Origin of the sequence: uncultured Dietzia sp., from assembly GCF_937873725.1 — a bacterium.
In the GTDB taxonomy this organism is placed as follows: Bacteria; Actinomycetota; Actinomycetes; order Mycobacteriales; family Mycobacteriaceae; genus Dietzia.
This window is the reverse complement of the sequence record NZ_CALMYY010000067.1, coordinates 1-56195: the sequence shown is the minus strand read 5'-3', so window position 1 is coordinate 56195 and position 56195 is coordinate 1. Positions and strand designations below refer to the sequence as shown.

54 protein-coding genes and 1 riboswitch (1 of these 55 running past the window's edge) are annotated in these 56195 nt (G+C 73.0%); of the genes, 32 read left to right on the top strand and 22 right to left on the bottom strand.

The genetic code is table 11. The features are described from left to right. Positions 1 to 314, top strand: partial view of an SRPBCC family protein gene (locus Q0444_RS06625; protein WP_299022334.1) — the 3' portion only. It extends 163 nt beyond the left edge of the window; only the last 314 of its 477 coding nucleotides appear in the window; its start codon lies beyond the left edge, outside the window; it ends in the stop codon at positions 312 to 314. A gap of 28 nt (positions 315 to 342) precedes the next feature. Here the strand turns inward: Q0444_RS06625 and Q0444_RS06620 are convergent, their stop codons facing one another. Both Q0444_RS06620 and Q0444_RS06615 read right to left on the bottom strand, forming a co-directional pair. Continuing rightward, complete coding sequence (locus Q0444_RS06620) at positions 343 to 825, bottom strand: hypothetical protein (RefSeq protein WP_299022330.1); 483 nt, start codon at positions 823 to 825, stop codon at positions 343 to 345. Then, complete coding sequence (locus Q0444_RS06615; protein ID WP_299022326.1) at positions 822 to 2447, bottom strand: GMC oxidoreductase; 1626 nt, start codon at positions 2445 to 2447, stop codon at positions 822 to 824. Before Q0444_RS06615 ends, Q0444_RS06620 begins: the two co-directional genes overlap by 4 nt. Before the next feature lie 396 nt (positions 2448 to 2843). Next, positions 2844 to 2941: riboswitch (TPP riboswitch) on the top strand. 90 nt (positions 2942 to 3031) lie between these two features. On the opposite strand from Q0444_RS06615, the gene Q0444_RS06610 reads away from it, so the two are divergent. Then, positions 3032 to 3796, top strand: coding sequence for a 3-oxoacyl-ACP reductase (locus tag Q0444_RS06610; RefSeq protein WP_291081387.1), 765 nt, complete (start codon positions 3032 to 3034; stop codon positions 3794 to 3796). A 39-nt stretch (positions 3797 to 3835) separates the two neighbouring features. Here Q0444_RS06610 and Q0444_RS06605 read toward each other — a convergent pair whose 3' ends face one another. Then, a complete protein-coding gene (locus Q0444_RS06605; RefSeq protein ID WP_291081386.1) occupies positions 3836 to 4060 on the bottom strand; it encodes a hypothetical protein in 225 nt (74 codons plus the stop codon). A gap of 127 nt (positions 4061 to 4187) precedes the next feature. On the opposite strand from Q0444_RS06605, the gene Q0444_RS06600 reads away from it, so the two are divergent. Next, on the top strand, positions 4188 to 5111 hold the full coding sequence (locus Q0444_RS06600; RefSeq protein ID WP_291081385.1) for an SDR family oxidoreductase: 924 nt from the start codon (positions 4188 to 4190) through the stop codon (positions 5109 to 5111). Positions 5112 to 5297: 186 nt separating this feature from the next. On the opposite strand, the gene Q0444_RS06595 is transcribed toward Q0444_RS06600, so the two are convergent. The 4 genes from Q0444_RS06595 to Q0444_RS06580 all read right to left on the bottom strand — a co-directional run bounded on the left by Q0444_RS06595 (position 5298) and on the right by Q0444_RS06580 (position 10841). Further along, positions 5298 to 6410, bottom strand: a complete 1113-nt coding sequence (locus Q0444_RS06595) for an NDMA-dependent alcohol dehydrogenase (RefSeq protein WP_291081384.1) — start codon at positions 6408 to 6410, stop codon at positions 5298 to 5300. Between the two features lie 31 nt (positions 6411 to 6441). After that, a complete protein-coding gene (locus tag Q0444_RS06590) occupies positions 6442 to 7971 on the bottom strand; it encodes an aldehyde dehydrogenase family protein (RefSeq protein WP_299022320.1) in 1530 nt (509 codons plus the stop codon). 101 nt (positions 7972 to 8072) lie between these two features. Continuing rightward, complete coding sequence (locus Q0444_RS06585) at positions 8073 to 9782, bottom strand: helix-turn-helix domain-containing protein (protein WP_299022318.1); 1710 nt, start codon at positions 9780 to 9782, stop codon at positions 8073 to 8075. A 120-nt stretch (positions 9783 to 9902) separates the two neighbouring features. Further along, the gene (locus Q0444_RS06580; protein WP_299022316.1) at positions 9903 to 10841 is read right to left on the bottom strand and encodes a helix-turn-helix domain-containing protein; all 939 of its coding nucleotides are present in this window, start codon (positions 10839 to 10841) and stop codon (positions 9903 to 9905) included. A 170-nt stretch (positions 10842 to 11011) separates the two neighbouring features. Here Q0444_RS06580 and cysD point away from each other — a divergent pair, with 170 nt between their 5' ends. From cysD to Q0444_RS06565, 3 genes are read left to right on the top strand one after another with little or no spacing between them, the layout of a single operon-like run. Further along, positions 11012 to 11929, top strand: a complete 918-nt coding sequence (gene cysD, locus Q0444_RS06575; protein ID WP_299022314.1) for a sulfate adenylyltransferase subunit CysD — start codon at positions 11012 to 11014, stop codon at positions 11927 to 11929. Then, on the top strand, positions 11929 to 13824 hold the full coding sequence (cysN, locus tag Q0444_RS06570; protein WP_299022311.1) for a sulfate adenylyltransferase subunit CysN: 1896 nt from the start codon (positions 11929 to 11931) through the stop codon (positions 13822 to 13824). The genes cysD and cysN overlap by 1 nt, the downstream gene beginning before the upstream one ends. Before the next feature lie 4 nt (positions 13825 to 13828). Next, positions 13829 to 14809, top strand: a complete 981-nt coding sequence (locus tag Q0444_RS06565) for a sulfite exporter TauE/SafE family protein (RefSeq protein WP_299022308.1) — start codon at positions 13829 to 13831, stop codon at positions 14807 to 14809. 82 nt (positions 14810 to 14891) lie between these two features. Here Q0444_RS06565 and Q0444_RS06560 read toward each other — a convergent pair whose 3' ends face one another. Continuing rightward, complete coding sequence (locus Q0444_RS06560) at positions 14892 to 15374, bottom strand: Rrf2 family transcriptional regulator (RefSeq protein WP_299022303.1); 483 nt, start codon at positions 15372 to 15374, stop codon at positions 14892 to 14894. A 517-nt stretch (positions 15375 to 15891) separates the two neighbouring features. Between Q0444_RS06560 and Q0444_RS06555 the strand changes: the two genes are divergently transcribed. Beyond that, positions 15892 to 16704, top strand: a complete 813-nt coding sequence (locus Q0444_RS06555) for a 3'(2'),5'-bisphosphate nucleotidase CysQ (protein ID WP_291080325.1) — start codon at positions 15892 to 15894, stop codon at positions 16702 to 16704. Between the two features lie 46 nt (positions 16705 to 16750). Here Q0444_RS06555 and Q0444_RS06550 read toward each other — a convergent pair whose 3' ends face one another. The 3 genes from Q0444_RS06550 to Q0444_RS06540 all read right to left on the bottom strand — a co-directional run bounded on the left by Q0444_RS06550 (position 16751) and on the right by Q0444_RS06540 (position 21358). Beyond that, positions 16751 to 18181: a hypothetical protein gene (locus Q0444_RS06550; RefSeq protein WP_291080327.1), complete on the bottom strand. Its 1431-nt coding sequence runs from the start codon at positions 18179 to 18181 to the stop codon at positions 16751 to 16753. Between the two features lie 214 nt (positions 18182 to 18395). Beyond that, entirely contained in the window at positions 18396 to 20870 is a 2475-nt protein-coding gene (locus Q0444_RS06545; RefSeq protein WP_299022296.1) for an ATP-binding protein, read from the bottom strand. A gap of 83 nt (positions 20871 to 20953) precedes the next feature. After that, positions 20954 to 21358, bottom strand: a complete 405-nt coding sequence (locus tag Q0444_RS06540) for a hypothetical protein (RefSeq protein ID WP_291080332.1) — start codon at positions 21356 to 21358, stop codon at positions 20954 to 20956. 387 nt (positions 21359 to 21745) lie between these two features. Between Q0444_RS06540 and Q0444_RS06535 the strand changes: the two genes are divergently transcribed. The 7 genes from Q0444_RS06535 (at position 21746) to Q0444_RS06505 (ending at position 28848) form a co-directional block, all read left to right on the top strand. Next, complete coding sequence (locus Q0444_RS06535) at positions 21746 to 23047, top strand: hypothetical protein (RefSeq protein ID WP_291080334.1); 1302 nt, start codon at positions 21746 to 21748, stop codon at positions 23045 to 23047. A 160-nt stretch (positions 23048 to 23207) separates the two neighbouring features. Then, positions 23208 to 24293, top strand: coding sequence for a YihY/virulence factor BrkB family protein (locus tag Q0444_RS06530; protein ID WP_299022291.1), 1086 nt, complete (start codon positions 23208 to 23210; stop codon positions 24291 to 24293). A 54-nt stretch (positions 24294 to 24347) separates the two neighbouring features. After that, a complete protein-coding gene (locus Q0444_RS06525; protein WP_291080338.1) occupies positions 24348 to 25364 on the top strand; it encodes a YihY/virulence factor BrkB family protein in 1017 nt (338 codons plus the stop codon). A gap of 10 nt (positions 25365 to 25374) precedes the next feature. Further along, positions 25375 to 26403, top strand: coding sequence for a dTDP-glucose 4,6-dehydratase (gene rfbB / locus Q0444_RS06520; protein WP_299022287.1), 1029 nt, complete (start codon positions 25375 to 25377; stop codon positions 26401 to 26403). Further along, positions 26400 to 27281 carry a glucose-1-phosphate thymidylyltransferase RfbA gene (gene rfbA / locus Q0444_RS06515; RefSeq protein WP_291080342.1) on the top strand — a complete coding sequence of 294 codons (882 nt, stop codon included), beginning with the start codon at positions 26400 to 26402 and terminating at the stop codon, positions 27279 to 27281. Before rfbB ends, rfbA begins: the two co-directional genes overlap by 4 nt. Continuing rightward, the gene (gene rfbD / locus Q0444_RS06510; protein WP_299022284.1) at positions 27278 to 28264 is read left to right on the top strand and encodes a dTDP-4-dehydrorhamnose reductase; all 987 of its coding nucleotides are present in this window, start codon (positions 27278 to 27280) and stop codon (positions 28262 to 28264) included. Before rfbA ends, rfbD begins: the two co-directional genes overlap by 4 nt. Continuing rightward, positions 28261 to 28848 (top strand): YdcF family protein, encoded by a 588-nt coding sequence (locus Q0444_RS06505; RefSeq protein ID WP_291080345.1) that lies wholly within the window; start codon positions 28261 to 28263, stop codon positions 28846 to 28848. The genes rfbD and Q0444_RS06505 overlap by 4 nt, the downstream gene beginning before the upstream one ends. Before the next feature lie 2 nt (positions 28849 to 28850). Here the strand turns inward: Q0444_RS06505 and Q0444_RS06500 are convergent, their stop codons facing one another. Next, complete coding sequence (locus tag Q0444_RS06500; protein ID WP_291080347.1) at positions 28851 to 29714, bottom strand: oxygenase MpaB family protein; 864 nt, start codon at positions 29712 to 29714, stop codon at positions 28851 to 28853. A 194-nt stretch (positions 29715 to 29908) separates the two neighbouring features. Here Q0444_RS06500 and Q0444_RS06495 point away from each other — a divergent pair, with 194 nt between their 5' ends. From Q0444_RS06495 to Q0444_RS06470, 6 genes are all read left to right on the top strand, one after another. Next, complete coding sequence (locus tag Q0444_RS06495) at positions 29909 to 30715, top strand: SDR family oxidoreductase (RefSeq protein WP_291080349.1); 807 nt, start codon at positions 29909 to 29911, stop codon at positions 30713 to 30715. A gap of 1 nt (position 30716) precedes the next feature. Beyond that, on the top strand, positions 30717 to 31268 hold the full coding sequence (locus Q0444_RS06490; protein WP_291080351.1) for an LpqN/LpqT family lipoprotein: 552 nt from the start codon (positions 30717 to 30719) through the stop codon (positions 31266 to 31268). A gap of 47 nt (positions 31269 to 31315) precedes the next feature. Beyond that, complete coding sequence (gene rfbC / locus Q0444_RS06485) at positions 31316 to 31975, top strand: dTDP-4-dehydrorhamnose 3,5-epimerase (protein WP_291080353.1); 660 nt, start codon at positions 31316 to 31318, stop codon at positions 31973 to 31975. 62 nt (positions 31976 to 32037) lie between these two features. Then, positions 32038 to 32172, top strand: coding sequence for a hypothetical protein (locus Q0444_RS06480; RefSeq protein WP_291080355.1), 135 nt, complete (start codon positions 32038 to 32040; stop codon positions 32170 to 32172). A gap of 141 nt (positions 32173 to 32313) precedes the next feature. Next, positions 32314 to 33090 carry an enoyl-CoA hydratase gene (locus tag Q0444_RS06475; protein ID WP_299022272.1) on the top strand — a complete coding sequence of 259 codons (777 nt, stop codon included), beginning with the start codon at positions 32314 to 32316 and terminating at the stop codon, positions 33088 to 33090. Between the two features lie 42 nt (positions 33091 to 33132). Continuing rightward, the gene (locus Q0444_RS06470) at positions 33133 to 33657 is read left to right on the top strand and encodes a protein-tyrosine-phosphatase (RefSeq protein ID WP_291080359.1); all 525 of its coding nucleotides are present in this window, start codon (positions 33133 to 33135) and stop codon (positions 33655 to 33657) included. A 44-nt stretch (positions 33658 to 33701) separates the two neighbouring features. Here the strand turns inward: Q0444_RS06470 and Q0444_RS06465 are convergent, their stop codons facing one another. Further along, complete coding sequence (locus tag Q0444_RS06465; RefSeq protein ID WP_291080361.1) at positions 33702 to 33863, bottom strand: hypothetical protein; 162 nt, start codon at positions 33861 to 33863, stop codon at positions 33702 to 33704. A gap of 39 nt (positions 33864 to 33902) precedes the next feature. Here Q0444_RS06465 and Q0444_RS06460 point away from each other — a divergent pair, with 39 nt between their 5' ends. Continuing rightward, on the top strand, positions 33903 to 34232 hold the full coding sequence (locus tag Q0444_RS06460) for a DUF4229 domain-containing protein (RefSeq protein ID WP_291080362.1): 330 nt from the start codon (positions 33903 to 33905) through the stop codon (positions 34230 to 34232). A gap of 22 nt (positions 34233 to 34254) precedes the next feature. Here Q0444_RS06460 and Q0444_RS06455 read toward each other — a convergent pair whose 3' ends face one another. The 3 genes from Q0444_RS06455 to Q0444_RS06445 all read right to left on the bottom strand — a co-directional run bounded on the left by Q0444_RS06455 (position 34255) and on the right by Q0444_RS06445 (position 38516). Continuing rightward, positions 34255 to 35136, bottom strand: a complete 882-nt coding sequence (locus Q0444_RS06455; RefSeq protein ID WP_299022266.1) for a hypothetical protein — start codon at positions 35134 to 35136, stop codon at positions 34255 to 34257. Between the two features lie 66 nt (positions 35137 to 35202). After that, a complete protein-coding gene (locus Q0444_RS06450) occupies positions 35203 to 37767 on the bottom strand; it encodes an FtsX-like permease family protein (RefSeq protein WP_299022264.1) in 2565 nt (854 codons plus the stop codon). Continuing rightward, complete coding sequence (locus Q0444_RS06445) at positions 37764 to 38516, bottom strand: ABC transporter ATP-binding protein (protein WP_291079419.1); 753 nt, start codon at positions 38514 to 38516, stop codon at positions 37764 to 37766. Before Q0444_RS06445 ends, Q0444_RS06450 begins: the two co-directional genes overlap by 4 nt. Before the next feature lie 158 nt (positions 38517 to 38674). Between Q0444_RS06445 and Q0444_RS06440 the strand changes: the two genes are divergently transcribed. From Q0444_RS06440 to Q0444_RS06425, 4 genes are all read left to right on the top strand, one after another. Then, positions 38675 to 39700 carry a hypothetical protein gene (locus tag Q0444_RS06440; protein ID WP_291079420.1) on the top strand — a complete coding sequence of 342 codons (1026 nt, stop codon included), beginning with the start codon at positions 38675 to 38677 and terminating at the stop codon, positions 39698 to 39700. A 144-nt stretch (positions 39701 to 39844) separates the two neighbouring features. Further along, positions 39845 to 40627, top strand: a complete 783-nt coding sequence (locus Q0444_RS06435; RefSeq protein WP_299022260.1) for a hypothetical protein — start codon at positions 39845 to 39847, stop codon at positions 40625 to 40627. Positions 40628 to 40880: 253 nt separating this feature from the next. Then, positions 40881 to 42137, top strand: a complete 1257-nt coding sequence (locus Q0444_RS06430) for a hypothetical protein (RefSeq protein ID WP_291079422.1) — start codon at positions 40881 to 40883, stop codon at positions 42135 to 42137. A gap of 160 nt (positions 42138 to 42297) precedes the next feature. After that, positions 42298 to 42897: a putative Ig domain-containing protein gene (locus tag Q0444_RS06425; protein ID WP_291079423.1), complete on the top strand. Its 600-nt coding sequence runs from the start codon at positions 42298 to 42300 to the stop codon at positions 42895 to 42897. A 3-nt stretch (positions 42898 to 42900) separates the two neighbouring features. Here Q0444_RS06425 and Q0444_RS06420 read toward each other — a convergent pair whose 3' ends face one another. Genes Q0444_RS06420 through Q0444_RS06410 form a run of 3 tightly spaced genes read right to left on the bottom strand, consistent with a single transcriptional unit; the run spans position 42901 to position 46098 of the window. Next, positions 42901 to 43866, bottom strand: coding sequence for a 1,4-dihydroxy-2-naphthoate polyprenyltransferase (locus Q0444_RS06420; RefSeq protein WP_291079424.1), 966 nt, complete (start codon positions 43864 to 43866; stop codon positions 42901 to 42903). Continuing rightward, entirely contained in the window at positions 43863 to 45083 is a 1221-nt protein-coding gene (menE, locus tag Q0444_RS06415; protein WP_291079425.1) for an o-succinylbenzoate--CoA ligase, read from the bottom strand. Before menE ends, Q0444_RS06420 begins: the two co-directional genes overlap by 4 nt. Before the next feature lie 28 nt (positions 45084 to 45111). Then, positions 45112 to 46098 carry a 1,4-dihydroxy-2-naphthoyl-CoA synthase gene (locus Q0444_RS06410; protein WP_291079426.1) on the bottom strand — a complete coding sequence of 329 codons (987 nt, stop codon included), beginning with the start codon at positions 46096 to 46098 and terminating at the stop codon, positions 45112 to 45114. A gap of 23 nt (positions 46099 to 46121) precedes the next feature. Between Q0444_RS06410 and Q0444_RS06405 the strand changes: the two genes are divergently transcribed. After that, positions 46122 to 47219: an o-succinylbenzoate synthase gene (locus Q0444_RS06405; RefSeq protein ID WP_299022256.1), complete on the top strand. Its 1098-nt coding sequence runs from the start codon at positions 46122 to 46124 to the stop codon at positions 47217 to 47219. Between the two features lie 366 nt (positions 47220 to 47585). Here Q0444_RS06405 and Q0444_RS06400 read toward each other — a convergent pair whose 3' ends face one another. Beyond that, positions 47586 to 48176: a flavin reductase family protein gene (locus Q0444_RS06400; RefSeq protein WP_291079428.1), complete on the bottom strand. Its 591-nt coding sequence runs from the start codon at positions 48174 to 48176 to the stop codon at positions 47586 to 47588. A gap of 110 nt (positions 48177 to 48286) precedes the next feature. Between Q0444_RS06400 and Q0444_RS06395 the strand changes: the two genes are divergently transcribed. Beyond that, positions 48287 to 49777: a WS/DGAT domain-containing protein gene (locus tag Q0444_RS06395; protein ID WP_291079429.1), complete on the top strand. Its 1491-nt coding sequence runs from the start codon at positions 48287 to 48289 to the stop codon at positions 49775 to 49777. A gap of 7 nt (positions 49778 to 49784) precedes the next feature. Here the strand turns inward: Q0444_RS06395 and Q0444_RS06390 are convergent, their stop codons facing one another. Both Q0444_RS06390 and Q0444_RS06385 read right to left on the bottom strand, forming a co-directional pair. Further along, positions 49785 to 50399: a DUF664 domain-containing protein gene (locus tag Q0444_RS06390; protein WP_299022252.1), complete on the bottom strand. Its 615-nt coding sequence runs from the start codon at positions 50397 to 50399 to the stop codon at positions 49785 to 49787. 8 nt (positions 50400 to 50407) lie between these two features. Further along, positions 50408 to 50983 (bottom strand): DinB family protein, encoded by a 576-nt coding sequence (locus tag Q0444_RS06385; RefSeq protein WP_299022378.1) that lies wholly within the window; start codon positions 50981 to 50983, stop codon positions 50408 to 50410. Between the two features lie 99 nt (positions 50984 to 51082). Between Q0444_RS06385 and Q0444_RS06380 the strand changes: the two genes are divergently transcribed. From Q0444_RS06380 to Q0444_RS06360, 5 genes are all read left to right on the top strand, one after another. Then, complete coding sequence (locus Q0444_RS06380; protein WP_291079534.1) at positions 51083 to 52081, top strand: YafY family protein; 999 nt, start codon at positions 51083 to 51085, stop codon at positions 52079 to 52081. Between the two features lie 10 nt (positions 52082 to 52091). Next, positions 52092 to 53885, top strand: coding sequence for a 2-succinyl-5-enolpyruvyl-6-hydroxy-3-cyclohexene-1-carboxylic-acid synthase (gene menD, locus Q0444_RS06375; protein WP_291079535.1), 1794 nt, complete (start codon positions 52092 to 52094; stop codon positions 53883 to 53885). Then, positions 53882 to 54358, top strand: a complete 477-nt coding sequence (locus Q0444_RS06370; protein ID WP_291079536.1) for a DUF3592 domain-containing protein — start codon at positions 53882 to 53884, stop codon at positions 54356 to 54358. Before menD ends, Q0444_RS06370 begins: the two co-directional genes overlap by 4 nt. Before the next feature lie 37 nt (positions 54359 to 54395). Beyond that, positions 54396 to 55646 (top strand): glycosyltransferase family 1 protein, encoded by a 1251-nt coding sequence (locus tag Q0444_RS06365; protein WP_299022249.1) that lies wholly within the window; start codon positions 54396 to 54398, stop codon positions 55644 to 55646. 56 nt (positions 55647 to 55702) lie between these two features. Then, on the top strand, positions 55703 to 56195 hold a 493-nt coding region (locus tag Q0444_RS06360; RefSeq protein ID WP_299022246.1), incomplete at its 3' end, for a class I SAM-dependent methyltransferase.

Genomic DNA, 56195 nt, shown 5'->3' with positions numbered 1-56195 from the left:
CCCTCTCGAAGGGGGCCAAGTTCACCACCGGGATGCGCATGTACGGGGTCCCGTACCGCATCACCTCCACGGTGACCGAGCACGTGGACACCCCCGAGCTCAAGGTCGTGGAATGGGCGCACCCGGCGGGCCACCGCTGGCGCTGGGAGTTCACCCCGATCACCGCCGACACGACCGAGGTGACCGAGGTCTTCGACAACCGCCCGTCCAAGCTCGGGAAGGTCTTCGAGCTCGTCGGGGTGGCGGATCAGAACGCCGCCGGGATCACCAGGACGCTGTCCGGATTGGCCGCCAGGTACGAGCCCGCGACCTAGCCGCGCCTCAGCCCGCCTTAGCCGCGACCTAGCCGCGCGTGAGCAGCAGCGGGGCCGCGGCGATTCGCGACCACCGGCCGCCGACGAAGGTCAACCCCAGCAGCCGCCGGTCGTCGAGGGCGCGGAACTCGTCCCGCACCCAGCGCCACGGCACCGGCCCGTCGGAGCCGTAGGAGCAGACGATCACCTGCCCGCCGTCGAGCCACGAGGGCTCCAGCGACACCCGCATCGGCAGCGCCTCGCGGGAGGCGCCGTGGCCGTCGTCGAGCAGGTTGACCGCGGTGCCGTCGGCGCCGAAGCGCTTGCCCTGCCAGCCCGGCATGCCGCCGAGCGCGATCGCCCGCGGCGCCGCGACCCTCAGCGCGGCCGGGCCGACGAAGGAGATGCGGTAGTCGCCGGGCGCGGGCGGGGTCGCGGCCGGCGTCGCCCGGGTGAACAGTGCCCGCAGCGCGCTGAGTGAGGTGGGGAGGGGCCCGGTCGGGGTGGGCCCGGCGGGGGAGGGCTCTGTCATGGGGTTCCGATCGTCGTGGTGGGCGTGGGTGAGGACGCGGCGGCGCGGCGGGCGCGGTAGCGGGCGGCAAACCGTTCGGCCATCGCCGTGATGGTCAGGCTCGGGTTGACGCCGACGTTGGCCGGGATGGCCGAGCCGTCCACCACGTACAGGCCGGGATGGCCGAAGACCTGGTGGTCGGTGTCGATCACGCCCTGCGAGCCGTCCGCGCCGATGGCCGCGCCGCCCAGCACGTGCGCGGTGATGGACTTGCCGCCCACCGTCTCCAGCAGCAGGTTGAGCGGCCGCCCGCCCACCGACTCGGCGAACCGCCGCGCGACCTCGTTGGCCTGCGGCAGGTAGCTCGGGGCCTGCGCGCCCGCGGCGGCCTGCGAGCGCAGCACCCGCCGCCACGGGCGCACCGGCGAGCGGTCGAAGACCAGGCGGATCTCGTTCTCCACGTTCTGCATCACCGTGAAGACGCTCAGGCGCTCGATGAAGTTGCGGGCGGTCATCAGGCGCACCTGCTGCCACGGCGCCCGCGCGAGGCGGGCCAGCGCGGCCCGTCGGCGCGCGGCGGGGTCCTCGCCGTCGACGAGGGGGCCCAGCTGGAACCGCATGTGCCACCCGCCGACGTACCGGTTCTGCGTGACGTGCGTGGCGGGGTCCGGGTAGAACTCGCTGGAGATGGTGGGGCCGCGGGTGAGGTCGGCGGCGGGGTCGTGGGCCAGGACCGCGGTGATGGCCTCCGAGTTGGTGCGCACGCCCTCGCCGAGCCGCCGCGAGACGCGGGGGAGCAGGCCGAGGTCGCGGGAGCGGAACAGCAGCTCCACCGTGCCCAGGACGCCCGCGGCCAGCACCACCTCGGCGGCGCGGATGGTCTGGCCGCCGCCGGTCCGGACCTCGTAGCCGCCGCCCGGGAGCTCGGCGATCGTGTCCACGCGCGTCTCGGGGCGCACCTCGACCCCGCGCTTCTCCGCCAGCCACAGGTAGTTGAGGTCCAGGGCGTTCTTGCTGCCGTAGGGGCAGCCGATGAGGCACGCCCCGCAGAGGCGGCACCCGGTGCGGTCGGGCCCCTCGCCGTCGAAGAACGGGTCCGGCACGGTGACCCCCTCCTCGCCGGGTGCGCCGAACCAGATGGCCATCGGCGTCGGACCGTACGTCTGGCCGGCGCCCATCGCGTGCGCGGTGGCCTCAAGGTGGCGGTCCATCTCGCCGACGAAGCGGGTGGTCTCGCGGCCGAGCATGCGCGCGGCGGTGCGGTAGTGCTCGGCGAGTTCGGCGCGCCAACCGGCGGGCGTCGCGGGCCAGGCGGGGTCGGTGAAGAACTCGTCCTTGGGCTCCAGCAGCACCCCGGCCCAGACGATGCTGCCGCCGCCCACGCCCGCGCCGCCGATGATGCCCACGTGCCTGAGCACCCGCTGCCAGAAGAAGCCCCTGAGCCCGAGTTCGGGCATCCACAGGTATTTGCGTGGGTCGGTGCGGGCCGCCAGGAGGTCGTCCGGGGAGTGACGACGCCCCTGCTCCAGCACCAGGACCCGGCGCCCCTGCTCGGCCAGCCGGAGTGCGGACACCGCGCCGCCGAACCCGCTGCCGATCACGAGGACGTCGGGATCGCTCGCCGACTGGGGGCTGGTGGTCATGGACGAAGCTTAGGACGCGCGCGGCCGGGCGACCCGGGAGGCCCCGCGCCCCGCCGTCCGCCGCGCTTGCTCGAGGATCGGCGCATTCTGCTCGAGGTTCCCGCGAACTTGCTCGAGGATCGGCGCATTCTGCTCGAGGATCCCGCGCACTTGCTCGAGGCGAGCGCACGGGGCACGCCGGCGGCGCGTACCTGAGTACGAGCAACCGGGCCGGATGCTCGATCAAATGCGGCGACTTCTCGAGCAACCGCGCGGAGGGGTCCTCGCGGGGGCTGAGTGGCCCGCTGCGGGGTCCGATCCGCCGCCCTGCCCGAGGCCCGGGTCGAGCCCGACGGGGACGCAGCGGGCCGATGGGAGCGCCGCCGCCGAATCGCGCCGCCCGGGTGATCTACACTGGCCCGCGACACGGGGTGCCGCCCATCCGGGGGGCTGAGAACACACCCGTAGAACCTGAACTGGGTAGTTCCAGCGGAGGAATGTCGATGCGGCGCCGACGAGCGCCGGGCCCGGGTCGCCGCGCATCCCGTGGCGGCCGGACCGTCACGTATCGGTTCCGCGCCGGGCCTGCCGGGAAGCGAGCGGCAATGCGGATCGACGAGCAGATCGTCCTGGTGACCGGAGGGGCCCGCGGGCTCGGCGCGGAGATCGTCCGCGCATTCGCGCGTGAGGGTGCGCGCGTCGTCGTCGACTATCGGCGCAGCGAGGCCGCGGCGGCCGACCTCGTCCGCGAGATCGGCGAGGACCGCGCGGTGGCGCTGCGCGCGGACGTGACCGACGACGACGAGGTGCGCGCCCTCGTCGACGCCGCCCGCGCCCGGTTCGGCGCACCGATCACCACCGTGGTCAACAACGCGCTCGCCGACTTCCGGTTCAACGGTGACGCCCGCCCGCGCCCCGAGACCCTCACCTGGGCGGATTTCGACTCGCAGCTGCGGGGCACGGTCAAGGCGACGCTGGCCACCACCCAGGCCACGCTGCCGGGGATGCGCGAGGCGGGCTTCGGCCGGATCGTGAACATCGGCACCAACCTCTTCCAGCACCCGGTGGTGCCGTACCACGACTACACCGCCGCCAAGGCCGCCGCGCTCTCGCTGACCCGGACGCTGTCCAGCGACCTCGGGCCGGACGGCATCACGGTGAACATGGTCTCGGGCGGGCTGCTGCGGACCACCGACGCGAGCGCCGCTACACCTGACGAGGTCTTTGACCTCATCGCCTCGGGGACCCCGTTGCGCCGGGTGATCGCCCCCGCCGAGCTCGCCGACGCGGTGCTGTTCTTCGCCTCGCCGTGGGCGCGGGCGGTGACGGGGCAGAACCTCATCGTGGACGGCGGGCTGGTCAAGGGCTGACCTGGTGTCTCCCTCGGGGCCGGGCCCCGAGGGACCGGGTCAGGGGGTTCCCGTGCCGGGCTCGGCGGCGGGCGAGGTGTTGGTGCCGCCGTCGTTGCTCTCGAAGTGGGTCCACTCGCCGTCCATGTCGACCTGCATGGCGTAGCCGAGGGCGTCGTCCGGGACCTCGACCGTCTTGAACCAGTCGTAGGCCTTGGTGTCGTCGGCGAACTCCTTCTCGTCGATCACGTTCTGCTCGGGATCGATCACGCGGTACCGGGGCATGTCAGCTCCTTGGTCGAGGGGTGCGGGTCGTGGTGGAAGTGTGGGGGATCGGTCGCGGGTTCGCATCCGGTCGCATGGCCGGCGCCGGGGCGTACGGTCGGAGGCCCGACGACGCAGGAGGCCGCCCGTGACCGACGATTCCTCGACCGGATCCCCCGGTCGGCCCGCTGACCAGCCGCTCATCGATCCCACCTCCAAATACCCGGTGGAGATCCCCCTGCAGGCGCAGCCCGCGCCGGGGCTCGCCTCCGAGCTGACGCCGCCAGCCGACCACGGCGAGACGTCGTACGTCGGTCACGGGCGGCTGACCGGGCGGCGCGCGCTCGTCACCGGCGGCGACTCGGGGATCGGCCGGGCCGTGGCGATCGCGTACGCGCGCGAGGGCGCCGACGTGGCGATCGGCTACCTGCCCTCCGAGCAGTCCGACGCCGACGAGGTCGCCCGGTTGGTCCGCGAGGCCGGCCGGACATGCGTACTGCTGCCCGGCGATGTGGGGCAGGAGGCGGTGGCGCGGGGGATCGTCCGGGACGCCGTGGCCGGGCTCGGCGGGATCGACGTGCTGGTGCTCAACGCCGCTCGGCAGACCTACGTGGAGAACCTCGAGGACCTGACCTCCGAGCAGTGGGCGGAGACGATGAACGTCAACCTCTCGGCGCCGTTCTGGATGACCCAGGAAGCCCTCGGGCACCTGCGGCCCGGCGCGAGCGTCATCTTCACCTCGTCGGTGCAGGCCTACACCCCGTCGCCCGGCCTGGTGGACTACGCGACCTCGCGGGCGGGGGTGAACACCATGTCCAAGGCGTTGGCGCAGCAGCTCGCGCCGCGGGGGATCCGGGTGAACGCCGTCGCGCCCGGGCCCTTCTGGACCGCGCTGCAGGTCACCGGCGGGCAGAAGCCGGAGAAGCTGCCGTACTTCGGGCAGAAGAACCCGCTCGGTCGGCCGGGGCAGCCCGTGGAGATGGCCGGCGCCTACGTGTACCTGGCCTCCGAGGAGTCCTCGTACACCACCGGCAACACGCTCTCGGTGACCGGCGGCGCGCCGACTCCGTAGATCGGAGCCCGGCCCGTCCCCGCCCCACCGCCCCACCGCCACCTCGCTTCTGCGAATCCGCTACTCGGCCGCCTGATCCGCTACCCGGAATCAGGTAGCGGATCAGGCGGCTGCGTAGCGGTTGCGGGCTGGGCGGGCTGGCCGGCCGGCCGGCTGGCGGGCGGGCCGGGCTGCCGGGCGGGCGGATCAGCTGTCGTGGATGATCACGCCCCGCATGATCTTGCCGTCCTGCAGATCCTGGTAGCCCTGGTTGACCTGGTCGAGCGTGTACGTCGTGGTGATGAGCTCGTCCAGCTTGAGCTTGCCCTCGTCGTACAGGCGCAGCAGCTTGACGATGTCGTACTGCGGGTTGGCGGAGCCGAACAGGGTGCCCGTGATGGTCTTGCCGAACAGGGCCATCATCGTGCCGCTGACCTGCACCGTCTTGTCGGTCATGTTGCCCAGGCCGGTGATCACGACCCGGCCGCCCTTGCCGATCACGTCGAAGGCGCTGGAGACGACCTGCTCCTCGACGGTCCCGACCAGGATGAGGGCCTGGTCGGCCATCTGGCCCCAGGTGAGCTTCTCCACCTCGGCGTGGGCCTCGGCGGCGTCGGCAAAGGCGTGGGTGGCGCCGAACTTCAGGGCCTCGTCGCGCTTGAACTGGACGGGGTCCACCACCACCACGTGCCGGGCACCCGAGTGGACGGCGCCCTGCACGGCGTTGATGCCCAGGCCGCCGATGCCGTAGATCACCACGGTGTCGCCCTGGCGGACGTTGCCGGCGTAGGTGGCGGTGCCCCAGCCGGACGGCACACCGCAGCCCACCAGCACGGCCTTGTCCAGCGGCAGCCAGTCGTCGACCTTCACCACGGAGTGCTGCGAGATCACCGACCGCTCGGAGAACGTCCCGAGCATGCACATGGCGCCGAAGTCCTTGCCGCCCGAGTGGAAGCGGAAGGTCCCGTCGGGCATGTGGCCCTCGAGGATCGTCGCACCCATGTCGCACAGGTTCTGCCGCCCGGTCGAGCAGTAGCGGCAGGTGCCGCAGTTGGGGATGAAGGAGCAGACCACGTGGTCACCCGGCTTGACCTTGGTGACGCCCACGCCGACGGCCTCGATGATCCCGGCGCCCTCGTGCCCGCCCACGATCGGGAAGCGCGGGGGGAGGGAGCCGTCGGACAGGTGCAGGTCGGAGTGGCACAGGCCGGCGGCCGTGTACTTGATCAGGACCTCGCCGGGCCCGGGGTCGTCGAGGTCGAGTTCGATGATCTCGAACGGCTTGTGGAGGTCGAACAGCACTGCTGCCTTGGTCTTCACGGCGGAGTTCCTTTCGGAGAGGAGGGGGAGATCAGAGCTGGGAGTTGACCGAGCGGGGCTGGGGGGAGAGGGCGAGCGGACCCCGGCCCAGTTCGCGGCCCCAGCCGGACTGCTTGAACCCGCCGAAGGGCATGGCGGTGTCGAAGCCGTTGTACTGGTTGACCCACACGGAGCCGGCCTGCAGCCGACTCGCCACCTTGTGGGCCTTGGAGATGTCCTTGGTCCAGACCCCGGCGGCGAGGCCGTACATCGAGTCGTTGGCCTGGCGGACGGCGTCGTCCATGTCGGAGAAGCGCAGGGCCGCCACGACGGGGCCGAAGATCTCCTCGGTCACCACGCGGTGGTCGGGTTCCACGTCCACGAACACGGTGGGCTGGATGAAGTAGCCGGTGTCGCCGTGACGTCCGCCCCCGGTCAGGGCCCGTCCGCCGTCCTCGATCCCGGCCCGCAGGTAGTAGGAGACCTTGTCGAACTGGTCCTGGTCGACCACCGGACCGAGCGTGGTGGCGGGGTCCAGGCCGTGCCCGATGGTGGCCTGGGCGGCGGCGTCGGCGACGGCCTGCGTGAACTCCTCGTAGATCGAGTCCTCCACGTAGAGCCGCGTGCCGGCGGTGCACGCCTGGCCGTGGTTGAACATCCAGGCGGCCACGGACCCGGCCACGGCGGCGTCCCAGTCGCAGTCGGCAAAGACGATGTTGGCGCTCTTGCCGCCCAGCTCCAGGGAGACCTTCTTGAGATTGCCCTTGGCGGCGTCGACGATCAGCTTGCCCACCTCGGTCGAGCCGGTGAAGGCCACCTTGTCCACGCCGTCATGGCCGGAGATCGCGGCACCGGCGTCGCCGAATCCGGTGATGATGTTCACCACGCCGTCCGGCACCCCGGCCTCGGCCATGATCTCGCCCAGCAGCAGCGCGGTCAGCGGCGTCTGCTCGGCCGGCTTGAGCACCAGCGTGTTGCCGGTGGCCAGGGCGGGCGCGAGCTTCCACGAGGCCATGAGGATCGGGAAGTTCCACGGGATGATCTGCCCGCACACGCCCACCGGCACGCGCTGGGTGTAGGCGTGGAACTGCGCGTCGCCGGCGAACGGCATGGACACGTTGACGGTGGAGCCCTCGATCTTGGTGGACCAGCCCGCGTAGTAGCGGAACACGTCGGCCGCCCACGCCACGTCGACGGCGGTGGCGATGGCCGCGGACTTGCCGTTGTCCAGGGCCTCGATCTGGCCGAGCATCTCCGCCTTGGCATCCAGCAGGTCGCCGATCCGCCAGAGGATCTGCTCGCGCTTGTTGGGCTTCATGGTGGCCCACGCGCCGTCGTCGAACGCGCGGCGGGCGGCGGCCACGGCGCGGTCGACGTCCTCGGGTCCGCCGTGCGCGACCTGGGCGATCTCGGCGCCGGTGGCGGGATCGTAGGTGCCGAACGTGCGGCCGTCGGCGGCGTCGACCCATTGTCCGTCGATGAACAGCCGGTGGGGGCGGGCGAGGAACTCGCGGGCCTCGGCGCCGAGCCGCTGGTCGACCTGGTTCGCCGTGTCGCCCTCGCGGGAGAGTGTGCCGGTCATGGAAATACCTCCGGGGTCGGAGACCGGCCCGATGTGAGGCCGGTCACAATCCATCATGGGGCCGGCGCCGGGGCTCGGAGTGTTCAGTTTCTGGACACCCTCTAGGACAGCCCGAACTCCCTCATACGGGCGTAGAGGGTGGTTCGGCTGATGCCCAGCCGTCGGGCTGCCCGGGACCGCACGCCGTCGCACTCCGCCAGTGCCGCGACGATCGCGTCGTACTCGCCGCGGGCCAACTCGCCGGCGCGGGGTGGCCGGGCGGAGCGGGCGCGGGAGGGGAGCGAGCCCACGTCGAGGGTCGCCCGGCCCGTCCCCGGTGGGACTCCCGGGATCCCGCCCAGGCACTCGAGGAGGATCGACCGGAGGGACACCAGCCCGTTGGGCAGGTCCGACGAGCAGACCGCGTCCACGAACCGCGCGGACACCGCCGGCTCGACGAGCCCGCGCTCGGCGGCCAGATCGGCGACCATCCGGCGGACGATCTCGCCGCCCTCGGCGCCGCGCTCGTGCAGCGGGCGCAGCACCGTCCGCGCCCCGCACGCGTCGAGCGCCTGCGCCACCGCCGCGCGGGGACCCTCGCGACTGGTGACGACGACGAGGCCGGCCCCCGCCGACCCCAGGCGCGCAGCCAGGCGGCGCAGGTCGGCGTCGTCGAGCAGGTCGATGTCGTCCAGGACCAGCGGCGTGCCCCGATCGCCCCGGTCGCGGAGGGCTGGGGCGGCCAGGTCCCGCCACGCCGCCTCCGCGCTGTCCGCCTCGGCGAGCCGGACGTGCAGGGCGTCCGGGCCGGCGATCGCCCTCGCCGTCGTCGTCCTCCCCGACCCCGGGGGCCCCTCCACGGCGTGCGCCAGCGCGGTCGTCGGGGCGCCCGTCGTCGGGGCGACCGTGGGCGCGGACTTCGCGACGGTGGGCACGCGGACGGTGGGCATGCTGACGGTGGGCATGCTGACGGTGGGCACGGACGGGTCCGGCGGCTCCGGGAACGTCAGGTCGAGCAGGTGCCCGCGGCGGCCGACCCGGCTCGCTAGCACGCCCACCGTGCCCATCGAGAGCTCCACGGCGTCGCTCACCTCTCCGCGCTCGACCAGCCGCCGGAGCGTCACGATGTCCCGGGAGTCCAGCCGCTCCAGGCTGTAGTGCGAGGCCAGCACCACCTCGTCGCCGAACGCGCAGGTCGCGGTGTCCGAGGAGCGGGTGCGTTCGACAAAGCGGTGCCAGAGCTCGCGGTCGTCGGCGCGGGCGGTGTCCACGTAGCGGGCCTCGATGTCCGCGACGATCTTGCGCACGAACGGGGCGAACATGCGGGAGGCGTCCGCGCTCATGCCGGTCAGGTCCACCGCCCCGACCAGCCGTCGGGTGAGCGGGTCGACGATCGGGTGCCCGTAGCAGACGAAGTCGCGCAGGACCTCCGCGAAGTGCTGTTCGCCGTGGATGAACACCCCGGCGCGGGTCTCCAGAGCCGTCCCGATCCCGTTGTTGCCCACGGCCTCCTCGGTGAGCGTGGCGCCGTCGTCGACCCCGCGCCGCAGCAGCATGCGGGAGATCCGTGCGTTGTCGCGGACGGTCCGGATGACCCGGCCGTCGCGGTCCGCCAGCAGGAGGGTGGCTCCCGTGTCGCGCAGGACGGGGTCCAGCGCGTCCATCACCGGGCGGGCGGCCTCGATCAGGCGGTGGGACCGGCTGGCGCGAGGGTGAGGGGCGCCCGGGCGTGCGCTCTTCGGGGTGAGCCCGGTCAGCGCCGACCGGCGCCACGACATCCCCAGCTGGTCCTCGCCGGGTCCCGACGGGGTGGGTGGTGAGGGCGGGGTCATGGACCACCTCCGGAGCGCGAGGGGAGTGTGACCGACACCATACCGATGCCGCGGCCGGCGCCGCGGATGCCCTGCGCCCGCTCCCGCTCCCGCGCCTGCGCCCGCTCCCGATCCCGCGGGTCAGGGGACGCGGGCGGCGTGCGCCGGGTGCACGAGGTGCGGCGGCAGGACGGCGGCGCGGGCCGGGCCGGGCCGGGAGGCCAGCCGGGCCGACACGTCGCCGGCGCACGCGGTGACCGCCTCCACCGCCCGCGCGACGGCCCGGCGGGTCATGCGCCGTCCCGGGGGGACGGCCACCGACCCCACGGCCCGGCCGTCCGCGCGCAGCACGGGGGCGGCCACCGAGGCCACCGCCAGGTCGGCGGTGCCGGCGAGTTCGGCGTCGGTCACGTCGATCTCGGACAGCTCCACGAAGAGCTCCGACACGCGGTCGCGCACCAGCGAACCGATTCCGGAGGCCTCCAGCGAGTCGGCCATCCGCAGTAGCTCGCGACGCCCGGGGGTGAGCCGCTCGACGGACCAGCCGCGGCGCGCGATCTGGGGCAGGACCAGCTCCAGGCGCTCGCGCGCCGCCGGGGTCAGGCCGCCGGACTCGGCCAGCCACCGCCGCTGCTCGACCATCGGCAGGCGGGCCGCGAGCTCGCGGGCGAAGGGTGCCCGGAGCGGCACCACGTGACCGACCGGCACGACCCCGCGGGACGCCGTGCGCATGCCCGACCCGGCCGAGTCCACGACCTCGGCCATCCCCTCGCGGACCTCGAAGACCACAGCCGCGATCCCGGTGGCCTCGGCCAGCGCCTCGAGCGGCTCCCGGGCGGCCCTCGCCAGATCGACCTCCGCGGCCAGCAGGGCGCCCACCGCCCGGAGGCGCGGTCCGGCCCGCCAGCCGCCCGCCACCTTCTCGGCCCACCCCTGCGCCCGCATCTCCGCCAGCACGGCGTGGAGGGTCGAGCGGCTGGCCTCGGCCTCGCGGGCGATCTCGGACAGGGGGAGGGGAGGACCGTCCGCGGCGAGCGCCTCCACCACGGAGAGCACGCGGTGTGTGGGTTCGTGTCGCATAGTCGACACCATACGTCGGAAAACGGACACTCCCGCGCGCATTGGCCTCACGGAGAGGGAAATCCCGCTTCCGGAGGCGCACGATGGTCCGGATGCCCGATGGCAGACAGATCTGTCTGCCCAGCGCCGGGCCGGGGGGACCCGGGCCGGCCCACGACACTGGAGGTCGCATGACACCGAGGACGGCGGTGACGCTCTCGCACCTCGACGCGCTCGAGGCCGAGTCCGTGCACATCTTCCGCGAGGTGGCCGCGCAGTTCGAGCGGCCGGGGATGCTCTTCTCCGGCGGCAAGGACTCCGTGGTGATGTTCCACCTGGCGCGCAAGGCGTTCTGGCCCGCGCCGATGCCGTTCCCGCTCATGCACGTCGACACCGGCCACAACTTCGACGAGGTGATCGAGTACCGGGACCGCGTGGTGGCCGAGACCGGCGTCCAGCTGATCGTGTCCTACGTCCAGGACGACATCGACGCCGGCCGCGTGGTCGAGGAGACCGGCGTGGGCACCAGCCGCAACCGCCTCCAGACCGCCGCCCTGCTGCGGGGCATCCAGGAGAACCGCTTCGACGCCGTGTTCGGCGGCGCCCGCCGGGACGAGGAGAAGGCCCGCGCCAAGGAGCGCGTCTTCTCCTTCCGCGACGCCTTTGGCGCCTGGGACCCGCGCGCGCAGCGCCCGGAGCTGTGGAAGCTCTACAACGGCAAGCACCGCAAGGGCGAGCACATCCGCGTCTTCCCGCTGTCCAACTGGACCGAGCTGGACATCTGGCAGTACATCGAGCGGGAGGACATCGACCTGCCGCCCATCTACTACGCGCACCGGCGCGAGGTGATCGAGCGCGACGGGATGCTCCTGGCCAAGACCCGGTTCCTCGAGACGATGCCCGGCGAGGAGGCGCGCACCGAGCTGGTCCGCTTCCGCACCGTCGGCGACGCCACCTGCACCGGCTGCGTGGAGTCCGACGCCACCGACAACGCCGCCGTGGTGGCCGAGGTCGCGGGCACCCGCGTCACCGAGCGCGGCGCCACCCGCGCCGACGACCGGATCTCCGAGGCCGGCATGGAAGACCGCAAGAAGGAGGGCTACTTCTGATGAGCACCCCGACCACCGCATCCACCCTCACGTCCGAGCAGCTGACCACCATGTCCGAGCACGCCCAGCTGCTGCGCATCGCCACCGCCGGGTCCGTGGACGACGGCAAGTCGACCCTCATCGGCCGGCTTCTCTACGACTCCAAGGGCATCTTCGAGGACCAGCTCGCCGCGATCGAGGCCACCTCCGCCAAGCGCGGCGACGAGTACACCGACCTCGCGCTGCTCACCGACGGCCTGCGCTCGGAGCGCGAGCAGGGCATCACGATCGACGTGGCCTACCGCTACTTCTCCACCCCGCGGCGCAAGTTCATCATCGCCGACACCCCGGGCCACGTGCAGTACACGCGGAACATGGTCACCGGCGCCTCCACCGCGGACGTGGCGATCATCCTCGTCGACGCCCGCAAGGGGGTGCTCGAGCAGACCCGCCGCCACGCCTTCCTCTCCGCGCTGCTGGGCATCCCGCGCCTGGTCGTGGCGGTGAACAAGATGGACCTGGTGGACCACGACGAGGCCGTCTACGAGGCCATCCGCACCGAGTTCACCGACTTCGCCGCCAAGCTCGAGGTCCACGACGTCACCTTTGTGCCGCTCTCGGCGCTCAAGGGCGACAACGTCGTGGACAAGACCGACACCATGCCCTGGTACACGGGCCCGGCGCTGCTGGACCACCTCGAGAACGTGCACATCGCCTCGGACCGCAACCTGACCGACGTCCGGTTCCCGGTCCAGTACGTGATCCGGCCCCAGCGCGCCGACGGGTTGGACCACCGCTCCTTCGCCGGCACCGTCGCGGGCGGCATCATCAAGGTCCACGACGACGTGGTGGTCATGCCGTCCGGTCGGCAGTCCACCGTCAAGGCCATCTGGGGCCCGGGCGGGGCCGAGCTGGACGAGGCCGCCGCACCCGCGGCGGTGACGATCGCGCTCAACGACGAGATCGACATCGTCCGCGGCGAGATGATCGCCCGTCCCGGCAACCGGCCGCACCAGGGCACCGAGCTCGAGGCAATGGTCTGCTGGTTCGCCGACGACACGACCCTGGCCGCGGGCCGGAAGTACCTCGTCAAGCACACCACCCGCGACACCAAGGCGATGGTCACGGGCCTGGAGTACCGGCTCGACATCAACACGCTGCACCGCGACCCCGCCTCCGCCGAGCTCGGGCTCAACGAGATCGGGCGCATCGCCCTGCGCACGCAGACGCCGCTGATGTACGACCCGTACCGCCGCAACCGCGACACGGGCGCCTTCATCCTGGTCGACGAGCTCACCGGCAACACCGTGGGCGCGGGCATGATCATCGGGCCCGCCACCACCGGCTCCAACGTGGTCTGGCACGCCGGCGCCGTCCAGCGCGGCGACCGCGGGCAGGGCCGGACGCTGTGGCTCACCGGGCTCTCGGGCTCCGGCAAGTCCACCATCGCCTCCGCGGTCGAGCGGCTGCTCATCGAGTCCGGGCACCCGGCCTACATCCTCGACGGGGACAACCTGCGCCACGGCCTCAACGCCGACCTCGGGTTCTCGGCCTCCGACCGGGCGGAGAACATCCGCCGCACCGCGGAGGTGGCGGCGCTGTTCGCCGATGCCGGCGTCGTCGTCGTCTGTTCGCTCATCTCCCCGATGCGCGCCGACCGCGACGCCGCGCGCGGCGTCCACGCCGCGGCCGACCTGCCGTTCACCGAGGTCTTTGTGGACACCCCGCTGGCGGAGTGCGAGGCCCGCGACCCCAAGGGCCTGTACGCCAGGGCCCGCGCCGGCGAGATCCCCGAGTTCACCGGCGTCTCCGCGCCGTACGAGCCGCCGCTGACCCCGGACCTGCACATCCGTCCCGAGGACGGGACCGCGGACGAGGTCGCGCAGCGGATCGTCAGCACCCTCCTGGGGATCTGATCCGGTGCCCGAGGCCCTGCTGACCTACGAGTCGCTCGGACTGCTGGTCGTCAGCGCCGTGATCGGCGTGGTGATCGGCCTGACGGGGATGGGCGGCGGCGCGCTGATGACGCCGGCGCTCATCCTCGTGGGGATCCCGCCCACGGCGGCCGTCGCCAACGACCTCGTGGTCAACGCGGTGAACAAGGTGATCGGCGCCGGGGTGCACTGGCGGCACGGCAAGCCCAACCTGAGGATCGCGTTCTGGCTGGTCCTGGGCTCGGTGCCCACGGCGTACCTGGGCGCGTGGCTCGTCCACGCCGTGGGCGCCGACGACGTCCAGGGGCTGCTGAAGAAGGCCATCGGCGCGACGCTCATCGTGGCGTCCTCGGCCTACTTCCTGCGCGCCTTCTTCGAGATGGCGGGCCGGATCCGGACCGGCGACGATCCGAACCCGCCGGTCAAGCCGCTCATCACCCTGCTGGTCGGCGTGGTGGGCGGGCTCATGGTGGGCATCACCTCGGTGGGCTCCGGCACGGTGATCATGATGTGCATCATGCTGCTGTACCCGACGCTGGCGGCGCTGCGGCTGGTGGGCACGGACCTGGTGCAGGCGGTCCCGCTGGTGATCGCGGCGGCGATCGGCCACGTGATGGTGACCGGCGTCGACTGGGACCTGCTGGTGCCGCTGCTCGTGGGCGGCGCGGTGGGCACGTTCTTCGGCTCCAAGTTCGCCGGCCGCGTCCCCCAGGGGCTCATCCGGCGGGGCATCACGATCGTCCTGGCGGTGACGGCGTCGGCGATGCTCGGCGCGTCCCCGGCGCTGATCGGCGGGATCGCGCTGGTGCTGCTGACGGCGGGGCCGCTGGTGTGGCGGGTGCTGGTCCGCAGGTACTCGGTCCACCTGGACGCCCCGGCCCCGGCGCCCGCAGCCCCGCAGCCCGCAGCCCCGCACCCCGGGGAATCCGCTACCGGCCTGCGCGCTTCGCTACCTGATTCCCGGTAGCGGACAGCGCAGGGGGGTAGCGGATTGCGGGGGTCAGGGAGTAGCGGATTGCGGGGGTCAGGGGGCTCCCGGATTGCGGGGGTCAGCGGGGCTCCCAGGCGTCGCCGTCGAGCGTGAGCTCGTGGACCTCGTCCGGCAGCCGACCGGCGGCCAGGTCGGCGATCGTCACCGCGTCCATAACCCGGCGCAGCGCCGCGCGGGAGGCGATCCACACGTGTTGCAGCCCGGCCGCCCGCTCGTTGTAGCTGACCGACTCCGGGCGCACGTCGTGCACGCTCACCAGTGGGCCGTCGACCGCGCGCAGGACGTCGGCGACGGTGATCTCGCGGGCGTCCCGGGCCAGGGTCCAGCCGCCGGACTTGCCCCGCCGGCTGGCGACGAGTCCGGCCCGGCGCAGGTCCGAGAGGATGGCCTGGAGGAAGCCGTGCGGGATGCCCTGCAGCCGGCCCAGCTCCTCGGCGCTGACCGGGGTCCCGCGCGGATCGTCCCCGGTGTGGTCGTCCCGCGCCACCGCGAGCTCCACGAGCGCGCGCAGGGCGTAGTCCGACTTCGCGGTGACCCTCATGTGGACAGTCTCCCAGAGTCGACGGGCGAGGCCGCCCGCGAGGGCTGCGGGGGACCGTCGGCGGCGGCGGAAGGAGGCCTCGTCGCCGCTGCCCCGGGTCGGGAAAGGCCCGGCGGCGCAGGGTGATTGCCCCTCCCGAGGACCCCCTGGACCGATCTGTCTGCCGATGCGGGGCGTGCCGTGAACAGGATGAGAGTTCTGTGACATCATTGCCGTCTCTGTGCAGGGTCTGGGACGGCGCGACTGGTCGGGGAGGGCTATGAACGAGGTTGGCGAGCGATCGTGCTTTGTCGAGGAGGCCGAGGAAGGGGCCCGGTGGGGATGTCGTCGCTGCGGCGCCCTGAGCGGCCTCCTCCCGTCGCGCGGGGCAGCCCGTGTCGCCGCCGACGCCCACCGCTGTCCGGACGAGCCGGCGCGGGTGGTCCGGGAACACGGGCGCGGCCGCCTGCGAGGCCTGCGCCGCCATCGATAGGCGGTCCCCGCTCGCGTGCGCCCCGGGCCTCCTAGGGTGGGGGTCATGGCAGACCCCACGCGTTCCCCGGACCAGCAACTCGCCGTCGATCTGGCGGTCGACGCCGGCCGCCTCCTGGTGGACCTCCGCACCTCCGGCCCCACCCGCCGCGCGCTGGGCGACCTGGGCGACCGCCGGGCCAACACGCTGATCCTGGACCGCCTGGCCGCCGAGCGGCCCGGCGATGCCGTGCTCTCCGAGGAGTCCCGGGACGATCCCGCGCGCGTCGGGGCCGACCGCGTGTGGATCATCGACCCCGTCGACGGCACGCGCGAGTACGGGCTGGGCGACCGCCCGGACTGGGCCGTGCACGTGGCGCTGTGGGAGCGGTCCGGGGACCCGGCGCGGTCGCGGCTCACCGCCGCCGCGGTGTCGCTGCCGGCGCTCGGGGTGGTGTTGGGGACCGACGACGACGAGGTCTACGCCGCTCCCGTCGGCAACGGCTCGGTGGACGGGGGAGGCCTCCTCCCGCCGCGCACGGGCTCGCGCCCGAGGATCGTCCTCTCCGCGACCCGCCCCCCGGCGTTCGCGGAGGCGGTCGCCCGGGCGGTGGGCGGTGACCTGGTCCCGTTGGGTTCGGCCGGCGCGAAGGCGGCCGCGGTCGTACGCGGCGAGGCCGACGCCTACATCCACGCCGGCGGGCAGTACCAGTGGGACTCGGCCGCGCCCGCCGGGGTGGCGCTGGCCCGGGGCGTGGTCGCGCTGCGGGTCGACGGCTCGCCGCTGGAGTACAACGTCGCCGACACCTACCTGCCGGACCTGGTGGTGTGCCGCGCCGACCTCGCCGAGCGGATCCTGGGGGCGATCGCGGAGGGATGAGGTGGTCTACACCGACGGCGGGATCCGGGATCTCGACTTCACCTCGTCAACGTGGCTTGCCGGTGATCGGGTCGAGGAATCGGATGGTCCCCCCGCAGTCGACGATGAGGGACTTCCCGGCCTCGGGCACGGTGACCCGGGCTTCATCGGGGTCGTCTCCTCCGGCGCTTCCTGACAGGGTCAGAAGGAACGGTGACCATTCCCCGCAACGATAGGTCCACTTTTCCTCGCCCGTGTTGAAGTCGATCCCCGTCATGACGGTCGGGGAGTGGAAGTAGGGGACCCGTGCTCCAGCGACCACCAAGACGTCGTCATATGCCCCCGTCACTGTCCCCTGGTCGACCCAGTGGCCTGTCGTGGTGAGCCATTCCCCCGATGGGGTCGTCGCGCTGAAGCCAAGCGCGCGCGTCGAGGTCCGGACATGTCCGGCATATGTCCGGACCTCTCTGCACTCCGGACCGGCGATCGCGATCGAGGTCTTGGTCGAGTTGTCCGACCATCTCGCGCACTGCTCGGAAACCGGGCTCTCCCTTGCCACGGAGGAAAGGGAGACGGCGGCGTCCTGGCTCTGACGCTCCGTCCACGGAGCGATGAACGCGAACAGGATCCCGATAGCGATCACTGCCGCCACCACGCTGGGGACCTTCTTGGGCTGGGATTCACCAGGCCAGATCAGTCGCGTCACCAGTACGGCTACGCCGAGTGTCCCGATGCCGAGCACCAATTGACTCAGCGTCGACCACGCCATCAGCGACCAGAGGTATTCGAAGCCGTCGTCGGAGAGCCGCGACGCCACTTCCCAGACGTCTCGTCCGCCCATGGCGCGTCCCAGGGCGAAGGCGGGAAGTAGGGTGACTGTCGCTGCGACGAAGAGATCCGGCGGTCGAACCGGGAACTTGACGTTCCCGGAGTCGGGTTCCGCCTCAAGGCAGCGATACGTGAGCAATCCCTGCAACGCCACCGACAGGACCAGGAGCAGCATTCCGATTAGACCCGAGCTCAGGGCTCCGGTGACGAGTCCGGCAAGTGCAGCCAGGAGGCTGAACAACGCGGCGGGTGCAGCTGCGAACAAGGCGAATCGACGTATCGCCGGATTGTGGTGCGTGAGTACTCCAAAGGTCACCAGCGCGCACAGAAGTGCGATCGAGGCCAGCCACGACGAATGGGAATTCTGCCAATCGGTCACCGCGCCAAACCGGGCCAGCTCCCGGCCCATTGCAGGTGCCAGTTGCTCCAGAGCGGCGTCCAGTCCGGGGATCCCACGCAGTTCCGGCAACCAGAACCGGATGTACCCGGCCACGGTGGGTACGAGCAGAACGGCGAGTCCCGTCATCGCGTAGGTCGCGCGTGTGAGGGCGGTCGCGGGAGTGTGCGTCGCCGTCCGCTCCGTAACGGCCAGCGTCGGGGCGTCGGCTCCGGCGTCGGCGTCGGCGAGCCGGAGCCGGCTGGAGGTCCCGGACGAGGCGGAGAGCTTCACCGCCGGGGAGCCTTCCGGCTTCCGGGGATCGTCCGACGCGGTAGCGTCGGTCGACCGCGATGAAACGGGTGGCGAAGGGTGTCGGGACAGTCGTTCGGAGAATGTGGGCTCGACAGGGTCCGGGGTGAGCGGGGTAGGTGGAACTGCGGGAAGGTTGGTACCCCCAGCCCCTTCCAACTCGCGAGGAGAATCGGAGAAGAACCCGTCGAAGAGGTCATTGTCGGACATGGGCGTCAGCACCCTTTCTTCTCGCGGCCACACGCCGTGCTTGAATCCGGGACAGGTTGGTCTGGAGATCGCTGAGCGTCGCCAGGAAAACGATCGGCTTCCCCGCATCGGGGGCCAACGTGAGAAGGTGCGATGCGCCGCACCAGGCTTCCGCGCCCGAGATCTCGCCGGCTTCATACCGGCGAAGGTGGCCATCGATCAGTGCCACCAGGCTGTTGTTGTCAAGGGGTCGTGGAGCAGACCCGACCGCAGCGTCCCCGGCGCTCTTAGCCGTGCACATCGACGGACAGCCGATACAGGGCAGTGGAACGGTGTCGGGGAGGACCAGCGAATCGGACACGTCGCACTTCTGGGACCCGGTGTGGACCGCGCGCTCGATGAGCGCGACCGTGGGGGCTGCACGCTGCGCCCCGTACACGACGGCTTCGCCGATGTCGAGGCGAGCGAGGTCCTCGTTCTGGCGGGCGCTGAGGAGAAGTGAGTTCCCGATTAGGTCACGTTCGTCGCGATCAACAATCCGGTGACAGATCAAACTTCCTGTCACTTTCCGGACCACCGGATCCAGAGTCGACGGTGCCTGGTCGCAGATTATGAAGCCCTCGCCGCTCCCGCGAAGCTCGGCGACGGCCTCGGCCAACAGGCGAATACCCTCGGACTGCACCCCGTCGCGGTCGGCGAGGACTCGGTGAGCTTCCTCCAGAACCGTGACGTGCGACAGGCTCCCCGGTGGTGGGTGTCCCTCCCTGTAAGAGGCGAGCCCTGCGATCAGCAGGCCGAATACCAGGGAACGTTCCGTGGTCCCCGCGAACTTGCGGAACTCGATGATGGTGGGGCGGGAGAGCAGGTCCTCCCAGTCGAGGCCGGAGTCCGGGCCGGCGAGGAATCCAGCACCGAGCGGCCCGCGTACCAGCGTCTCGAGGCGCCCCAGCAGGGATCCCGTGACCTGCGACCTGACCTTGTCGTCGTATCTCGCGGTGCGGACGATGTCCCCGATCGAACGGTACAAGTCCTTGAGCGTGGGCGAAGTCCCGTCGCGGGTGGCGAGTTCGTAGGCCCGATAGATTCCCCGCGTCAACATGATGTATCCGAATGGCCACGACTCAGAGAGCCGGAGCGCTGTGTCGAACGCGCCGGTGACGCGTGCCGCGTGCGCTTCGATGGTGCACCCGACGGGGACGACGAACGGGTTGAACGCCGGTGTTTCCGGCCCCAGTACGACGCGGCGTGCGCCTGAATCGGCGAGCAAGTCGGCCAGGTCGCCGTAGTCGCTCTTCGCGGGATCGAGGACAAGAAACGGGATCCGGTGGTCGCGCCAGAGGGACGCCAAGATGGTGTGGATAGTCTGGGTCTTGCCGAAGCCGGGCAGCCCCGCGACCAGTACGTGCCGGTTGAGTTCGGACAGTGTCAGGTCCACGGAGCCGCCGCTGGAACTCCGCCCGATCGTGCACACGGGTGAGGGCGCCCCATTTCTCTCGAACGCGCGTCTCTGAGGTGATCGGGGAAGCGTGCTGAGTGGCTCGCTGGCCATCGCGGGCAGTCCCCCTACAGGCGGCTGGGGGAACCGGACGACCCGCCCCGCCAGGTCCGCCGGGGTCAGGTGGATCATTTCGCGCATTCCGCGATCCATCCCCGAAATACCCCACGGGATGGAGGTCGCTGAACTGAAAAGCTCCCTGGCATCCATCGTCTCATCGGGAGTGGAGGCGATGAGCTCGAAACCTCCGGGCCCGGTGAGGTCCATGCCGATGGATTCCAGTAGCCCCGGGAGCGGCGGTTCGTGGCCCCCGTAGGCGACCCGGACGTGCAGGGCCGCGCGCGGAAGATCGCGGATGTCTCGTATTGCTTCCGACAGGATCTGGGTACTCAGGTCATCGAGTCTCCGCGCGGGGTCCTCACGCAATATCTGGACGGTGTCGGTGAGCGTGTCCAGAAGGGATTCGGATGGGGTCGACGCCTGCATGTGGAGGCAGATCACTGCACGGCCGGACTGGCGTGAGAGCAATTCGACGGACTTGCGGAGCGCGAATCGTTCGGGAGACCACCTCAACACAAAGGGAAGATGCGGGGCTGAGGGGTCCGTGATGAGCCTCAACGGGTCGGCTTCTTCCAGGCGTCGACGTACCTCGACCATCGACAGTTCGGCGGTGGCGTCCAGATACGTCACCAGCTTCGCGGATCCTGCCTGGTCGCACGGGTTCACGTGTAGTTCGGTGGGGAGATTGGCCAGTACGAGCATCGCCAAGTGCTCGGCGTCGGTCTTCGACGAGGCCGCACCCATCACGGCCGCGTTGATGGACGTGGGCCGTGTCAGGCTCCCGCTCTCCGAGTGCAGCCTGAACTGGACTGCCGACCCGGGGGGCGACGAATGTGCGACGGCCTCCGCCAGGTTGGTGTAAGCACGGTCCACCGTGTCGAGACCGTAGACGACTTCGTCGCCGATGCTGTCCGGCAGGATCGGCACGTCGACGGTCCACGCCCATCGCCCGCGGGCCACCGGGATCAGTTCGGGTAGGTCCCTCAAAGTCATGTGGGTGTGCCGGCCCGTCAGTAGTCGTCGGTATCGACATCGGCGCAGGAATCGTCGAGTTCCCCGCCGTATTCAAGATCGTCGAGGTCGCTCTCCCCGTCGTCCCACGTATCGACCTCGCCGATGAAATCGTCCAGGTCGGATGCGTCGGCATCGTCCGGCGGGTCCCCGTGATCCCCGTAGTCGACCTCGGAGACAGGGTCGTCCAGTTCGCCGTCCGCGATGGCCTGCGCCAATGCCTCGGCGCCGTCGCGGGAGTCCGCTGCGAAATCGATCATCGACGCGACGGGGGTTCCATCTTGGACCACGTCGCGACCGGCTTCCGGGATCGGGGCAGTCCCCACCGTCACCCCGAGTGCTGCTCCGATCGCCGTCGCCTGCAGCCCGCCGACAATTCGATCACTCAGCTCGTTGAGTGCCATCGGTTCCACCTTGCATCTCCGCCTTGCACACCGTGTCGATCCGGATTTGGATAGGGAAATGCTAATCGAATCGCCCGACCGTGTGCTGCACTACCGTTAACTTGATAACCGCGACGTCAATGAGCCGCGAGGTGCATGTCGCGCCACGGGTCCGATCGCTCGTGGATGCCATCCCTCATTGCAGTATTAGTGCTCTATCAGCTGTGTCACGACATCCCGGGGAGGGTGTGGAGTATGAAGCAACTACTGGGGGCCGCAGTCGAAGTTGACCGGTCGACCGCACCGGTACCGGGTCAGTGGCTGGTCCTGTTCAAGAACGGGCGAGGCGTCCAGTTGTACAAGTCCGGCTCCAGGGCGGGGTGGTGGAACCAGTTCAGGTGGGGTTCCGTGACGGTCGCACCGCTGGACACGTCCTTGTTCCCACTCGCGTGGGATCTGAGCGGCATCGCGATCGGGCCAGATCTCTTCATCCCGGAGCTCTCACTGGAATTGACCGTGGCGTTGGATCCCGCAGATAGGGAGAAGGAGGTGCTCGATCTGCTGGGGTCCCGCGGGGACTCGTTCTCGTCGTCCCTCCTCCAGACCCTGCAGAAGAACGTGAATGCGTACGTGAGGGGGAAGCTGGCCGACGCGGCGCCCGAGTCCGTCTATCGGCAGGGGATCGAAGATTTCCTCTTTCCCCGCTCCGGACCGGGTTTCGCGGATCCCATGTTCGCGGTCGAGGGTGCGCGAGTGACGAGTGTCGTTTGGCCGCAGTCGTTGATCGACAGGATAAGCGTCGTCGACGTGCGGGACTCCGACGAAATCGCCGCGGCGCACGAGCGCCATCGCGCAGACCTGCAGGCGAGCGTCGAGTTCGCCCAGATCGAGGCCTCGGAACGGGTGAGGTTGGAAGCGACCCGAGTGCAGGCGGCGGTGGAACTGAGAGAGATCCAGTCGATCCTCGACAAGGCCGAGCTGGCTGGGCTACCGCCCTCGGCATTCGCCGGACCGTTTCGGGATCACAGCGACCGTGAGATCGAGCTGGTCAACAAGTTGCTCGAGAGCCCGTTCGCCGCTCGCCGTCCCGAAGTGATCGCGGCGGCGATGGAGCGGATTCGGGGCGGGCAGGTCGGCGACCCGGCTGTCGACCGGCTCGCCACCAGGACGATCGACGCGATCGATCCGACATTGGTGGAGCGGGTGGGAATCAAGGCGCAGGCCGACGAACACCAGACGCAGGATCTGCTGTCGAATGCTCCTTTCCGGGTCGAACGGCCGGATCTGCACAGTCTCTGGACCGAGGCCGGAGGTGACCACCTGGTCGCGGTGAGCTATGCCAGCACGTTCGACCGCGCGACCGCGGTATTCGTCACCTCGCGACAGTGCTCGATTCCGGGCCGGCTGAGGAGCGAAATTGAAGGTGCCCTCGCGGGAGAGGTCCTGCCCGGTTCTCTAGAGATAGTCCAGGTGTGCGCGAGTGATCCCGCCCAGGCGTTGACACGTCTTTTCGAGAAGAAGGTGGGGCCGGGAATCACCACCACGCTCCAGGCCGTGATCCGGTCCGACGGTTCGCGCGAGGTGATGGTCCGATTGTCTGGTCCGGCGGATGCCGTCACAGCGGGACTCACTGAACTCAGCGACGAATCCGATCCCTGGATTCCGGCGGTTGAGAAGATATTCGGGGGCATGCTGCGACTGACGCGATGAAGGCCCGGTCCTGCTGGACTCGGTCATCGCCGGATGGTGGAAGTACAACGAGAGCAGCCCGGCGGAGAACGCGCCGAGCGCCGCACCGACTCGCCCGCGGCGGCGGAGGCTTGCACGCCGCGGATGCGCGGGGGGCCCGCAGGTGGCAGGCTCGGCGGACATGAGCACCGACCGTGTGGCCGATGACCGCGACATCAGCGACAAGCCCGATCCCGGCACCGATCCGGACGCCGGGAAGCCGGAGTCGCCCACCTCGTTGACGCCGGGGGCGTGGAAGATCGGCCTGACGCGCGCGGCGGGGGAGTTCTCCAAGGACCAGTGCACGGACCTCGCCGCGTCGCTGACGTATTTCGCGGTGCTCTCGCTGTTCCCGGCGTTGCTGGCGGTGGTGTCCCTGCTCGGCGTGTTCGGCCAGGGGCAGGCCACCGTCGACGCCGTGATGGATCTCCTCGAGGGCGCTGCCCCCGAGGAGACGCTGGCCGCGTTGCGCGGTCCCATCGACGCGCTGGTCAACACCCCTGCCGCGGGGATCGCGCTGGTCACCGGTCTGGCGGGCGCGCTGTGGTCGGCGTCCGGGTACGTGGGCGCGTTCGGCCGGGCGATGAACCGGATCTACGAGGTCGAGGAGGGGCGGCCCTTCTGGAAGCTCAAGCCCGCCACGCTGCTGCTCACCGCGATCCTGCTGCTGCTGGTCTGTGTGGCCGGGCTCATGCTGGTCGTCAGCGGGCCAGTCGCCGCGTGGGTGGGCGACCTCGTGGGCCTCGGCGCGACGGCGGTGACCGTGTGGGGCATCGCCAAGTGGCCGGTGCTGGCCCTCGTCGTGGTGGTGATCCTGGCCGTGCTCTACGGCTTCTCGCCCAACGTCAAGCAGCCCCGGTTCCGGTGGATCTCCGTCGGGGCGATCGTGGCGCTGCTCGTGTGGGCGGTCGCCACCGTGGGGTTCGTGTTCTACGTCTCCAACTTCAGCAGCTACAACGCCACGTACGGCTCGCTGGCCGGCGTGATCGTGTTCCTGCTCTGGCTGTGGATCACCAACAACGCCCTGCTGTTCGGCGCCGAGGTGGACGCGGAGATCGAGCGGGCGCGCGAGTTGCAGGCGGGTCTGCCCGCCGAGGCGGCCCTCCAACACCCGCCCCCGCGCACCACCCCCACCGACAAAGGCGGAGCAGAACGGCGGAGGCCGCCCCAACAAGCCTCGGCCGACCGCCGGGAGGCCCAGGCGGAACAGGCCCGCGACCGACGCTGAGGCCCCGGCGCCCGCAGTCCATAATCTCCCCATGACAACACCCCCGGTGGCCTCGTGACGGCCGTTCGGCGACGGCTGTACACCGTCCGCCTGGTCCTGGTCCGGTCGGTCGGGGAGTTCCTGCGCGAGCGGGGTCCCGACCTCGCGGGCTCGCTCACCTTCTACGGCGTGCTCTCGCTCTTCCCCGCGCTGCTGGCGGCCATCTCCATGCTCGGGATCCTGGGCCAGGGGACCAGAACGGTCGACGCGGTCATGGAGACGTTCGCCGACGTCGTGCCGGCGGAGGCGCTCGACACGATCCGCGGCCCGGTGACGGCGCTGGTCACCACCCCGGCCGCCGGCACCGCGCTCGTCGTGGGCACCGTCGCGGCGCTGTGGACGGCGTCGCGCTACGTGCGGGCGCTGGGACGGACGATGAACGCGGTGTACGGGGTCGAGGAGGGGCGGCCTTTGTGGCGGCTGTGGCCGGCCGGGTTCCTGCTCACGTCGGCGCTCGTCGCGCTCACGGTGATCGGGTGCCTGGCGCTGGTGTTCACCGGCCCCGTCGCCGAGCGGGTGGGCGGCTGGATCGGGCTGGGGGCCACCGCGCTGGCGGTGTGGGAGACGGCCAAGTGGCCGGCCGCGATCGTGTCCGCGGTCCTCGCCCTGGCGATCCTCTACCGGTTCGCGCCCAACGTCGCCACGCGGAAGTTCAGCTGGCTCTCCCTGGGCGCGGGCGTGGCGTTGGCCGTCATCGGCGTGGCCACCTACGGGCTGAACCTCTTCGTCACCCACTTCGGGAACTTCAACGAGGTGTACGGCTCGCTCGCCGGGGCGATCATCTTCCTGCTGTGGCTGTGGTCGGTCAACATCGCGGTGGTCTACGGGGTCCGGTTGGACGCGGAGGTGCTGCGCGTACGGCAGATCCGGGACGGGCTCCCGGCCGAGGAGACCCTCGTGCTCACCCCGCGGGACACGGCCGCGAGCGTGCGGCGGGACCGGAAGCGGGAGGAGATGCTGGACCGGTACCGGGCGCTGCGGCTCGAGCCGCCGGTCGAGGACACCCCCGAGACGGGCCGGTCGCGGCGGTAGGGTGGCGGGCATGCGCCTCGTCGTCACCGGTGGAGCCGGGTTCATCGGTGCCAACTTCGTCCGCACCGTGGTCCGGGATCACCCGGACGCCCACCTCACCGTGCTGGATTCCATGACCTACGCCGCCAACAGCGCGAGCCTGGCCGACCTGCCCGCGGACCGGGTCGAGGTGGTGGAGGCGGACTGCGCCGACCAGGCGGTCACCGACGGACTGGTCGCCGGTCTCACCGGGCCCCGCGACGCCGTGGTGCACTTCGCCGCGGAGAGCCACAACGACAACTCGTTGGCCGCCCCGTGGCCGTTCGTGCACTCCAACATCGTGGGCACTTACGCGATCCTCGAGGCGTGCCGCCGCCACGACGTGCGGCTCCATCACGTCTCGACCGACGAGGTCTACGGCGACCTCGAGCTGGACGACCCGGCCAAGTTCACCCCGGAGACCGCCTACAACCCGTCGAGCCCGTACTCGGCCACCAAGGCCGGCTCCGACATGCTGGTCCGGGCGTGGGTCCGCAGCTTCGGGCTCCGCGCCACGATCAGCAACTGCTCCAACAACTACGGGCCGTACCAGCACGTGGAGAAGTTCATCCCGCGGCAGATCACCAACCTGCTCACCGGCCGGCGCCCCCGCCTCTACGGAAGTGGGGCCAACGTGCGGGACTGGATCCACGTCCACGACCACAACGCGGCCGTCCTGCCGATCCTCGAGCGCGGCGAGCTCGGCCGGACCTACCTCGTCGGCGCCGACGGCGAGCGGTCGAACCTGCAGGTCATGCAGATGATCTGCGAGCTCATGGGGGCCGGTGACGGCGGCGACGACCCCGGCTTCGACCACGTCACCGACCGTCCGGGCCACGACCTGCGCTACGCGATCGACGCGAGCCGCACCCGCGAGGAGCTGGGCTGGGAGCCGCGGTACACCGACCTGAGGGAGGGTCTGCGGCAGACGATCGACTGGTATCGTCACCACCCCGACTGGTGGGAGCCGGTCAAGGCCCGCGTCGAGGCGAGATATGCGCAGACGGAGAGGGTGCTGTGAAGGGGATCGTGTTGGCCGGCGGCAGCGGTACGCGGCTGCGTCCGCTCACGCTGGCCACCAGCAAGCAGCTCGTGCCGGTGTACGACAAACCGATGATCTACTACCCGCTGACCTCGCTCATGCTCGCCGGCATCACCGACATCCTGGTGATCACCACGCCGGAGGACGGCCCGCAGTTCCGCCGGCTGCTGGGCGACGGCTCGAACTTCGGGATCACGCTGAGCTACGTCGAGCAGGATCGGCCGGAGGGGCTCGCCCAGGCGTTCGTGCTGGGTGCGGACCACATCGGTGACGAGCCGGTGGCGCTGATCCTGGGAGACAACATCTTCTACGGCCCCGGGCTCGGCAACCAGCTCCGGCGGTTCGCGGACCTCGACGGCGGCGCGGTGTTCGCCTACCGGGTGGCCGACCCGAGCGCGTACGGGGTGATCGACTTCGACGCCGACGGCCGCGCGATCAGCCTCGAGGAGAAGCCGGAGAACCCGTCCTCGGACTTCGCCGTCCCCGGCCTCTACTTCTATAGCGCCGACGTGGTGGACGTGGCGCGGAACCTGGAGAAGTCCCCGCGCGGTGAGTACGAGATCACCGACGTCAACCGCCACTACCTCGAGGCGGGTCGCCTGCAGGTGGAGGTGCTGCCCCGGGGCACCGCCTGGCTGGACACCGGGACCCACGACTCGCTGCTGGACGCGGGCAACTTCATCCGGACCATCGAGGACCGGCAGGGCCTGAAGATCGGCTGCCCGGAGGAGGTGGCGTGGCGGATGGGATACCTCGACGACGACGAGCTGGCCGACCGCGCTCGGGGCCTGAGGAAATCGGGGTACGGGCAGTACCTCCTCGACGTACTCCGCCGCGAGGGGGGCCGGCGCCGGTGAGCGTCGGCCATCCGGACGCGATCCTCGCCACCGGCGGGGGCGGTCAGCTCGGGCATCACCTCGCGAGGTCCGCCGGGGCCCGCGCCGGGGCCCGCGCCGGGGCCCGCGTCGTGGCCCTCGGGCGGCGCGAGCTCGACCTCACGGACCCCGGCTCGATCGCGGCGGCGCTGGACCGCCACCGGCCGCGGGTCGTGATCAACGCGGCGGCGTACACGGACGTCGACGGCGCGGAATCCGACGAGGCCGCCGCCCGGGCGGTCAACGCGGCGGGTGCCGGGTCACTCGGCCTGGCCTGCCGAGACCGGGGGATCCGCCTGATCCACCTCAGCACCGACTACGTCTTCTCCGGCGAGGTCCCCGGCGGCGGTGACCCGGCCACGGCGCCGGGGGTCGAGCCCGACGACCCGACCGGCCCCGCGACCGCGTACGGGCGGACCAAGCTCGCCGGCGAACTCGCGGTGCTGGCGGCGCACCCCGAGGCCACCGTGATCCGCACGGCGTGGGTGTACACCGGGCCGGGGCGCCGGGGCCAGGGACTGTCGGGCTCGGACTTCGTGGACACCATGGCGAGGCTGGAGGGCCAGAGGGACACCGTCTCCGTGGTGGACGACCAGTGGGGCTCGCCCACGCACGCGCCCACGCTGGCCGCGGCGATCCTCGAGATGGTCGCGCTGGAGGCCGACGGAGCGGTGGACACCCGCGGGCTCGTGCTCCACGCGGCCGGGTCGGGCCGGGCGACGTGGTGCGAGGTCGCCCGCCGGACCTTCGCCCACCTCGGCGCCGACCCGGACCGGGTGACGCCCTGCACCACCGCCGACTTCCCCCGGCCCGCCCCGCGGCCGGCGTTCTCGGTGCTGTCCGGGCGGTCCTGGGAGGACGCCGGCCTGGCGCCCCTGCCGGACTGGGGGGAGAGCCTGCGGGCGGCGCTGGCCTCGGCACCCGGGGTGGTGGGCGCGGCCTCGTCGTCGTCGCCCCTCCGGTGACCCCGCCCGCACCCGCGGCCCGCGCCGGCCGACGGTCCCGTCCGCGGCGCGCGGCGATCGTCGGGGCCGCCGCCGTGACGGTCGCCGCGCTCGTCCTCACCGCGTGGGGGGTGTTCCTGCTCCGGCCCCGCGCCGACCCCCCGGTCCGCGCCGACGCGGTGGTGATGCTCGCCGGCGCCGACGACGGTCGTCACCTCCACGCCCGCGACCTGGTCGAGGCCGGGTACGCGGACACGCTGCTGGTGAGCAACCCCGGCGGGAACTCCGAGTTGGTCGCCCGCCGACTGTGCACGGGCATCGCCCGCCCCGCCCACGCCGAGGTGGTGTGCTTCTCCCCGGAGCCGCGGACCACCTGGGGCGAGGCGCGGACGGTGGCGGCGATCGCCCGGGCCCGCGGGTGGGAGCGCATCCTGGTGGTGACCAACCGCCCCCACACGCTCCGCGCCGGCCGGTGGATGCGCAACGCCACGGGGCTGGACGTGAGGATGACGCCGATCCGGCGGGTGGACGGCGCGATGCTGCCGGTGCACCTGGTGTGGGAGGCCGCCGGGTGGGTCAAGGGCGGCCTCAACCGCCACTGGTGAGGTCAGCGCGGGCGCGCGCGCAACGCGGACGGCGCGGCGATGGGGGCGCGGGTGGTGAGCATCGGCCTGCCCAGCCCCTCGTGGGCCCTGGTGATCCGGCCGAAGACCGCGGTCCGGTCCATGGGCCGGTGGGGCAGGGCCAGCGCCCGGCGCACGTCGGACGGGACCAGGCCGGCGGCGGCGTCCACCACGGTCACGCACTGCCGGTGGGCGGTGACGGACGTGTCGACCACGCCGGGGCAGGGGCGCGCCGAGGAGCGGAGGGTCGCGGCGGCGGTGCGACCGGCCGCGGTCGCCCGGGCCCGACCGCGGGCGCTGCGCAGCAACTGCTCGAGCTCGCGGACGGTGGTGGGGGAGGTGCGGGCCCCGTGGAGGTGGGCGATCGCCGCGCACTGCCGCACGTAGTGGTCGGATTCGGCGGGGCTGAGCGGCTCGGCGCCGAAGCGCTGGTACGCGGCGAGCAGGGCCCAGGTGACGGCGGCGTGCGCCCACTCCAGGAGCTCCGGGTCCAGACCGTAGAAGTACTCGCCCTGCTCGGTGGTCCCGGAGAGCGAGCGGCGGTCCCGGTACGCGTGCTCGATGGTCACCATCGCGTCGTCGACCGTCCCGAACGTGCTGATCTCCACGAGGTCGTGCAGGTAGTCGTCGACGGTCCAGGGCGAGTCCTCCACCCCGCAGGCGCTGAGGACGGCGGCGAACGCCGGGTTGGCCACCAGCATCAACAGCCCGGTGGTGATGCCGATCGGCGTGGCGGCGTCGCCGTGGACGCGCCAGATCGGGTCGCCGGGGTGGAACCAACGGGGGCCCGGGACGTCGAGGATCGAGCACGTCGAGGAGTCCGCACCGTGGGGGGTGAGTGAGGACATCGGACCCGCCTCGGACTGCTCGTGCCGCGCGCGGCGCCGGATGGTTTCTGTCGAGAACTTTAACGCGGCGGCCGCGATGTGCACAGTGACCCGTGCGCACCGGCTGAGAAAATCCGGTGAACGCGGGACCGGCCAGGGCCTCTAGGCTGGGACTCTGCACGCCACGACTTCCCCCACGCACCCAGGAGACGGCAGTGACCCACACCCCCCTTCCCGCCCCCCGCACCGGACCCGTCGTCCCGGACCGCTTCGCCGGCCGCACCGCGATCGTCACCGGCGCCAGCCGCGGGATCGGCCTGGGCATCGCGCGCCGGCTGCTGGCGGAGGGGGCGTCGGTGGTGATCACCGCGCGCGGGCAGGAGGGCCTGGACGGGGCCGTGGCCGAGCTCGCGTCGCCGGACCGGGTGCTCGCGGTGGCGGGCCGGGCCGACGACCCCGAGCACCAGCGCGAGGTGGTGGCCCGCGCCGAGGACGCCTTCGGGCCCGTCGACCTGCTGGTCAACAACACGGGCATCAACCCGGTGTACGGCCGGACGATCGACGTGGACCTGGCGGCGGCCCGCAAGATCACCGAGGTCAACGCGCTCGGCACCCTGGCCTGGACGCAGCGGGTCTACCACTCGGGCCTCGGCGAGCGCGGCGGCGCCGTGGTGAACATCGCCTCGATCGCGGGCCTCGCGCCATCGCCCGGCATCGGCTGGTACGGCGCCACCAAGGCGCTGGTCATGCGCCTGACCCAGGAGCTGGCCGCGGAGATCGGGCCCGCCGTGCGGGTCAACGCGGTCGCGCCCGGGGTGGTCAAGACCCGCTTCGCCGAGGCGCTGTACTCCGGGCGCGAGGAGGCGATGTCGGCGAGGCTGCCCGCCGGTCGGCTGGGGGTGCCGGACGACATCGCCGGGCCCGTGGCGTTCCTGCTCTCCGACGACGCGCACTGGATCACCGGCCAGACCCTCGTCGTGGACGGCGGGGCCCACATCGTCGGCGCCGGGCTGGACGGCTGACGTGACCTCGATCCAGGAGTTCTGCGCCTCGACCGGCCGCGCGCTCGAGGCGAGCCCGCCGATGGCCGTCGCCGCGCAGCCGCTCACCTGGGTGGACAGCCCGCCCTGGGAGCGGATCGAGTCCCCCGAGCCGTCCGCGGTGATCTACGTGGACCCGGGCGCGCACCGCGACGGGTTCTCGCCCAACGCCATCGCCACCTGCGCCCGCATCGCGCCCGCGATGGACACCGACACCGCGGTGGCCATGATCGTCGCCACCGCCGAGGCGCTGGACGGCTGGACCCTCGTCGAGGAGGTGGCGGGGGAGGGCGACGAGAGCGCCGGCGCCGTCCGCAGCAGCTACCGCTTCATCCGCGGCACCTACACCGCCGAGCCCGGTGAGATGGCCACCTCGAGCCTGATCGTGGGGTGGAGCGACGACGAGGCGACCTACGTCTTCCAGTTTGTCGTCACCGGGTGGCACGAGGACGCGGACATGCACGACTCGGCCATGGGGTGCCTGCTGATCGGGGAATGGTCCGCGGCGCAGATCGTCGAGGCGATGCGGGGCTGAGGCACCGTTAGGGTGGGCGGAGTCCGTCGACGGGAAGGTGGGACCGGATGCACATGCGCGAACTCAGCGTGACGGGGGCGTGGGAGATCACGCCCCGGCAGATCGCCGACGACCGGGGGGTGTTCCACGAGGCGTTCACCGATCCCGCCTTCCGCCGCATGACCGGACACCGCTTCGACCTGGCGCAGGTCAACGTGTCGGTGTCGGGGGAGGGCGTGCTGCGGGGCCTGCACTTCGCGGACGTCCCGCCCGGCCAGGCCAAGTACGTGATGTGCCCGTCCGGCACGGTGTTCGACGTGGTGGTGGACGTCCGCCTCGGATCGCCGACCTTCGGCGAGTGGTCCGGGGTGATCCTCGACTCGCGCGAGCAGCGGGCGATCTACATCCCGGAGGGCCTCGCGCACGGGTTCCTCGCGCTCGAGCCGCAGTCCACGGTGATGTACCTGTGTTCCGAGGGCTGGAGGCCGGGCGCCGAGCACGTGGTGGACGCCCTGGACCCCCACATCGCGATCGACTGGCCGTCGGTGGCGCTCGACGGCACCGCGATCACCACCGTCATGAGCGAGAAGGACCGCGACGCGCCGAGCCTGCTCGACGTGGCGGCCGCGGGTCGGCTCCCGCGCTGGGAGGACTGCGCCGCGCACGTGGAGCGCCTCCGCGAGGCCACCGCCCGCGTCGACGAGGAGTGGCGCCCGGCCCCGGCGTGATATACCCTAGGGGGTATCGGACGGCGCCCGGCCGTGCCGACACCCTCTCGAAGGAGGCCACGATGTGTTACCCCGTCACCTGCCCCGTCTGCGGCAAGATCACCTGGGACGGCTGCGGCCAGCACGTCGCCGAGGTCAAGGCGAGCGTGCCCGCCGAGCAGTGGTGCGGCGGCCAGCACGGCACGTCCACCACGTAGGTCGCCCGCCCCGGGGCCGCGGTCCCGGGGCGCCGGGCGGAGGCGGTGACCCGGGGGCATTCCCCGGCGCACCGCCTCCGCCGCCCCGGCCGGCGGGGTAGAACCGGGGGAGCGATCCCCTCGTCACCCCGGAGGCCCCCAGTGAGCACCCCGTACGTCCTCGTCGACCGCAGCGGTCCGACCGCCCGAGTGACCCTCGACCGGCCCGACCGGCGCAACCCGCTGTCCCTGGAGATGATGCGCGAGGCCACCGCCGCGATCCGCGACCTCGGCCGGGACCCGACGTGCGGCGTCGTGGTGCTCACCGGCTCCGGGCCGGCGTTGTCCGCCGGCCACGAGATCGGCGAGATGATCGACCGCACCCTCGAGCAGGAGCGCGAGGTGTTCGACACCTGCGTCGACCTCATGGAATCCATCCAGGCCATCCGCCAGCCGGTGATCGCCGAGGTCCAGGGCCACGCGATCGCGGCCGGCTGCCAACTCGTCGCGACCTGCGACCTCGCGGTGGCCGTCGACTCCGCGCGCTTCGGCACCCCGGGGGTCAAGATCGGCCTCTTCTGTTCCACCCCGATGGTCGCCGTCTCGCGCTCCATCGGCCGCAAGCGAGCGCTGCAGATGCTGCTGACCGGCGAGACGATCGACGCGGCCACCGCCGTGGAGTGGGGGCTGGTCAACGAGGCCGTGCCCGCGGACCGGCTCCGCGCGCGCGTGGACGAGCTGGCCGCCCGGATCGCCGACGCCAGCCCCCTCACCCTGGAGATCGGTAAGCAGGCCTTCTACCGGCAGATCGACCTCCCGCAGGACGCGGCCTACCGCGAGATGGCCGAGACCATGGCCACCAACGCGGTGACCTGCGACGCGCAGGAGGGGATGACGGCGTTTCTCGAGAAGCGCGCCCCGCAGTGGCAGGGTAAGTGAGCGGCGGGCCCGCCGGGATCGCCGCACACTAGGATCGGCGGGATGGCGCTCGCGGTGATGACGGTCTGTACCGGCAACATGTGTCGCTCGCCGCTGGCGGAACGGTTGCTCGCGGCGCGCGCGGCCGAGGCCGGGATCGAGGTGACGGTGGACTCCGCCGGGACCCGGGCCGCCAACGGGGTGCGGATTCACCGCGAGACCCTGCGGGTGCTCGAGGGCTACGGCGGCAGCGCCGACGGCTTCGCGTCCCGGCTCCTCACGCCGCGGCTGCTCGCCGGCCACGACCTGGTCCTCACCGCCACCCGCGCCCACCGCGACGCCGTGCAGGAACTCGCGCCGCTGTTGTGGAAGAGGACCTACACGCTGCTCGAGGCGGCGCGACTGGCCGACGCCGACGCGTCGCTGACCCTGGCGGGGCTGCCGAGGGCCCGGCTGGGCATCGATCCCGAGGACCCGTCGCTGGACGTGGAGGATCCCATCGGCCGGGACCCCGAGGTGTTCGACCGGACCGGCGCCCGGATCAGCGCCGCGGTGGACTCGATCGTCCGGCTCCTCGCACGCACCTGACGGCGCCGACGCGCCCGCCGACGCGGGCACACCGCCCCGGGCGGCTACGGATCCAGCGGCTTCCTCCGGTCGAGGTCGCGGAGGAAGTCGGGGTCGTCGTCGGGCGCGATCACCCGCGGCGGAGCCGGGCGTGACCCGGGGCCGAAGGCCCGCCACAGCAGGATCCCCACGGTCACCGCCCCGATGAGTGCGAACAGCCAGATCACTCGAACCTCCTTCCCACCACGATACGTATCCTTGGGGTCATGAGCGAGCACGACGAGTCAACGATCCCCACGCAGGCCCCGGCCGGCCCCAGGCCGGGCGGCCGGCTGGCCCGGAACATGGCCTTCTACACGATTCTGCGACTGCTCCTGGTCCTGGGACTGACCCTGCTCATCATCGGCATCGGGTTGCTCGCCGGCGTGGAGGTCCCGGTGATCGTCGCCGCGATCATCGCGGTGGTGATCGCGCTGCCGCTCTCCATGGTCCTGTTCACCCGGATGCGCGCGGAGATCAACTCCGACATCGCGGCGGTGGACGCCGGGCGGCGCGAGAAGCGCGAGGACCTGCACCGTCGGATGGGCGAGGCCTGAGGCGTCCGGCCGCCCCGGCGGTCTAGTCGGCCCGGGCGATCGGGCCGACGAACCACGGCAGGGGGGCGAACCCCTGTGAGCGGGCCGGGGCCTGTGCTCCCGACCCGAGCGGGTCGACGGACCCGAGCGACGAGGGGGTCGGGGCCGGCCGGGCCCCCGGGGCCTCGGTGACGGTCGGGACCGTGACGGTCGGGACCGTGACGTTCGGGACGGCGGTCGGAGTCTGCTCGGTCGACCCCGTCGTGGACGGGTCGGTCCCGCCCGGTGACGTCGGACCCGGCTGGCCGGGGGTGGTGGGGCCGGTCTGGCCGGGGGTGGCGGGGCCGGTCTCGCCCGGTGGGGTCGCCGAGGGCGAGGTGGTGGGCGCCCCCTCGGTCGGGGACGCCGGGGTGTCGGGGGACTCCGGGGTCGGCTCGCCGGTGCCGGGTTCGCGGACCTCGCCGGTGCCGGTGCCGGGTTCGCGGCCGTCGGGCCCGTCGAGCAGCGGGTCGCGGGGGCCCGCGTCCGTGCGCGGCTGGGCGGGGGTCCACTGGGCGGCGGAGGTCCCGGACGTGTCCTCGGTGCCGCGGGTCGGGGCGTAGGCCCCGGCGTCCTCGTCCGCCACGTAGAGCGCGCCGGGCGCGGGCTGGACGCCGATGTAGTAGCGGCTGAGGCAGTGATCGGTGACGTTCTGGGTGCCGTCGGTGAAGAAGGTCATCCCCGGCGTCCCGCCATCGGCCTCCGTGGCGCACCGGGCGATGAACCGGCCCTGCTGGGGTTCACGATCTCGCGACTCGGTCGACGTCGTCAGTTCGGTGGCAGTGGCGGACCGCGGAGCGTCGGAGAGGATCTGCGGGTCCGGCTGTGCGCACGACGAGGCCACCAGCGCGAGCGCGCCGGCGGAGAGGAGCAGCCGATTTCGCATAACGATAGTGTCTCAGTTCTGTCATTGGTTGGCTACCGCAGGGACGCAGGGGCATCCCGCCGGACGTCAGTGCCGGGTCTCCCGGGTTCGGACCGCGCCCAGCCCGGCGACCGCCGCGGCGGCGAGCGCGGCGAGGACCCCGCCCACCCCCACCACCACCAGATCGCCCGCTGACGCGGCGGTGTTACCGGCCGTCCCCGGGCCGACGAGGGCGTCCGCGCCGAGTCGGCCGAACGCCGCGCCGAGCGCCACTCCCAGCGCGGCGGCGCAGGTCGCCACCGCGAGGGTCTCCAGGACGAGCATCAGCCACACGCCGGTGCGGGTGACGCCGACACCCCTGAGGAGCGCGATCTCCCGCCTCCGCTCGCGGATCGCGAGCGTGAGCGTGTTGGCCACCCCCACGAGCGCCAGGGCGACGGCCACCGCCAGGAGGAGCGAGCTGGACGTGAGCACGGTCCGGACGGACCCGGCGATCTGCTCGCGGGAGGCGAAGCTCTCGGTGACGGCCAACGAGGGCCCCGCGCCCACGACGGTGGAGCGGACCCCCTCAAGCGCGGACTCGAGCCGCTCGCCCTCGAGCCCCTCGTCCATCCGCAGCCACTGCTCGGTGCGCGGGACGAACTGCGCGGGCACCTCCACGTCCGGGGGCCACGGCGAGCCGTCCGGCGCCTGCGCGACGGGCCACCCGGGGACGCTGCCCGGGGCGGCGAGCGCCCACGGGTCGGCGGACCGGCGGACCACCAGGTCCCGCCCGTCGTCGCCGGAGAAGAAGGTGAACCGGACCGTGTCGCCGTCGCGGGCGTCGGCGGCCACGGGGGAGGACTCGGGCAGGACGATCTCGCCCGGCCCGGGAAGGACCACGTCGCGTCGGAGCACCGCGCGGACCCGGGCGGGGTCGGCCACGCGCAGGACGGTCCGCCGCCCCTGCGCGTCCTCGGCGTACATGTCCACCACGACGAGGGAGTCCGCCACCCCGGGCAGGCCGGCCAGCTGCGCGGGCAGCTCGGCGGGCAGGACGCCGTCGGGCGAGGTGACGACCACGTCCAGCGGGACGCGGTCGATCAGCCGGGACTGGATGGCGGGCCCGAGCAGGGCGATCCCCGTGACCATGGTCGCGGTGAGGGTCACCCCGACCAGCACGGCGGCCGAGGTGGCGGCCGTGCGGCGCGGGCTCCGGGCGGGGTTGCGCGCGCCGAGGAGTCCTATCGGTCCGAGGAGGACGCCCACCGCCGTTCCCGCCGCGCCGAGCAGCGTGGGCAGGGCGCCGGCGACCACGGCCAGCACGCCGAGGAACGTCAGGACGCCCCACGCCCCGGCCTCCACCACGGCCCGGGAGTCCACCGCCGAGATCATCCCCGCCCGGCCGACGAGCGCCACGGCCCCGCCGCCCACGACCATCGCCGCCCGGCGCCACCACGGGTCGGGCCGGACGTCCGCCGGGCGCAGGGCCTCCAGGGGGCTGCCCGAGGTGGCCCGCCACAGCGCCGGCAGGGCGGTGAGCAGGGTGACTCCCACCCCCACCGCCGCGGCGAGCGCGTACGCGGCCGGGGGGACGGTGACCTCCTGCAGCGGGATGGTCACGCCGAGGCGAGGCGCCTCCCGTGACGCGAGCGACACGCCGACCCGGCCCAGGGCCAGGCCGATCGCCGTGGCCACCACCGCCACGACCGACGCCTCCGCCATCCCGGACGCGCGCAGCTGCAGTCGGGAGGCGCCCAGGCACCGCAGCAACGCGGTCTCGCGGACCCGGGCGGCGAACACCACCGCGAAGGTCGTGGCGATCACGAGCGCGGCCACCGCCACGGCCAACACGGTGAACGCGAGCAGGGCCCGGGCGTAGACGTCACGGCCCCCGACGAACGACTCCGCCAGGGCGTCCGCCTCGGCGGCGCCGGTGGAGACCTCGACGGCGGACGTCCCGGGGATCCCGGCGAGCCGCGCGCCGATCTGTGAGGCGAGCACCGGGTCGGGGACGGATCCGTCGCCGGCCACCCGGACGTCCCCGCCCGCGCCGTCCGCGGACCACAGCTGGACCTGCTCGTCCACGGCGTAGAGCGGGAACGACGCCTCGAGATCGGGTTGCCCGGCGAGGTCGAACAGGCCCACCACGGTCACGGTCCCGGGCTCGCCGCGCCCGGCCGGCTGCACCTCGAAGGCCGCGCCCAGGGGGAGCCCGGAGTCGGCGCGCACGGCGACCTCGCCGAGCCCGCCGGGAAGGCGCCCCGATGCCAGGGGCTGCCACCGCAGGCCGTCATCGGTGGACAGCACCGTGGTCGTCGTCATCTGTTGGGCACGTCCGTCCACGCGGACCCGGACGTACGTCTGCGCATCCACCGTCACGGCCCGGACCCCCGGGGTGGCGGCGATGGTCTCCAGACCGAGCCGCTGCGCCTCGGCGGCCTCCCCGCGCGCGGCCTCCGTGCCCGCCGACGTGCGGTCGCCGAGGTTCTGCACGAGCACGGCGGTGTCGGCGTACCGCATGCCGAAGGTGGCCTCCGCGCTGGCGGACATCGTGCGCAGCACGCCGACGGAGGCCAGGACGAACCCGACGGCCACGGCGATCGCCAGGATCGTGCCGAGGTAGCGACCCGCGTGCGCGCGCAGCTGCCCCAGGACCAGCCGGGGGCTCACGCCGTGGCCGGGCGGCGGCCGGCGGCCCGCATCGCGGCGTCGATCGAGTCCGGGGTGGGGGAGTCGAGCTCGTCGGCGATCCGGCCGTCGGCCAGCACCAGGACCCGGTCCGTGTGCGCGGCGGCGTGCGCGTCGTGGGTGACCATGACGACCGTCTGCCCGTGGTCGCGGACGCACGCACCGAGCAGCCCGAGGACCGCCTCGCCCGACTCCGAGTCGAGATTGCCCGTGGGCTCGTCGGCGAACACCACGTCCGGGCGGGGCAGCAGCGCCCGGGCGATGGCCACGCGCTGCTGCTGCCCGCCCGAGAGTTCGTGCGGCCGCCGGCGCAGCAGGTCGCCGATCCCGAGTTCGCCGACCAGCCCGTCGAGGCGGCGTCCGTCGGGGCGGCGGAACGCCAGGCGCACGGGCAGCACGATGTTCTCGCGGACCGAGAGCGAGGGGACCAGGTTGAAGGACTGGAAGACGAAGCCGACCCGGGTGCGCCGCAGGCGGGTCCGCCCCGCGTCGCCCAGGCGGGTGACCTCGGTGTCCCCGATCGTGACGGTGCCGTGGTCCGGGGTGTCGAGCCCGGCCAGGCAGTGCATGAGGGTGGACTTCCCGCTGCCCGACGGCCCCATGACGGCGGTCCAGCGCCCCCTGTCGAGCGCCACGTCCACCCCGTCCAGCGCGCGCACCCTCACCCGCCCGTGCGAGTAGGTCTTGCGCAGGCCGTGGGCTCGGATCGCGATCTCGGGAGCTGGGGTCACCGGGGTCCTTCCCTGGGGCGTGGGGTCCGGCCCGAGTGTAGGGACAGCCTCGGACACCACGACGAAATCTGTGGCTCATGTGAATTTTGTGACGTATGGTGCTCATGTGACTGGGCGCGGCCCGGTCGTGCCCCGCCCTCGAACGACAAGGTGATCCCATGTTCCTGCGCCGCTCGCACCGCTCCGCCCCCCGCACCAGCTCGCTCGCCCTCGGTGGCGCCCTCGCGGTCCTCGCCGTGGTCGGCGGCGGGGCCGTGGTCGCGGTGTCCGCACCGACCGAGGTGTCCGCCGGCGAGATCCTCCTGGCGCAGAACGCGGGCCCGCAGGAGATGGCCCTCGGCGTGCCCGTCGACCTCGACCTCGAGCCGGTCGTGGCCCAGGCCGCGGGTGGCACCATCCCCGCCGGCACGACCGTCCAGGTGACGGGCCTCCCGGACGGGCTCACCCAGGACGGGTGGGTCATCTCCGGCACGCCCTCCCGCGCCGGCGACTACGACGTGCTGATCACCGTCTCCAACGGCGGCGTGTCCAAGTCGGAGAAGGTGACGATCACCGTGACCGGCGCGCCCGGCGCCGCCGCGGCCGCCACGACGACCGCCGCCCCCACGACCACCGCTGCGGCGCCCGCCGCGGACGACGAGACCGTCGACGGCGCCACCACCGAGGGTCGGGGCGCGGAGACGCCGACGACGCGGCCCGCCTCGGATCCGGCCACCACGACCACGACCACGACCGCGGCCGATCCGACCCTGTCCGCGGCCCCCGGCGTCGCGGCCCTCGGTGACGCAGATCCGGGTGACACCACCGGCGACGACGACGAGAGTCCCGCTCCCGACCTGTGTGCGGTCCTCGGGGACGGCGGGGTGGACGGCGCCTCGGTCTCGCAGCTGCTGCCGCTGGTCCTCGGCAACGAGGAGGGGGCCTCGACCGGTCTCGTGATGGTGGTGCTCAACGCGGTGCTCACCCTGCTGCCGTCGGTGCTCGGCGAGAGCGGCTCGACGGACGACCTCGGTTCGGCCGGGCAGATCCTCTGCACCCTCGCGCCGTCCCTCCTCGGAGGGGAGTCCTCCGGGGAGGCCGGGGGCGGGACCGGAGCGACGACCACCGGCGCCGCCGGTGTCGGCGGGGCGCCCGCCGCGCTGCTCGGACTGCTCACCTCGGGCACCGGCAGCGCCGGCGACTGACCGGCGGGTGACGGCCGGCAGGGCGCGCTGCCGAAAGGTGCACACGGTGGGCCGTCGGCCGGGTTAGAGTCCTCCTACCGATAGCAGGCGCCCCGATCGGCGGCGCGTCACAGCGTCCGTGGCCATCGAAGGGGTCCTCTCGTCATGTTCGTTCGCAAGGTAGTCACCGCCTCCGCGGCAACGGTCACGCTGCTCGCCCTGGCCGTCCCGGTCGTCAACGCGCAGGGCGAGGGCCCCGGGTCGGGCTCCGCCGGGTCGGGCGTCCTCGACGGGGGCTCCCTGGAGGGCGGGAGCCTCGAGGGCAGCCTGTCCGACGGCAGCGAGTCCGGTGGCAGCGCGGAGGGGAGTTCGGAGGAGGACGGCTCCTCCGGGTCCGGCAGCCTCGACTCCGGCAGCCTCGACTCCGACAGCCTCGACTCCGACAGCCTCGACTCCGACAGCCTCGACTCCGCCAGTGGCGAGGACACCAGCGTCGGGGACCTGGTTCCGGAGCCCGACGGCGTCTGCGAACTCCCCGATCTCGGCGGATCGGTCGCCAAGTTCTACCCGCTCTTCGGCATCTCCGGCATCCCGACCGCCGTCATCAACCTGGTCACCTCGGCGCTCGGCTCGTTCCCGAACCTCCTCGACGTGGTGGCGGGCGAGGGCGGGGGCGCCGCCCTCCTCGGGGACACGGGGTCGTTCGCCGGGCCCCTGTGCACCTCGATCCTCGGCGGGGAGATGATTCTGCCGCCCGTCACCGTGATCGTCGACGGATCCGGCACCCCGATCACCACCGTGACCGGGACCGTCGTGCGCAGCAGCACCAGCGCGGTCACCCACACCTCCACTTCCACCGCTGCCTCCACCCCGTCCGGTCCGGCAGGTGCACCCGGCGGCACGGGCACCGTGGCGCTGCCGACCAGCGTCCCGACCCCCGGCGCCTGACGCCTGACGGCTGCCCGACGGGACCTCTGCGCGGCCCGGCTCCCCTCCGGGGGCCGGGCCGCTGTCGTGTGTGCGGGAACCCGCCGCCGTTGAACCCCCAGGGGTATGTGACGATGGGGACTAATGGTGACTATGAGACTTGTGTGACAGAAGTAGACAGCTGGTGCGCGTGGGGTTAGGGTTATCCGGGTAATGGTCTGCGCTCCCGAATACGTGGAGTGAGCGATCCGAACCCTCCGGAAGGAACCAGCCGATGCGTGCTCGCCTCGCCCGCCCTCGTCGAATCGTCCGGGGTCGACTCGTCGCCCCCGTCGCAGCCGCGGCGGCGGTCGCCCTCGTGGGCGGCATGGTCGTCGCCGCCCCCGACGCCCCCACCGTGCGCGGTGGTGTCCAGACCGTCGCGCTGACCGTCCCGGCGGGCAACGCCGGCGCCGGGTTCTCCTTCAACTTCAGCGCCGCCCTCGGGGCCGGGGAGCTGGCCGGAGTCCAGATCACCGACATCACGGGTCTGCCCGCGGGGCTGACCTACAACGGCAACGGTGTCATCTCCGGAAACGCCGCCGCCGGCGTGTACACCGTGACGGTCATCGGGACCCGCAACGACCAGCCCGTCCAGGTCCCCGTGACCCTCACCATCAACAACGCCGACGGCACCGCCCCGGCCGGTCTCGAGGCGGGCTCGGCGGCCGCGGTCGAGGGGAGCCTCGGCGGCGAGGCCCAGGCGGAGGCCCGGGCGGGCGCCCAGGCGGGTGCCCAGGCGGGCGGCCAGCTCACCACCGGCTCCGACGGCACGGACGCGATCCTCGGCGCGGTGCTGGGCATCGTCACCTCGCTCGGCGGCGACGCCGGATCCGCCGCGGAGCTCGCGGCCGGGTCGACCGGCCAGGGCGGGATGACCCCCGGCGAGGACGGGACCCCGGAGACCCCGACGGGCCCGCTGTCCAGCCTGGCGGGCGGCCCGATCGACCTCGGCAGCCTGACCGGTGACAGCCCGGAACTGCTGCCCGTCGTCGACTCCCCTGAGGTGCCGGACTCCGGCTCGCTCGACCTCCCGGGGTCCTCCACGACGGCCGGCGGCGAGGTGACCGGTGAGACCACCGGCGGACTCGACACCCAGAGCCTGGGGCCGCTGGGCTCGCTCCTCGACACCGGTGGGCAGACCGGCTCGACCACCAACGGCACCACGGGCGGTGACCTCACCACCGGAGGCCAGATCTCCATCCCGGGGTCGACCACCACCGGGGACACCGGCTCGCTCGGCAATCTGGCCCCCGGACTCGCCCTGACGGGTGCGGCACTGCTCGGTCTGGCCGGCCTCAGCCTGATCCTGGGCGGCGGGTCCTCGACCCCGGGCTCCTCCGCCCTCCTGCCGGCCCTGCCGGGATCGACCACCAACGGTGGCGGGACGACGACGGGCGGGTCGTCCGGCTCGACCGCCCCGACCGTCGCCGCGGGCGCCCCCAAGCCCGTCCAGGCCCCCGGCCCGACCGTCGCCAACGGCCGCGGCTGACCCTCCGACTCCCGGCGGCCGCGCAGGTCGCCGGTGACCACGTCCACCCCGGTGGTGATCTCAGTGCGTGAGATCCCCACCGGGGTGAACCGTCTGGGTGCGTTACCGTGGGCGTAAGGTCGCGGGAGTCGCCGCGCCGCACGCTCTCGAAAGGCCCCGAATGCGCATCTCCCGCCCGATAGCCGCGTCCGCCCTCGCCCTGTTCGCCATGGCCGGCGCCGGGGTCGCGTCGGGGTTGGCGGAGGCGCCCGAGACCGCGCCCCTCGTGGTCGAGGCGTCGGACCTCACCCCCTCGGCGCTGCCCTCGCTGACGTTCCCGGTCGGGGTGTACACGGAGAACCGGATCAGCGACCACGTCACGATCCCGCCCGGGGCCACCATCAGCTTCCGGGGCCTGCCGCCCGGACTGACCTACGACCCGCGCACCACCGCCATCAGGGGCGTGCCCACCACGCCGGGCGTCTATCAGCCCGTGGCGACCGCCTTTCTCGGGGGCATCCCCGTGCGGACCGAGACCACGACCGTGACCGTCACCGGTGGCGGGGCCGCCCCCGGCCCGGGCCCGGTCCCCGCTCCCGTGCAGGTCCCCGCCCCGGGTCCGGCGCCCGCGCCGGCCCCCGGCACGATCTCCATCGCCGACATCCAGGCGCTGCCCCTGCCGCAGCCGGTCAAGGACGCGATCCTCGGTGCGGCGCTGGCGATCAACAACGGCATCCAGGCGGCGTGGAACGCCGTCCCCCCCGGCTCGCTCGGCAGGTGACGCCTACGGCGCCGAGATCAGCATCCCGGCGCTGACCAGGACGCTCCAGGCCAGCATCGCCATCCCCGCGGTCGTCAGCGCGGGGATCAACCCGGCGCCCGTGGCCCGCGCGCGGACCGGGGCGTTGGCCCTCCACGCCACCGGCATCGCGAGCAACCCGAGCAGCGCCCACGGGGTGGCGGGGATCAGCGCCAGCGTGGCCACCAGCGGGACCAGCAGCTCGAGCACGGCGTGCAGGCCCCGGGTCCGGGAGTCGCCCAGCCGGACGGCGAGCGTGACCTTGCCCGACTCGGTGTCCGAGGGGATGTCCCGCAGATTGTTGGTGAGGTTGACCGCGCTCGAGAAGCTGCCCACCGCGACGGCCGCGACCACCGCGTACCAGGTCACCGTCCCGAGCTGGGTGTACTGCGTGCCGATCACCGCGACCAGCCCGAAGAACACGAACACAGCCACCTCGCCGAGCCCGCGGTAGCCGTACGGGCTCCGGCCGCCCGTGTAGAACCACGCCGCCAGGATGCACAGCACGCCCACCACGATGAGCCACGGCGCGGACGTGGCGCTGAGCACCAGCCCGGCCAGCCCGCCCAGGCCGAGGAACGCGAACGCGGCCCGCTTGACCGTCGCCGGCCGGACCAATCCCGAGCCCACCAGGCGCAGCGGGCCCACGCGGTCGTCGTCGGTGCCGCGGATGCCGTCGGAGTAGTCGTTGGCGTAGTTCACCCCGACGATGAAGGACCACGCCACGAGCAGCGCCAGGAGCGCCTGCCACCACACGGCACCGCCCCCCAGCCCCGCGGCCGCCGTGCCCACGAGCACCGGCGCGACCGCGTTCGGCCAGGTCCTCGGGCGGGCGCCCTCGAGCCAGTCGGCCAGGGTGGCACCCCGGGGCTCGGCGGGTTCGGCGGGGGAGTGGGCGGAGTCCTCGGACGCCCGGGGGCGCTGGGGGGACCGGGAGTGCTCGCGGGTCATTCTGCGATTGTCCCATCGACGAACCCGGCCGCGACCGCCCGCCGGTCCACCTTGCCGCCGGGAAGCGTCGGCAGCGCCCCCACCACGGCCACGGCGGCGGGGGCGGAGCGCTCCCCGAGCAGCCCGGTGACGTGCGCGCGCAACTCGTCGGGGGTCGCCCCGGACCGGAGCGTGACCGCCGCGACCGGGCGCGTGCCCAGGCGGGGATCGGGGATCCCGACGACCACGACGTCGACCACCGCGGCGTGCCGCCGGAATGCGTCCTCGAGCGCCTGCGGGAGGAGCGTGAGCCCGCCCACACTCAGCGCCTCGTCGAGCCTGCCGAGGATGCGGAGCCGGCCGTCGGGGCCGACCCGCCCGGCGTCGTCGGTGCGGAACCACCCCGCGCGGGCGAAGGCGGGGTGGCCGGGGGCGTTCCGGTACCCCAGGGCGACCTGCGGGCCGGCCAGCCAGACCCGCCCCTCGTCGTCGTCGATCTCCACCTCCACCCCCGCCAGCGGCACCCCGTCGTAGACGCACCCGCCGGCGGTCTCGCTCATCCCGTAGGTGCGGACCACCCGGATGCCGGCGTCGGCGGCGCGGTCGAGCAGGTCAGGCGCGGCCGCGGCCCCGCCGAGCAGGACGGCGTCCAGGCGGGCGAGCGCGGCGGCGGCCTCGGGCGGTCCCTCGTCGAGGACCTTGGCCAGCTGGCCGGGCACGAGCGAGGTGTACGCGCGGGTGTTGGCCCGGCCGCTCCCGCCCGGGCCACTCCCCGGGCCGGTGCCCGTGCAGGCCTCGACGGCCGCGGGCACGGCGGCAGGGTCGAATCCGCCGGTCACGTCCATGACGACCGGCTCGTGCCCGGCGCGCAGCGAGCGCAGGATCACCTGCAGCCCCGCGATGTGGTGCGCCGGCAGCGCGAGCAGCCAGCGGCCCGGCCCGCCGAGGGCGGCGTCGGTCGCCGCGGCCGACGCGGCCAACGCGGCCGCCGAGAGCATCGCGCCCTTGGGGGTCCCGGTCGATCCGGAGGTGCTCACCACCAGGGCGGCGCGGTCGTCGACCGGCTCGCCGGGGCGCATGGCGTCCACGAGCAGGCGCGTCCGGGCCGGGTCGTCGGCCGGGACGGGCAGCAGCGCGGGACCGCGGTCGGCGAGCAGGTCGGCGAGTTGCGGGAACACCTCCGCGACCGCCGGCCCGCCGGGGACGGCCAGGGTGCGCAGCTCGCGGGAGGCGGGCATGGGCGAACGCGGGCTCACCGGTCGGGGCTCAGTAGTAGTACGGGTAGTCGTCCCAGTTGGGCTCGCGCTTCTCCAGGAACGCGTCGCGGCCCTCCACCGCCTCGTCGGTCATGTACGCCAGCCGGGTGGCCTCGCCCGCGAACACCTGCTGGCCCATGAGGCCGTCGTCGGTGAGGTTGAACGCGAACTTGAGCATCCGCTGCGCGGTGGGCGACTTGCCGTTGATCTGCCGCGCCCACTCGATGGCGGTGCTCTCCAGCTCGGCGTGGTCCACCACCCGGTTGACCGCGCCCATGTGGAACATCTCCTCGGCGGTGTACGGCTGGCCCAGGAAGAAGATCTCGCGCGCGAACTTCTGGCCGACCTGCTTGGCCAGGTACGCGCTGCCGTAGCCGGCGTCGAAGGAGCCCACGTCGGCGTCGGTCTGCTTGAAGCGGGCGTGCTCGCGGGAGGCCAGGGTCAGGTCGCTCACCACGTGCAGCGAGTGCCCGCCACCGGCCGCCCAGCCGTTGACCAGGCAGATCACCACCTTGGGCATGGTGCGGATGAGCCGCTGCACCTCGAGGATGTGCAGGCGGCCGCCCTCGGCCTTGACGCGCGCCTCGTCCACCTTGTCGGCGGTGGCGCCCGCGACGTCCGCGCTGTGTTCCGTGGAGTACTGGTACCCGGAGCGCCCGCGGATCCGCTGGTCGCCTCCGGAGCAGAACGCCCAGCCGCCGTCCCTGGAGCTGGGCCCGTTGCCGGTGAACAGCACGGTGCCCACGTCGGGGGAGCGGCGGGCGTGGTCGAACACCCGGTACAGCTCGTCCACCGTGTGCGGGCGGAACGCGTTGCGGACGTCGGGCCGGTCGAAGGCGATGCGCACGATCCCGTTGACCCGGCCCTCGCCCACGTGTCGGTGGTAGGTGAGATCGGTGAGGTCCACCCCGTTGCGGAAGCCCTCGACCTCCCGCCACTGCGTGGGATCGAAGGGGTTGGCGGCCTGGTCCTGTGCTCCGGCGCTCTGCTCAGTCATGGGTTCGACGTTAGCGTGGAGCCATGACATCCGTACCGGGCCCCGAGTCGATCGACGATCTGCTCGCCCGTGTCCACGTGGTGGCCCTGCCCATGCGGGTGCGGTTCCGGGGCATCACCGAGCGGGAGGTCGCGCTGATCGAGGGGCCGGCCGGGTGGGGCGAGTTCGGGGCGTTCCCGGAGTACGACGACCCCGAGGCGGCCCACTGGCTGGCCTCCGCGCTGGAGATGGCGTGGCAGGGGCCGCCCGCCGCCGTCCGCTCGCGGGTGTCGGTCAACGCGACGGTCCCGGCGGTCGCGGCCGGCGAGGTCGCGGGCATCCTCGAGCGGTTCCCCGGCTGCACCACGGTCAAGATCAAGGTGGCTGAGAAGGGGCAGAAGCTCAACGACGACGTCGCCCGCATCGCCGCCGTCCTCCAGGCCCGCCCCGGCGCGCGCGTCCGGGTGGACGCCAACGGCGCGTGGTCGGTGGCCGAGGCCGCGCACGCCGTCCGGGTCCTGGACCAGGCCGTGCGCGCGGCCGACGCCACCCGCGCTCCCGGCACCGGACCGGTCTCCCTCGACGGCCCCGGCCTGGAGTACGTCGAGCAGCCCTGCGCCACGGTCGACGAGCTCGTGCAGCTGCGCGCGCGCCTGGCCGCGGACGGGGTGCACGTGGACGTGGCCGCCGACGAGTCCATCCGCCGCGCCTCCGACCCGCTGCGCGTGATCCGGGCGGGCGGCGCCGACCGGGCCGTGGTCAAGGTGGCGCCGCTCGGCGGGCCGCGGCGCCTGCTGGCCGTGGCCGCCGAACTCGGGGTGCCGATCACCGTCTCCAGCGCACTCGACTCCGCGGTCGGGGTCGCGGCGGGGGTCGCGGCGGCCGCGGCGCTACCGGGCGGCCGCGGCGGTGGCGCCGGAGGGAGTGGTGCCGACGACGACGAGATCCCCGCCGCCGGCCTGGGCACCGGCGGGTTCTTCCTCGAGGACGTGGTCGACCCGGGAACGTTCGCCCTGGTGGACGGCCATCTCCCGGTGGTCGCGGTGGCCCCGGACCCGGCGCGGCTGGCGGGCCTGCGGGCGCGCACCGACCGGCGGGACTGGTGGCTGGGGCGGATCCGCCGCTGCCACGCTCTGCTCTGAGGCCCGGCCGGGCAGTCCGCGAGCGGTCACGCCGCCATTCGCCGAGCGGTCCCGCCGCCATTCGCCGCGTGAGGCTCCGGAGCGCCCCCGGCGACCCGCGGGGAGGGCGTCGAGCCCGGCGCCGGAGAACGCCACACAGCCCCGGTTACAGGGGTCAGGCGAGGTTGCTCGCGATTCCTGCCCCGTTGCGCGAACTCCGGTACGTGCCGGCGGCGTGTCCCGCGCCGGGACTTCGAGCAAATGGGCAGGAATCACGAGCAGCCGTCGCCGAACCACGACCAACGGTTCGCGATCCACGAGCAACCGCGCGGACGCTCGAGCAGCCGGCGGGGCGCGGGCGGCGCGGGGGCGGGGGCGGGTGGCGGCCTACCGGGTCGGCCGCGGCAAGTCCCTCGTCCGCGGGGCGTATCCCCACTGATGGCGACCGAGCCGCGAGGGTGGCAGGAGCGCGCCGAAGTCGGGCAGGCCGTCGGGGGCCAGCACCTCGTCGACGATCGACACGCTCACGACCCGACCCAGCAGCATCGCGCTGGTGCCGAGGTCGATCACGTCGTGGCGCACGCATTCGAACGCGATCGGCGCCTCGGCCACCCGCGGCGCGGCCACCACGTCGGAGGGCTCGGCGGTCAACCCGAAGGCGGCGAACTCGTCGACCTCTGGTCCCACCGGTGCGGAGGTCGCATTGATGACCTCCATGAGCGATTCGGTGCCGATGTTCACCACGAACTCGCCGGTGTCCACGACATTGCGATAGGTGTCCTTGCGGCCGACGGAGGTGACCGCCAGGATCGCGGGGTCGGTGCAGGCCACGGTGAAGAACGAGTACGGCGCGAGGTTCGGGTGCCCGTCGGCGGAGACGGTCGAGACCCAGGCGATGGGCCGGGGGGCGACGGCCGCGGTGAGCAGGGCGTACATGCCGCTCGCGGGGGGATCCTCAGGTGTGTGGACGGTGCGCATGGGACCATTCTGCAGCCAGCCCACCCGAAGGTGCATGAGCCGTGTCACACCTGCTCTAGCCTTGAGCGGCGGGCCCAGGATGCGGTCGGCGAGGAAAGGGGTCGGGGACGATGGCGGAGACGGACAGGGTGAGGATCCCGTTGCGGGATCAACTGTGGTTGTTGATGGACCGCCCCGACAACCTGATGTACATCAACTCGCTGCTGTGGTTCGAGGAGATCCCCGACTGGGACAAGGTCACGGAGGCGATCGCCACCCGGATGGTGGACCCGTACCCGGTGTTCCGTCGGGTCCCGGTCCGGGAGGGCCGCCGGTGGTACTGGCAGGACGACCCGGACTACGACATCTCGAGGCAACTCGTCCGCAGCCGCCTCCCCGCCCCGGGCGGGCGGGCGGAGGCGGAGGCGTACGTCGCCGAGCAGATGAGCATCCCGCTCCCGGACGACCGCCCGATCTGGCGAACGGAATTCATCGAGGGCTACTTCGGACACGATTCCGAGAAGGAGGGGGCGCTGCTCCTCTTCCGCGTCCAGCACGGCATGGTCGACGGCATCCGCCTGACGCAGCTCATCCTCAGCCTGTGCGACAGGGACGACGAGTCGCCGCTGCCCAAGGTGGGTCGCGATCTTTCGCCGAGCGGCGGCGGCATCCTGGGCGCGGTGGGCAGTGCCGGCGCCGGGATGGCCAAGGACTCGTTCGGCATTGCGCTCGGCCTCACCGGCGCCACCATCAAGTTTCCCCTGACGCTCGCCAGGCTGGCCAGGGACGTCGTGGCGCCGGGCCGGGGGATCACCAGGATCCCCACCCGGGTGGTCGAGTCGCTGTCGGAGAACATCGACCCCACCAACCGGACCACCAACACCTACCGCTCGGTGTTCCGCCTACTGTTCGAGCCGAAGTCGCCCGAGCTCACGTGGAGCGGACACGCCCACGCCCAGAAGAGGGTCTCCTGGATCTCCGGGCTCGACCTCGCGGCGGTCAAACGGGTCGCCAGGGCGCACGACACCACGGTGACCGCCGTGATGATCGCCGCCGTGTCCAAGGCGCTCACCGAGTATCTCGACGCGCACGGCGACCGCCCCGTCTCCGACATCAACCTCATGGTGCCGATGTCCGTCGCGCCGGTGGGGGACGACCTCCCCGAGGACCTGGGTAACCACCTCACGCTCATCCTCATGCGTCTGCCGCTGGGGATCGACGACCCCGACGAGCTGATCGACGAGATCACCAAGTCCATGACCCGGGTCCGCTACTCGTTCGAGCCGCACGTCAACCTGGCCACGATGCTCACCGTGGCCGTCACGCCCGGGCCGGTCGCGCACGCGGTGGTGGACATGTTCGCCAACAAGACCGTCGGGCAGCTCACCTCCGTGCCGGGGCCGGTCTCGACCGTCCGGCTGGCCGGCACGCCGGTCGGGGGGATGCTCGGCTGGGTTCCCATGAGCGGTGACCAGGCCCTGGGGATCTGCATCTTCAGCTACAACGGCGAGGTCACGGTGGGTATCGCGACCGATGCCGTGCTCGTCCCGGATCCGGGCGAGGTCGCGGGGATGATCGAGGGTCAGTTCACGACGTTCGACGGGTGGTACGAGGAGGAGTGAGCCCGCGTCACCACGGCGCCGGCACCTCCCGGTGGGCGGCGAACCACTCGCCGATGTAGGTCATGTCGATCCCCTGGTCCTCGGCCTGGAGCTCATACATCGTCCTGCCGTCGATCGCCTCCCGCAGGATGTCGGCGTGGCCGGAGTGACGCGCGATCTCGGTGAGCACGTGGTGGACCACCCAGCGCCCGCTGAACTCCGGCTGGCCCGGCGGGTACCAGGGTGCGTCGTCGGGCACGGGGACCGGGGCGTCGAGGTCCGTGGCACGCAGGTGCGCGAGCCCGGCGGCACAGCGACGGTCGTACTCGGCCAGGACGTCCTCCGCGGTCGCACCGGGGGCCGGCAGGTTGACGGTCTCGGCCCGCTCGAAGGCCTCCGCGAGTGAGAGCCCCGTGTCGACTCCGGCGGGCCCGGCGGCGGCCCGGGCCAGCCAGGTCTCGGCGACCTCGCCGATGTGCAGGATCAGCCAGCCCAGCGTGAGCTCGCTGGAGGGGACAGGACGGGCCCGCAGCTGGTCGGCGGTCAGGCCGTGGACGACGGAGCGGGCGTTGACGAGTTGGGCGTCGACCCATTCGCACAGCTGCTCGTGCTCGGTGGCGCGGGTGGCGGGAAAGAACGGCATGACGACTCCTAGGGGGTTCCGGCTGAGTTGTGGGTGTGGGCGTACACGTCGCGGAGCAGGCACATCTCGGCGCCGTGGTGGATGACCTCGCGGTTGATGTGCAGGACGAGCGCGGCCATCGGGTACTCGGCCCAGTGCCCCTCGGACTCGCCCACGGGCCGGGCGAGCCCGTCCGGGTCGAGCTGCCGCACACCGTCCATCCATCCGGCGTAGGTCCGGTCCAGCTGGGCGAGTCCGCCGGCGGCGTCCCCGGCGTAGCGGTGGGTCATGTAGTCGTGGGGTGGCCCGCCGAAGTGGGAGTGCCACCGGGCGCCCAACACCCCGACGACGAGGTGGCCGATCCGCCACGCGATGGTCGTCAACGGGGCGGGCCGGGGTTCGGGGTGGGCGAAGTCGATCGTGACGTCGCCGACCCCGCCCTGCACCCCGGCCCGGCCGGTGCCCCGCGGTCGCACGTCCCAGGTCCGTTCGTCGGGGGCGGGGGAGAAGTGGTACTCGTCGTCCGTCAGTCCCTCCAGTCGCGGGCGGAGGTGGCCGTTCCAGTGGAAGTCGAGCTGCTCGACGAGCTGGTGGGTCCAGTCGATGGTCACGGGGTCTCCGATCGGTGTCGCGGTGGGCCGTCCACCACAGCGTCGCAGCCATTCAGGACGGAATCCGTCCTCTGTCGGTGCGAGACTGGCGGCATGGCCGAGGACCGGACGCCCACCACCCAGCGCGTGCTGGGGTTGCTCGATCTCCTGCAGCGACGCGCCGTGTGGTCCGGGCCCGAGCTCGCGGCGGAGTTAGGGGTCACCACCCGCTCGGTGCGCCGGGACGTCGATCGGCTGCGCGACCTGGGGTACCCCGTCGAGTCCGAGCGCGGGGCCGGGGGCGGCTACCGGCTGGGGGCGGGCCGCCGGCTGCCGCCGCTGCTGCTGGACGACCGCGAGGCCGTCGCCGTGGCGATCGCGCTCCGCCTGGCCGCCGGGGGAGCGGTGGCCGGCGTCGGCGAGCACGCGCTCAGGGCACTGACCAAGCTCGACCAGGTCATGCCGGGCAGGCTCCGCGAGAGGGTCGCGGACGTCACCGAGTCGATGGTGGCCGTCCCCGGCGACGACGCCCGGGTCCAACCGGAGATGCTGATCGAGCTGGGACACGCTGTGCGAGGGACCGAGCAGGTACGGCTGGACTACCGGGACCGCGCCGGACAGGACACCGAGCGCCGGGTCGAGCCGTACCGGATCGTCGTCCTGGGCCGCCGCTGGTACCTGCTGGCCTACGACCCCGAGCGGGCCGACTGGCGGACCTTCCGCCTGGACCGCATCCGGGCCGTCCATCGCAGCCGCTGGCGCTTCACCCCCCGCCCGGACGTGCCCGACCCGGCCACGCACGTCCAGCGCGCGGTGGCCGCCGCCCCCTACCGGCACCGGGCCAGAGTCGTGGTCCACGCGACCGCCGACGAGGTCCTCGAGCGCTTCCCGCCCGGCTTCGGCACCCTCACCGCGCTGCGACCGGTCGACCACCCCGAGGGGCCCGCCTGCCGGTTGGAGACCGGGGCCGCCGACCTCGACGAGCTGGCCTGGTACCTCGCGCGGCTCCCGGGCCCGTTCGTCGTGGAGTCGCCGGACGGGCTGCGCGCCGCGCTCGCGGACATGGCTGGGCGGTTGACGCTCGCGGCCGGCGCGGCGACCCCGCGGGATTAGGCTGGAGGCGATGAACCCCGGACGCAGCACCCCGAGCAGCAACCCGAGCACCGCGCAGGCGCGCGTCCTGGTCGACGAACTGATCCGGCACGGGATCACCGACGCGGTCCTCTGCCCGGGCTCGCGCAGCGCCCCGCTCGCGCTGGCACTGGCGGCCGCCGAGCGGACCGGGCGGATGCGGCTGCACGTGCGGATCGACGAGCGGGGCGCCGCGTTCACGGCCCTCGGGTTGGCGCTGGGGTCCCGGCGGCCGGTCCCCGTCGTCGTCACCTCGGGCACGGCCGTGGCCAACCTCCATCCCGCGATGGTCGAGGCCGCCCACTCCGGCGTGCCGATCCTGGCCCTGACCGCCAACCGCCCGCCCGAGCTGCGCGGCACCGGCGCCAACCAGACCATCGACCAGGTGGGGCTGTTCGGCCCGCACGCCCGCGCGGTGATCGAGGTGGGCGCGGCCGGCGACCCGGTGACCGAGCACCGGCACTGGCGGTCGGCGATCGGCCGCGCGATCCTCACCGCCACCGCCCCGGCCCACCCCGGCCCGGTGCAGGTCGACATCGCCTTCCGCGAGCCGCTGGTGCCGGGCGAGGGCGACGAGGAGTTCGTGGTGGGGCCCCGGCACGCCGGGGACGACGACGAGGGGTCGCCCGGCGACGGTCCCCGCGGACTCCCGGAGGGGCGTCCCGGCGGCCGCCCGTGGGTCCAGCGCGCCGGGGCGGGCGTCGACTCCGAGCCCGCCCACTCCGCCGTGGCCGTGGACCTCACCCGCCCGACGCTGGTCGTCTCGGGCGTGGGGGCCCGGCCCGTGGCGGGTCTCGTGGGGGTGCCGACCGTCGCCGAACCCGGGGCCCCGGTCCCGCTGCACCCGGTCCACCCGCTGGCCCTGCCGGCCCTGCACCCCGAGCAGGTGATCGTCACCGGGCGGCCCACGCTGCACCGCGCGGTCACCCGGCTGCTGGCCGACCCGGACGTCGACCTGGTGATCCTCGACGCGGGCCCCAACGCCCCCAACCCCACGGGCAGCGCGGCCGAGCTCGCCGACTCCGTCCTCACCGGGTGGGGCGTCGACGCGGAGTGGACCGCCCTCACGGCCGGTGCCGACGCCCGCGCCCGCGCCGCGGTGGACCGGGTGTTGGACCGCCACCTGGAGTCCAAGACGCCCACGGGCCTGCACGTGGCGCGGGCCGTCGCGCGCGGGGTGCGGGGCGGCGACACGCTGGTGGTGGGCGCCTCCAACGCGGTCCGCGACCTGTCCCTCGTGGGGCCGCTGGACCCGGACGTGTCCGTCCACGCCAACCGGGGCGCCTCGGGCATCGACGGCACGGTGTCCACCGCGATCGGGGTCGCCCTGTCCGCGCCGGGCCGCACCGTCGCGCTGCTCGGCGACCTCACCTTCCTCCACGACCTCTCCGGGCTCCTGCTGGGGCCCCGGGAGGCGCACCCCGACGACCTCACGATCGTGGTGGCGGACGACGACGGCGGCGGCATCTTCTCCCTCCTCGAGCAGGGCGATCCGCGACTGGCCACCGACTTCGAGCGGGTCTTCGGCACCCCGCACGGCGCGGACCTGCGGGCCCTCTGCGCGGGCTTCGGGGTGCCCTTCACCGACACCGACCCCGCCGGGCTCGAGGTGCTCCTCGCCGAGACCGCGCCCCGGGTCGAGCACCGGCACATCGTGCCCGCCGGGCTGCGGGTCGTGCGGGTGGCCACCAGCCGCGTGGGCCTGCGGGACCTGCACGCCACGCTCCGCGCCGAGGCGCTGCGGACGGACGCGCCGGGGTCCGGCGCCGCCGGGGACGGCAGGTGACCGTGACGATGACCGGGCGGCAGGCCCGCCGCGCGGCACTGACCCGGCGGATCGTGCGGGTCGTGGCCGTGCTCGTGGCCGCGTTCTCCCTGCTGACCGCCGGCCTCATCCTGATGGCGTGCATCGTCAACGACCTGCGGATCGACCAGGACCTGGGCAGCGCGACCGCCACCGTCACCGAGGTCACCGCCCGCCGCTCCGCCGTCGAGTTCGACGCCGGCGGACGGCAGGTCAGGCCTGTGACCGGCGTGCTCTACCCGACCGGGCTCGTCGAGGGGCAGCGGGTGCAGGTGGAGTTCCGCCGCGCCAACCCCGACCTCGTCCGCGTCTCGGGCCGAAGCTGGACCGTCGCCGTCCTGCCCGCCCTGAGCGTGCCCGCGATCGCCGTCCCCCTGTCCGCGCTGGCCTACGCCGCCGCGTCACCGAGGGTTCACCGCCCGGCCCCACGAATTCCCCGCACCGACCCCCGGTGATCACCGGGCCGTCGCCGGGCCCGGACACAGTGGGGGCGTGCGCGTAGCCATCGTCACCGAATCGTTCCTGCCGAACGTCAACGGCGTCACCAACTCCGTCCTGCGGATCCTCGAGTACGCCCGGCGCCACGGGCACGACTGCCTGGTGGTGGCCCCGTCCGGGACCGTCGGGTTCTGGCACGGCGCCGCAGACGCGGTCCGCGCCCACCCGCTGATCAGCGCCATGGCGCCCCTGCTCGGCGGCCCGGATTCGGGGGCTCGCGACCCCGACCACCACCTCGGCTACCCCGTCCACCGCGTCACCGCCGTCAGGGTGCCCGTGGTGTCCTCGCTGCCGCTGGGCGCGCCCAGCCCGAGCGTCTACAACGCCCTGCGGGACTTCGGGCCCGACGTGGTGCACCTGGCCTCGCCGTTCGTCCTCGGCGCCGCCGGGGCCGCCGCCGCCCGCGCCCTGGACGTCCCCTGCGTGGCGGTCTACCAGACCGATGTGGCCGGGTTCGCGAGCTCGTACGGGGTCGGGGTCATGGCGGACGCCGCCCGGGCCTGGACCCGGGCGATCCACACCACGTGCGACCGCACCCTCGCGCCGTCCTCCGCCGCGATGGCGGATCTGGCGGGTCACGGCATCCCGCGCCTGTACCGGTGGGGCCGGGGCGTCGACTCCGTGCAGTTCTCCCCGTCCCGCCGCAGCGGGGCCCTGCACCGGCTGTGGTCCCCGGAGGGGCGGCCCGTCGTGGGCTTCGTCGGCCGCCTGGCCCCGGAGAAACACGTCGAGCGACTCCAGCCCCTGGCCGACAGGTCGGGCCCGGACGGGGACCTGACCCTCGTCGTCGTCGGCGACGGCCCCGACCGCCCCGCCCTCCAGGCCGCCATGCCCCACGCGATCTTCACCGGCGAGCTCCACGGCGAGCAGCTCGGGCAGGCGTACGCCACGCTCGACGTGTTCTGCCACGCCGGGGAGTTCGAGACGTTCTGCCAGGCGATCCAGGAGGCGCAGGCCTCGGGCGTGCCCGTGGTGGGGCCCGACCGGGGCGGCCCGCGCGACCTCGTCCAGGCCGGCGTCAACGGGTACCTGCTCGACCCGCAGCGGTACGCCGCGGAGATCTCCCGGACCGTCGACCTGGTGCTGGCCGACCACGCGCGACTGGCCGCGGCCGCCCGCGCGACCGTCGAGGGCCGCACCTGGGACGCCGTCTGCGGTCAGTTGTTCGACCACTACGGCGCCGCGGGCGCCCGCTCGGCACCCGGCCGGGTCGGCCTCGGGCGGGCCTCGCGGGTGGTGGCCTGAGCGCCCGCCCCGGCCGGTGGGGGTCCGCGGCCCGGTGGCGGGGTAGCGTCGACCCCGTGTCCCGTGCCGATCTCGACAAGCAGCCCCGCGACGTCGCGTCGATGTTCGACGGCGTGGCCAAGCGCTACGACCTGACCAACACCATCCTCTCCGGGGGCATGGATCACGTGTGGCGCCGCCGTGCGCGGTCCCTGCTCGCGCCCCGGCCGGGGGAGCGGATCCTCGACCTGGCCGCCGGCACCGCGGTCTCGACCGTGGAGCTGGGCAAGTCCGGTGCGTGGTGCGTGGCCGCGGACTTCTCGCTGGGCATGCTGCGCGCCGGTGCCGGCCGCGACGTGCCCAAGGTCGCCGGCGACGCCATGAGGCTGCCGTTCGCGGACGAGTCCTTCGACGCCGCGACCATCAGCTTCGGCCTGCGCAACGTGCAGGACACCGCCGCGGGCCTGCGCGAGATGGCGAGGGTGGTCAAGCCCGGCGGGCGGGTGGCGGTGGGCGGGGGCGCCCCGCCGCCCGCCGCGGCGACCCAGAGGCGGTTTCCGGTCGCGACGA

Bases quoted from the DNA above. Each gene is read 5' to 3' on its own strand.
- Q0444_RS06620 (WP_299022330.1), bottom strand. From the start codon at position 825: ATGACAGAGCCCTCCCCCGCCGGGCCCACCCCGACCGGGCCCCTCCCC.
- Q0444_RS06615 (WP_299022326.1), bottom strand. From the start codon at position 2,447: ATGACCACCAGCCCCCAGTCGGCGAGCGATCCCGACGTCCTCGTGATC.
- Q0444_RS06610 (WP_291081387.1), top strand. From the start codon at position 3,032: ATGCGGATCGACGAGCAGATCGTCCTGGTGACCGGAGGGGCCCGCGGG.
- Q0444_RS06605 (WP_291081386.1), bottom strand. From the start codon at position 4,060: ATGCCCCGGTACCGCGTGATCGATCCCGAGCAGAACGTGATCGACGAG.
- Q0444_RS06590 (WP_299022320.1), bottom strand. From the start codon at position 7,971: ATGACCGGCACACTCTCCCGCGAGGGCGACACGGCGAACCAGGTCGAC.
- Q0444_RS06585 (WP_299022318.1), bottom strand. From the start codon at position 9,782: ATGACCCCGCCCTCACCACCCACCCCGTCGGGACCCGGCGAGGACCAG.
- Q0444_RS06580 (WP_299022316.1), bottom strand. From the start codon at position 10,841: ATGCGACACGAACCCACACACCGCGTGCTCTCCGTGGTGGAGGCGCTC.
- cysD (WP_299022314.1), top strand. From the start codon at position 11,012: ATGACACCGAGGACGGCGGTGACGCTCTCGCACCTCGACGCGCTCGAG.
- cysN (WP_299022311.1), top strand. From the start codon at position 11,929: ATGAGCACCCCGACCACCGCATCCACCCTCACGTCCGAGCAGCTGACC.
- Q0444_RS06560 (WP_299022303.1), bottom strand. From the start codon at position 15,374: ATGAGGGTCACCGCGAAGTCGGACTACGCCCTGCGCGCGCTCGTGGAG.
- Q0444_RS06555 (WP_291080325.1), top strand. From the start codon at position 15,892: ATGGCAGACCCCACGCGTTCCCCGGACCAGCAACTCGCCGTCGATCTG.
- Q0444_RS06540 (WP_291080332.1), bottom strand. From the start codon at position 21,358: ATGGCACTCAACGAGCTGAGTGATCGAATTGTCGGCGGGCTGCAGGCG.
- Q0444_RS06530 (WP_299022291.1), top strand. From the start codon at position 23,208: ATGAGCACCGACCGTGTGGCCGATGACCGCGACATCAGCGACAAGCCC.
- rfbB (WP_299022287.1), top strand. From the start codon at position 25,375: ATGCGCCTCGTCGTCACCGGTGGAGCCGGGTTCATCGGTGCCAACTTC.
- Q0444_RS06500 (WP_291080347.1), bottom strand. From the start codon at position 29,714: ATGTCCTCACTCACCCCCCACGGTGCGGACTCCTCGACGTGCTCGATC.
- rfbC (WP_291080353.1), top strand. From the start codon at position 31,316: ATGCACATGCGCGAACTCAGCGTGACGGGGGCGTGGGAGATCACGCCC.
- Q0444_RS06480 (WP_291080355.1), top strand. From the start codon at position 32,038: ATGTGTTACCCCGTCACCTGCCCCGTCTGCGGCAAGATCACCTGGGAC.
- Q0444_RS06470 (WP_291080359.1), top strand. From the start codon at position 33,133: ATGGCGCTCGCGGTGATGACGGTCTGTACCGGCAACATGTGTCGCTCG.
- Q0444_RS06460 (WP_291080362.1), top strand. From the start codon at position 33,903: ATGAGCGAGCACGACGAGTCAACGATCCCCACGCAGGCCCCGGCCGGC.
- Q0444_RS06455 (WP_299022266.1), bottom strand. From the start codon at position 35,136: ATGCGAAATCGGCTGCTCCTCTCCGCCGGCGCGCTCGCGCTGGTGGCC.
- Q0444_RS06440 (WP_291079420.1), top strand. From the start codon at position 38,675: ATGTTCCTGCGCCGCTCGCACCGCTCCGCCCCCCGCACCAGCTCGCTC.
- Q0444_RS06435 (WP_299022260.1), top strand. From the start codon at position 39,845: ATGTTCGTTCGCAAGGTAGTCACCGCCTCCGCGGCAACGGTCACGCTG.
- Q0444_RS06430 (WP_291079422.1), top strand. From the start codon at position 40,881: ATGCGTGCTCGCCTCGCCCGCCCTCGTCGAATCGTCCGGGGTCGACTC.
- Q0444_RS06425 (WP_291079423.1), top strand. From the start codon at position 42,298: ATGCGCATCTCCCGCCCGATAGCCGCGTCCGCCCTCGCCCTGTTCGCC.
- Q0444_RS06420 (WP_291079424.1), bottom strand. From the start codon at position 43,866: ATGACCCGCGAGCACTCCCGGTCCCCCCAGCGCCCCCGGGCGTCCGAG.
- menE (WP_291079425.1), bottom strand. From the start codon at position 45,083: ATGCCCGCCTCCCGCGAGCTGCGCACCCTGGCCGTCCCCGGCGGGCCG.
- Q0444_RS06410 (WP_291079426.1), bottom strand. From the start codon at position 46,098: ATGACTGAGCAGAGCGCCGGAGCACAGGACCAGGCCGCCAACCCCTTC.
- Q0444_RS06405 (WP_299022256.1), top strand. From the start codon at position 46,122: ATGACATCCGTACCGGGCCCCGAGTCGATCGACGATCTGCTCGCCCGT.
- Q0444_RS06400 (WP_291079428.1), bottom strand. From the start codon at position 48,176: ATGCGCACCGTCCACACACCTGAGGATCCCCCCGCGAGCGGCATGTAC.
- Q0444_RS06395 (WP_291079429.1), top strand. From the start codon at position 48,287: ATGGCGGAGACGGACAGGGTGAGGATCCCGTTGCGGGATCAACTGTGG.
- Q0444_RS06390 (WP_299022252.1), bottom strand. From the start codon at position 50,399: ATGCCGTTCTTTCCCGCCACCCGCGCCACCGAGCACGAGCAGCTGTGC.
- Q0444_RS06380 (WP_291079534.1), top strand. From the start codon at position 51,083: ATGGCCGAGGACCGGACGCCCACCACCCAGCGCGTGCTGGGGTTGCTC.
- menD (WP_291079535.1), top strand. From the start codon at position 52,092: ATGAACCCCGGACGCAGCACCCCGAGCAGCAACCCGAGCACCGCGCAG.